Here is a 51,757-nt window from a genome sequence, read left to right as displayed (position 1 = left end):
GTTCCAATTTTTTCGGTTATAGTTAAGTCCACTGCCAATATCACTGATTACATCATCTAAAATAACGCCCTTAGCATTAACGTATTGTCTAATAAAGTTAATTTGATTTTTTAAATCATCTTTTTGACTAGTATTTGATACTCTAGCGTAAGCTACGTTCAGACGTTTATTTTGCAATGATTGGCCAGTATATTCCAGGTACTGTTCTTCTGTATAGTATCTTCGATTAGTGGGTGTTCGATAAGCTTTTAGAATTCCCTTTTTATCCCATATCTGTAAGGTTCTAACCGTAACGCCTAATCGTTCAGCCATTTCTTTTGGTTTCATCATTGTCATAATAATAACCACCTACATTTTTTCTTTCTGTGGTTATATTATAACGTATAATTCTATTTTATTCTATATTTTCTTGAGTAGTTAATCAACTCCTTGATAACGATAAAAAGTCAATTCAGTAATACCATAATCGGTATGTTTTAAAAAAGTATACCCCGTTAAATCTTCCGGCAGTTTAGCCATTTGATCGGTTTCACAAATAATCAAGGCTTCTGGATTAAGCAAGCGCAACTGATCAATTTGCTGCAACAATTTCACAATTTGCTGTTCTTTATAAGGCGGATCTAAAAAGACATAATCAAATTTTTGAGCTTCTTTGGCTAACGCTAAAATAACTTTATTAGTATCGCCTTTAATGACGCGAAAACGGTCTTTGGCCTTAGTCAATGCAATATTTTCATTGATAGTCTTAATAGCTTGATATTGCCGATCAATTAAGGTTGCACTATCAGCTCCACGCGAAACAGCTTCAATACTTAAACCGCCACTGCCGCCAAATAAGTCTAAAACATTTCCGCCGTCAAAATAAGGCCCGATAATATTAAACATTGATTCTTTAACTTTATCAGTCGTCGGTCTTGTCTTCATTCCCGGAACCGCTTTTAACCGCCGTCCGCCAAATTCGCCTGCAATCACTCTCATACAATCTTACCTGCCTCTTTTAGTTGTTTGAATTTTTCTTGATCTTCTTCGGTCGGTTTAAATTCCGAAGCAGTTTGGCTGCTGTATTCTGTTCTTAATGTTGGCCGCGCTGAAATTTCTATTTTTTTAATAAAACGCAGCTTTTGCATTTTTTTTACGTTTTCTTCAACCTTAGCTTGATCCATATAAAGCACTACATATTTCATATTACGGGATACATAGTTGATGGTGCCAAATTTACGTAATTGTTTTGCCTGTCTTAAATGACTTAAATAAACAATGACGCTTTGACGCGGATTAATTTCAAATTCCACCTAATCCCTCCTTACATATAATTTATTATTTAAGCAAAAGAATATTTTGTCAATCAAAAAAATCCCCTGATAAAAGCAAAAAACAAGTTTGGCACCGTAATACCAAACCTGTCTTTTTGCTTATTTAACGGGTTCTAATTCCAACAGCAGATCTTGACTTTCAAGCACATCGCCTGCTTTAACATAGATATGACTGACACGCCCATCGTGTGGAGCTTTAATGGTTGTTTCCATTTTCATTGCTTCTGTAACCAACAATGGTTCGCCTTTCTTAACGACTTGATTCTTTTGAACCAAAACTTCAGTAACTGAACCGCTCAAAGTTGCCCCGATATGATTTGGATTTGTTGGTTCTGCCTTTGGAATAGCCTTAATCTTAGCCTTTTTGCTCTTATCATGAATAATGATTCGGGTATTTTGCCCATTCAAAGAGAAGAAGACGACCCGGTTACCTTCTTCATCAGCTTCAGAAATCGAATCTAAGCGGATAATCGCTGACCGGCCTGGTGCAAAATCAACATGGATGGTTTCATCTTGCCGCATGCCTTGATAAAAGACCGTTGTAGCTAAATATTGCATTGAACCGAAACGTTCGGATGTTTCGTTGTATGTCAAGAAGACATCAGGATATAAAATATAACTCAAAACTTCTTCATCGCTTGGATCACGCTTAATCTTCGCTGCCAACTCTGTACGTACCTGATCAAAGTCCACATCTTTTAACAAACTACCTGGACGAACCGTAATTGGCTTTTTGTCCTTCAAAACTACTTTTTGCAAGTCCTTTGGGAAGCCGCCATATGGCTGACCTAAGCCACCATAAAAGAAGTTAACCACTGAGTCTGGAAAGTCTAGCACTTTTCCTCGTTCCAAAATATTGTCAGCATCAAGATTATTTTGAATCATAAAGATAGCCATATCGCCTACTACTTTAGAACTTGGGGTTACCTTGATGATATTGCCCAAAAGTTTATTTACTTCGCGATACTTAGCCTTGACCAATTCAAAATCGCTAATACCTAAGGCTTTGGCTTGCTGTTCCAAATTAGAATATTGCCCACCAGGCATCTCAGTTTGATAAATTGATGGTTGTGGCGAAGTAATTCCATTCATGAAATCTTGGTAAAATGGCTTAATACCAGCCCAATAATTGTTAACTTTTTCAAGATTTTCCATATTAATTTGTGGTTGGCGGACATTGCCCTCCATCGCATAATACAAACTGCCCATACTTGGTTGACTGGTGGTCCCAGCTAAAGCACTGCAGGCAACATCAACCACATCAACCCCAGCTCTGGCAGCTTGTACATAAGTAGCAACCCCATTACCTGTGGTATCATGCGTATGCAGATGGATTGGCACATCAACGGCTTCTTTCAAGGCACCAACCAATTCATATGCTGCCTTTGGCTTCAACAAACCTGCCATATCTTTAATTGCAATAATTTGTGAACCGCAATCAACCAGCTGCTTAGCCAATTTGACGTAGTAATCAATCGTATACTTAGTTTCAGCTGGGTTTAAAACATCACTGGTGTAGCACATCGTACCTTCAGCAATCTTACCCGCGTCTCTGACATACTTCAATGGATTTTCCATTTGTTCAATCCAATTTAAGCAGTCAAAAACTCTAAAGACATCGACCCCATCTTGGGCACTCTTTTCGATAAAGGCTTTTAAAACGTTGTCGGGATAATTTTTATAACCAACCGCATTGGAACCGCGTAAAAGCATTTGCAGCAAAGTATGCGGCATCTTTTGCCGCATTAATTTCAACCGTTCCCATGGATCTTCATTTAAGAAGCGGTAAGCTACATCAAAAGTTGCGCCCCCCCAACATTCAGCTGAGAAGAGGTGCGGGAAGGCTTTGTCATAAACATTGATGACAGGTGCCATATCTTTCGTCCGCATGCGCGTTGCAAATAGGCTTTGGTGGGCATCCCGCATTGAGGTATCTGTCAATAAGACGCGATTTTGATCTTTAACCCATTGCATCGCCTTATCAGCACCCTGTTCATCAAAAATGCTCTTGGCATTAACGACTTGTGATTCACTAGCAAAATCATCTTCTAATCTAACATCAGGCACAAAGGCTTTATCATGTCTAGTAACCCCTGGAAAGCCATTAACGGTCACGTCACTGATATATTTCAATAACTGGGTATCGGTGCTTGGCTTTTTTTGAACCTTAAATAATTCCGGCGTATTATCAATAAAGGTTGTATGTGCTTTGCCTGCTCTAAACACAGGATGGTTAATAACCTTGCGCATAAATTCAATATTTGTCTTAACACCACGAATTCTAAATTCACTTAAAACCCGGTCCATTTTATTGGCAGCATCATTGAATTCTTTAGCTTGCACACAAGCTTTAACTAATAAAGAATCAAAGTATGGCGTTACTACAGCCCCAGCATAAGCATTCCCGCCGTCTAACCGAACGCCAAAACCACCTGGTGACCGGTACGTTTCAATCTTGCCAGTATCCGGCATAAAGTTATTTTCGGGATCTTCCGTGGTAATCCGGCATTGGATTGCACAACCGTGGAAGGTTAATTTATCTTGTGTCGGCAGATGCAAATCTTTAAACAATTCCTTGCCAGCTGCAATTTGAATTTGCGCCTGCACTAAATCAATTTCCGTAATCATTTCAGTCGTGGTGTGTTCCACTTGGATTCTAGGGTTGACTTCAATGAAGTAAAATTCATCTTTGGTCACCAAAAATTCAACTGTCCCGGCATTTTGATAGTGCACGCTTTTAGCTAAATTAACCGCTGCTTGACAAATTTCTTGACGCCGTTTGGGACTTAAAACGATGCTTGGTGCAAATTCAATTACCTTTTGATGCCGGCGCTGCACAGAACAATCACGTTCGAACAGGTGCAAAACATTTCCATGCTTATCACCTAAAATTTGAACTTCGATATGCTTAGGATTTTCCAAATATTTTTCCACGTATAAGTCAGAATCGCCAAATGATTGCTTAGCTTCTGAACGAGCCCGATCATAAGCTTCCGGCAATTCATCATCACTATGAACAACCCGCATACCGCGGCCACCGCCACCCATGATGGCTTTTACCATAATCGGATAGCCATATTTGTGGGCAAAAGCTTGAACTTCTTCTAAGGATTTTACCGGATCATCTGAACCTGGAATCGTCTTCAGCCCAGCTTTATGAGCCACTTCTTTGGCTTCAACTTTATCACCGAACATTTGCAATTGTCTGACTGTTGGTCCGATAAAAATAATACCGGCATCTTCACATTTTTGCGCAAATTCTTCATTTTCAGATAAAAAACCGTAGCCTGGATGAATCGCATCGGCACCAGTCATTTTGGCAATCCGGATAATATCATCCATATCTAAATAAGCATCAATCGGTTTTTTGCCCTTACCGACTAAATATGCTTCGTCAGCTCTAAAGCGATGGACCCCATATTCATCTTCCTTAGCATAAATAGCTACGGTCTTTAAATGGAGTTCATGACAAGCGCGAATAATGCGAATAGCAATTTCCCCACGATTAGCAATCAAGATTTTCTTCATCGATAACACCGCTTTCTATAATACTTAATTATGATTTTTATTTAACATTTTCTTACGTTGCTTGTGAGCTTTTTGTCGCCCTGAGATATTAAAGACAATGCCTAAACAAGTGGACAGCATCAACATGCTGGATCCACCATATGATACAAAAGGCAACGTAACCCCAGTAATCGGCAACAAACCGCAAACAGCCCCAATATTTAAACTGGCTTGAATCAGCATCAAAGTGGCAATACCATAGCACACTAACCGTTCATACACTGTCCCAGCCCTAGCACCGATAATAATCGTTCGGATAATCAAAAAAGCAAGACAAATAAGCACAAATAAGACACCCAATATGCCAACTTCTTCAGCAATAACCGATAAAATAAAGTCGGTATAAGGCTCTGGTAAATAGCCACGTTTTTGAATACTATTCCCCAGCCCTAAGCCAAGCAAGCCGCCATTTCCTAGGGCAATGTAAGAATTAACTAGCTGTTTACCAGAAGAAGCGACATATTTAAATGGTTGTGCAAAACCTTCAAAACGTTTTAAAACATAGTTTTTCAAGAAAGGGATTTGTAGATGCGCATAATTCAGCTTCTTCATTCCAACTAACACTATTGTTACTACACTTGGAATTACTAAAAAGACGCTTCCCTCTACTAATAATTCATTCTTCCGCGAAATTCCGGCCAAAAAAGACATCAGCATCATGAAAATAATGGCTAAATCAATTAACAAACCGCCATAATCCGGTTCCTTGATTAATAAGAACAGCATCAAAAGTGTCATAATTACAGTGAAACGCCAGTGTTTTAACGTCTTTTTTTTCATAAAATAGGGAATTGCACCATCAAAATAATTGGCAAAATATAAAATAAAAAATAATTTCAAAAATTCTGACGGTTGAATATTAACAGGCCCTAAACTAAGCCAAGCTTTAGCCCCATTGATAGTGTCACCCACCGCTAAGACCAGCACAAGTCCCAAAAACACTAGCAGCATAAATCCTAAAAGCACGTTGGCCGACCTGAAAAAGCTTAAGTTTACCAGGCCTGCCGCAAAAAAGAGCCCTATTCCACCCGTAACATACATCAATTGTCTAACCATATAAGATGAATCATTGACTGATACATAAGTTAAATTAATTGAACTAGCTGAAAAAATCATCAAACAGCCGAAAATGCTCAGCAAAACATAAGGTACAAAAATTTCAAAATCAAAATTATGCACCAAACGATTCATTATCTTCATTTACTTTGCCCCTTTTTATCTTTTAAAGCTTCAAGGCGCATTTGGTCTAAATCATTTTCTAAATCTTTAATTAATGCCTGCCCTTCCGTTGGTGATAAAAGGCCGCAATTAACAGCAAATTTAACTTCGCACGTTAAGCCGTAAATTTTAGTATCCGCTACTTCTTCAAAAGCAGGACAATCAGTTAAACACAAGAAATTGCGCTGCTTGCTCAGTGAGTAACGAATATTATCAGCATCTTTATATAAAATATTGAGAGCTTCACTTTTTGAAAGGGTTTCACTCATCTGATTTTCCTCCCATACCCGAATTATAACATAAACAGCTCTTACAGTGTTGTGATAAAATGAGCAATTTATCCTACTGCCTTTGGAGCCTAACTTCCTTTCAATTATCCTTGTTTTAAAAATAAATTGCAAGTTCAACCACAAAAAAACCACCGCTGACAAGCGATGGTCTTATTTTTTAGTCTTGTGTTTGACGAGCAGCCTTCTTGGCAGCCTTTTCACGTGCGTTAGTTTCCAAAATAGTCTTGCGCAAGCGAATTGATTCTGGAGTGATTTCCAAAAGTTCATCTTCGTTCAAGAATTCAAGTGATTCTTCAAGTGTTAAGTGAGTTGGCTTCTTGATTGTAGCTGTTTGGTCCTTGTTAGATGAACGAACGTTAGTCATGTTCTTGCCTTTAGTAACATTAACGGAAATATCACGTTCACGGGAAGATTGACCAACAATCATACCTTCATAAACTTCTGTACCTGGATCTACAAAGATTGTCCCACGGCCTTCAACACCCATGATAGCATAAGTCGTTGCCTTACCTTGATTAATAGAAACCAAAGCACCATTACGACGACCTGGTTCCCAGTTGCGGATAACCGGCTTGTATTCTGCGAAAGTATGGTTCAAAATACCATAACCGCGTGTCATAGACAAGAATTGTGAATCGTAACCGATTAAGCCACGTGTTGGTGTTGAGAATTCCAATCTTGTGGTCCCATTGCCGTTTGGTTCCATATTGAGCATGTCACCCTTGCGTTGTGCCATTGAATCAATAACAGCACCAGTATATTCATCCGGTGTATCAATAATAACACTTTCGAATGGTTCGCATAATTGACCGTCGACTTCACGATAAATAACCTTTGGACGGGAAACAGCAAGTTCAAAGCCTTCACGGCGCAACATTTCAATCAAGATTGACAAGTGCAATTCACCACGGCCGGAAACAGTCCAAGCATCTGGTGATTCAGTATCTTCAACCCGCAAAGAAACATCAGTATGAAGTTGAACTTTAAGACGATCTTCCAACTTGCGTGCAGTAACATGTTCACCTTCACGGCCAACAAATGGGCTGGTGTTAGTCATAAAAGTCATTTGCAAAGTAGGTGGATCAATCCGCAAAATAGGCAAAGCTTCTGGATGATCAACTGGACAAACTGTTTCACCAACGAAGATATCATCCATACCGGAAACAGCAATCAAGTCGCCGGCCTTAGCTTCGTTAATTTCAACCCGTTGCAAACCTAAGAAACCAAATAGCTTCGTAACACGGAAGTTCTTTTGGGAACCATCAAGTTTCATAACCGTAACTTGATCTCCCACCTTGATTGTACCGCGGAAGACACGGCCAATCCCGATACGGCCAACAAATTCATTATAATCAAGCATTGAAACTTGGAATTGTAATGGTTCATCTGAGTTATCAACTGGTGCTGGAATTGTATCTAAAATAGTGTTGAAGATTGGATCCATGGTATGTTCTTGTTTATCAGGATTTGAATCAAAAGAGCAAGTCCCGTTCATAGCTGACGCATAAATAACAGGGAATTCCAATTGATCTTCATCAGCGCCAAGTTCAATGAACAAGTCTAAAACTTCATCAACAACTTCTTCAGGACGAGCGCCAGGACGGTCAATCTTGTTGATAACAACGATTGGTGTCAAGTGTTGATCTAACGCTTTTTTCAAAACAAAACGTGTTTGAGGCATAGTACCTTCAAAAGCATCAACAATCAATAAAACACCGTCAACCATTTTCATGATACGTTCAACTTCACCACCGAAGTCAGCGTGCCCTGGTGTATCAACAATGTTAATTTGCTTATCTTTATATTTAACCGCTGTCGTCTTGGAAAGGATAGTAATCCCACGTTCCTTTTCAATATCGTTAGAATCAAGTGCACGATCGCCGATTTCTGTATGTGCATTTAAAGTATCAGACTGCTTCAATAATTCGTTAACTAAAGTTGTCTTACCATGATCGACATGGGCAATAATCGCAACGTTACGAATATCATCACGTGTTTTCAAAATTTTTTCTTCCTTTCAAATCGGTATGCTGGAAATAATGCTTTCAAGAAAACTAGTTAATCATTTTCACTTTCTTTAAGAAAAAATAGGTAGGTATTTTCATAAATCAGCATATAAAAACTGTGACCTTCGTCACAGCTAACTAACTATCTCAACCATTTGAGAATTCCTTGTTGCGCATTTTTCGTCGCTACTAATACATCACTTGATGATAGCACAGCAAGAGGGTTTCCGTCAATCGTTTTCACGACTAAACCTAAAGTTTCTGCCATTATTTTTCCAGCAGCATAATCCCAAGGCTTGAGATGCGACAGGTAGGCAATTGTTTTTCCGCTCAAGACATTTATAAATTCCATCCCAGCACTACCTGAAATTCTGATTCCCAAGCTAGCTTGGCAGGCATCCTGTACATGCAGATAATTAGCCAGCAGCATCCTGCCGCCAATTCCGATTAGTCCTTGCTCCAAAGCTAAGTTTTCAGGCGGATTGAGCTTTGTTTCGTTACAAAAAACACCACACTCAGGTCCCCCCCAGTAAAGCTTATTTTGAGCTACATCTAAGATATATCCCAGCTTTTCATGACCATTTTCATAAATAGCAATCATGCTGGCATAGTTAGCAGCCTGCTTAATAAAATTCATCGTCCCGTCAATCGGGTCGATAATCCATAACAGGTCTGCCTGCTTAGTTTCATGCTGTTTTCCGTGTTCTTCACCAAAAATTTCTGAATTGGGAAAAGCTGCCATGATTTTTTTTGTATAAAAGCTTTCAATTTCACAATCAACGTTGGTAACCAAGTCCAAGCGGCTGGTTTTTTCGTCAATTTTAAGTGCTTGAGTGCGTCTTTTTAAAATAAGCTGCCGCGCTTCTTGCATCCAAGCCTGCACCTTTTCATTAATTATTGTCCAATCCATGCTTTCACTTTCCCGTAAATTTAACGTTTTTTTGTTCATGAGCTAAAACATATTGTACCGAGCGGTAAATGGAAAAACCTGTTTCTTTTTCAAAAGCCTTATCCAACTGTTTTTGAGCTGCTTTAGCCGGTTCAATTGCCAAAAAATGGTGATAGTGCTCCATAAATTCATCCCGCTTAATCCCTACTGTATTCAGGTCTTCCACAGCTGCATAAAAGGCAGACATTGCAATAATTTCAGCTGTTGACCATTCTGGCATCAGAGGGTAGGAAACATTACTTGTACTCATCTTAGCACCGCTTTCATTTTAATTTAACTATATTATTTTATTATATCACATCTATTTTCAAAAAAAATCAAGCAAAAAAGTTAAAGTCTAAGTAAAAACATGTTATGATTAATTTTAGAAACTAAATTTTTGGAGGAATGTAATTTTGCTAACAATGGATGACATTATCCGCGAAGGGCACCCTACTTTACGTGAAAGAGCAGAAAAGTTTACCTTCCCATTGAGTGACGATGATAAAAAATTGGCTCATGATCTGATGGAATTTTTGGAAAATAGCCAAAATGAAGAAATTGCCAAAAAATATAAATTGCGTGCCGGTGTAGGCTTAGCTGCTCCACAAGTCAACGCTTCTAAACGAATGACAGCTGTTTTGGTGCCTGATGAAAATGGCGAACCTCTTTTCAAACATGTTTTGGTCAACCCCACCATTTTAAGCGAATCGGTTCAAATGATGGCCCTGGCTGAAGGCGAAGGTTGTCTTTCCGTCGACCGTGACGTTCCAGGCTATGTTCCGCGTCATGAAAAAATTAAATTACGCTGGTATGACCTTGACGGTAATGAACACATTGAACGCTTGCGCGACTATACTGCAATTGTCGTTCAACATGAAATCGACCACTTAAACGGTATCATGTTCTTTGACCACATTAACAAGGAAAATCCGTTCTATAAACCTGATAATTTATTATTACTATAAAAAAGACTGGGATTTTTCCCAGCCTTTTTTGTAATCTAAACACATGCTTTTGTATCATTTAGCTTTTTATCGGAGCTTATTGTCAAACACGGCTTTTCTAACGTAGACTAGTTCCTAAAGTCCACCAGCCGGCAACCCGCTTGACACACTTCTTTAATCTGTTTAAAGAAATCAATGCAGCTTGCCAAAAACCGGAGTTTCATTATGACACAACAAATGTGTAAAACTTCAAATCATATAAGCCAAACACGTATTTTTTATACATCGTTGCTTTTTATTCATTAGCAGCTTTAATGTCATGCAGGTAGTTTTTCGTGGCATCGTTGACTACATAAGAAATATCGATATGCAAAACACCGGCAAACAACCAAATATCAGACACCACAAAAGTTTTACAGCCTTCTAAGTGCGCCAAGTGATTTTTTTGGGCATAAATAGCAAGGGATGCTGTCAGTTGTTCTTTGATATCTGCTAATTCTTTAACCGTCAGTTCAGGTGTATCAAACATATACTCAAAAGCCATCACACCCTTGCCCCAAACATCAGCTATCAAGGCTGGCTCTTTAAACTTTTGGGCCCTTTTTCCATCAAAGTGGGCGGTGCTGACCGCTTCAACGCTGTCAAAAAATGCTTGACTGGTAACCTTTAAATTTGTATTTTGCAGTAAGAGTAAGGCTTTTTTCCGATGCATTCGGTTTATAATATAGCCGCCTATTAAGACAATCATCATTACTATCAAAATATAAATAATACTCATATTCACCGCTTCTTTTCCTCGTTAGTCTTCTTTGTTATATTATACCGCATCAGCACATAAAAGATGGCTTTTGACACCTGCAAAGTCGGCTTAGTATACTTGCAGCCAAAGTTATGTTAAAATATTAGTAACTGTTGTGAAAACAATCGATGTTCGGAAAGCTAATTTTTTGTAAATGCCTTTCTTGGCAAATTATTTTTTAAAGGAGGATCATTATGATCTTTAAAGTATATTACCAACCATCAAAACGTATCAACCCACGCCGTGAAAATACGGAAGTGTTGTACCTTGAGGCTAGTTCAGAACCTGAAGCTCGGATTTTAGTTGAATCTAACACCGAATACAATGTTGAATTCATTGAACAACTCGACGAAGCTTCTTTGGAATATGAAAAAAACAGCCCTAATTATAAGCTCACGGAGTTTAACAAATAATGAAAAAACTCAACGTTAGAAATAATGAAACCGCCGTTTTTGCACTCGGCGGATTGGGTGAAATCGGAAAAAATACCTATGGTATCCAATTTCAAGACGAGATTATCGTCGTAGATGCCGGGATTAAATTTCCTGAAGATGACCTTTTAGGCATCGATTATGTCATCCCTAACTATCAATACTTAGTTGCAAATCAGCAAAAAATTAAAGCTTTGGTTATCACCCACGGTCACGAAGACCATATCGGTGGTATCCCTTATTTGCTTAAGCAAGTAAATGTCCCTATTTACGCTGGACCTTTGGCGCTTGCTTTAATCAAAAGCAAATTAGAAGAACATGGATTGCTGAAAACTACAGAACTGCATGAAATTAACGAAGATACGGTTCTTAAGTTCCGCAAAACCAGTGTTTCTTTTTTCAGAACAACTCACTCAATTCCCGATACTTTGGGTGCTGCTATTAAGACACCATCCGGTACCATTGTCTGCACGGGGGATTACAAATTTGACCTGACGCCGATTACCAACCAGCCGCCTAACTTGCAAAAGATGGCTCGGCTCGGTGACGAAGGCGTGTTGTGTCTCTTATCTGATAGTACGAATGCTGAAATTCCCAACTTCACGAAATCAGAACGCTGGGTCGGTAAATCGATTCGCCGTATCTTTGAAGAAGTTGAAGGACGTGTTATTTTTGCCACCTTTGCTTCTAATATTTCTCGTATCCAACAAGCTGCCGATGCTGCCGTAAATAAAGGGCGTAAAATTGCTGTTTTTGGACGTAGTATGGAAGCAGCTATCGTCAACGGCCGGGAATTAGGCTATTTAAATATTCCTGATGACGCTTTGGTTGATGCTCGTGAAATCAACAGTTTGCCCGCAAACCAGGTCATGATTCTTTGCACAGGTTCGCAAGGTGAACCTATGGCCGCTTTAAGTCGAATTGCTAACGGTACTCACCGGCAGGTTTCCATTCAACCAGGCGACACGGTAGTCTTCTCCAGTTCACCTATTCCAGGTAATACCTTAAGTGTTAATAAAGTCATTAATGAACTTGAAGAAGCCGGTGCAACTGTTATCCATGGTAAAGTTAATAATATCCATGCTTCCGGTCACGGTGGCCAAGAAGAACAAAAATTGATGCTGCGCTTAATGAAGCCTAAATTCTTCATGCCGGTTCACGGTGAATACCGGATGCTGAAAATTCATACCGGTTTGGCTCAAGATTGTGATGTTCTTAAGGAAAATTGCTTTATCTTGCAAAATGGTGATGTTTTAGCCTTAACTAGCGATTCAGCCCGGGTTGCCGGACATTTCAATGCTGAAGATGTCTATGTTGACGGCTCCGGTATTGGTGATATCGGCAATGTAGTCTTACGTGACCGCAAAGTCTTGTCGGAAGAAGGTTTAGTTGTGGTTGTTGCCACTATCGATATGAAGAAGAAGACCGTTTTAGCTGGCCCTGATTTATTATCACGCGGCTTTATCTATATGCGTGAATCAGGTGAATTAATCACTCAAGGACGTAGACGGGTCTTCAGATCTATTAAGCATACCTTTAAAAATGAACACGTCACTGAAGCTATGCTCAAAGAAGCCATCGTTTCTGACTTGCAAAACTTCTTATTTGATAAAACAGAACGGCGGCCACTAATTTTGCCAATGCTCGTGACTATTTAATACGACAAAAAGGACTGAGTATTCCTCAGTCCTTTTTTAGCTGAACTTGTATCTTTATAATTTTTAGTATACAATGCTTACAGAAGTATTGAATGGAGGAAAAAAACGTTGAAAACGTTTTTCATTATCGTAAATGACCAAGCTGCTAACGGAAAAAGTGTCAGTACTTGGACTGAAATCCGACAGCGCCTTGATCAGCGGCATATCGCCTATAGCTTTCATAAAACCAAAAAAACTGGTCATGCTAGGAAATTAACCAGTCGCTATTTAGCTAAATTAAATGAACCAGAAGCTAAGGAAACAGTTGTAATGGTAGTCGGCGGTAATGGGACTTTAACCGAAGTTTTGAATGGCATTAAAGATACCCCTTACGACCAAACTCCGCTTGCCTTCATTCCTACAGGTGAGACCAATGCTTTTGCTCAAGGCATTGGCATCGCAACTAACCCGTTAGATGCCCTAGACCAGGTATTATCTGCCACAGAACCGGTTTATTACGATATTGGCGAATACCATGAATTAACACATGATGACCACGGTTTTTTCGTCAACGATTTCGGTATTGGCTTAGATGCCTTTATTGTCAGTCTCGATGCGCAAGCACATAAACATAAGCGCTTGCAGCGCTGGCTTAATAAAATGCATCTGAAGTTTTTAGCTTACCTCGTTTGTGTTTTTGACGCCTTGCTTAATCAAGAGGCATTTGCCACTACCCTGCGTATTGCGGATAAATATTATTTTTATAAAAAAGTCGCTTTTATCAATGTCGCCAACCATCCTATTTTCGACAATGGTATTGTCTTAAATCCAACTGCTAATGCTAAAGATCATCAACTTGATTTATTAATTGCCGAAAATCTTAATTTTTTCAAATTTTTGCTATTAGTCATCTTGATGTATTTTAATAAGCAGTTAAAGTTGCCTTATCTGCATCATTATAAGAGTTCTGAAATTCACCTCATCGTTAATTCTTTAGAATTTGGTCAAATTGACGGTGAAGAAATTGGCAACAAATACTTTGATATTTTCTTTAATGTCACCCAATATCCATTTTGGATGAATATTTCCGGTATTGAGTTAGAAAAGCGTAAACCAGCAAAATAACCGTTGAAACCAGCGTTTCAACGGTTATTTTTTACATAAAATCTTTGGGCGTCAAACCTTCCATCCCAATCATAGGGTCAATTTGCGCATAATTCACTAGTTGTGGTGTCAAAATAAAAGCAGTTTTACCATCCTTAACTACTTGCGTTTTTTTTGATTCGCCATCTTTTTTGGGTACCACTTCAACACCAAACTGCTCACATAAAAAGTCTTTGAGTGTTGTTTTCCGGTTTAATGACTCAGTCATAATACAATCAGCATAAGCCTGCAAATCGCCAATTAAAATTAATTTTTCTTTTGCACGCGTAATAGCAGTATATAGCAAATTACGCGCATACATCCGCTGATATTGCTTTACCATCGGAATAATGACCAACGGAAATTCACTGCCCTGTGATTTGTGAATCGACATGGCATAAGCAAGGGTTAAATTATACAAATCATTAGGCGCTAAAACGACTTCCCGTCCTTCAAAGTTAACATAGACCATCGCATCACTTTCCTTTTTGGCCTCCGTAATTGACGTGATATAGCCTATATCGCCGTTATAAATACCTTTTTCAGCATCATTTTTTAACTGCAATACACGGTCGCCAATCCTAAATTCCCGCTCACCTATACTGATTTTTTTAGCATCAGCCCGTTTAGGATTTAAAAGTGGCGCCAAAGCAGCATTTAGTTGGTCAATGCCTGCACTACCCCTATACATTGGCGCTAAAACTTGTATATTTTTTGCCGGAGCCAATTTTTTAGCCGTGATTTTCTCTACGATATTAGCAATTGTACCTGAAACTTGATTGTCTTGACATGCGATAAAAGATCGGTCGGATGTCTTAATTGCCAAATCAGAAGGAATTTGGCCTTCCACAATGTCCTTGGCTAAAGTAACAATCGTCGATCCTGCACCTTGGCGGTAAATTTTTTTGAGTTCTACTTGCGGAATAACTTTGGATGCAAGCATATCGGAAAAAATGCTGCCGGGTCCCACGGATGGCAACTGATTTTTATCCCCGCAAAAGATAACCTGCGTGCCATCATCAATACAGCTCACTAAAAACTGCATTAATTGGGTATCAATCATCGAAGATTCATCCACAATCAAAAGGCGTCCGTAAATTTCTTTTAAATCATTAACATCAGTCGTATCCGCTGTAATTCCCAGTAAGTGATGAATTGTTGAAGCATCTAGGGTCGTAGCACTAGCTAATTTTTGGGCTGCTCTACCAGTCGGAGCTGCTAATTTAATTAAGTTGTCATCACTATCAATTGAGTTCAACCGCAAATATAATTCGCAAATGCCACGAATAATCGTTGTTTTCCCGGTTCCTGGACCACCTGTCAGCAAAAAGATAGGAGTTTGCAACGCTTGTTTAATAGCTTGGGCTTGATCTTTGCCGTAGCTAATCCCTAATTCCTGCTCAATCTCTTCTAATTGCTCATCTAATACCTGCTCTTCATAATGAGGCAAAGTATCATTTTGCATCAAACGTGCCAATCCTGCGGCAATCTCTCTTTCAGCATCATACAATTTTTTCAAATAAACACGCTGCTCAATAATAACGACCTGTCCTTTTTGTCCAGCTTGAATCAGCACATCACTGATTTTATCAAAAGATAACTCTGCTCCAGTAGGTCGGCTTTCTTTTAAGAGCTTCAATACCTGCTCGAGCAAAGCATCAGCTGTCATATAAGTATCACCATTATCTCGGCACGTTTTACTTAAAACAGCCAATAGCCCGCCTAAAATTCTTTTAGGATCATCAGCTGCGATTTGATTAGCTATGTGGTCAAGACGCTTAAAACTCATTCCTGAGACCTTACCGACTAAATCATAAGGGTTATAGCGGATAACCTCTAGCGTTTTTTCTTGATAGCAATCAATAATCGTTTCAACCATGTGGTTTGAAAAACCCATCTTTTCCAGTTCCACAATTACTTGTGAAGTCCCATTATTTTCCAAAAGTCCCTGCATTAAAACGCCTTTTTGTTTTTCAGTCAAACCTAGTTTATCAACTTGATTTTCATCACTGAGTAAAATATTAATAGCATCTTTACCTAAAATGGAGACAATTTTTTCAGCCGTCTTAGTTCCAATACCTGGAAAATAATCAGAAGCTAAATATTTAATAACTCCATCTGACGTTGAGAGGGCTTTAGCTTGATATGTCTGGGCTTTAAATTGCTGTCCATAACGATTGTGGGTTATTAAATTACCTTCAAAATGATAATCGCTTCCTGTTAAAATATCAGCAAAATTGCCAACGACAGTAATTTCTTTGTCGTCCCAAGAAAATGATTTATCATGTAAGCTAACCAAAAGCACCTTATAAAAGCCGGTTTTAGCTTCAAATAAAATATTGCTGACCCTTCCATCAACATATTCAACTGTCACTTTCTAACTCCTTATTGTGATTTAACGTCTGGGAAATATCATCTAAATTTGACATCTTCGCCAGATAATATTTTTCATCGATTTGTTTTACTTTATCAAAATACGCTGTTCCATCCAGACCTAAGCCTAACTGTACCACACCTCTAGCAAATAAAATCCGCTTGTCTTTTGGTCTAGCTTTTAAGTACAAGTCATAATACGTCTTAGCTTGCGCAAAATTACCTAAGGCTAAAAAAGCATCCGCCATCACACTGCAAGCCGCTAAAGCCGTATCGTCTTGCCCTTTTTCATACGCTGTCAACGCATAAGCCAAGGCTTTTTGATGGTTTGAGACAGCTTCTTCACTTTGAGCCAGCATTAGCATCGCTTCAGCCTGCAAAGCTGAATCTTTCAAATAAGCATATTCCTGCTCAGCTTCTTTAAAAAGCCCCGTCGAATAAAAAACATTACCTAAACCATAATGCAGCAAAGCCTGTTTTTGTGGATCACTTTCAAAAACATTGAGGGCTCTTTTAAAGAGTTCTTCGGCTTGCTCAAAACTGCCTAATTGCGTTAATAAACTGCCCAAAGCATAATAATTTTGCGGATTATAAGGATCAGCATCAATCTTAGCAATTAAAGCTTCAACTTTTTTTTGCGTTTGTTCGTCTTCCATTTTTTCTGTCACAAAAACACCTTCTATACAATATCAGTTGGATCAAGCTTTTTTTTGAGGTAATCTGTTTGGTTCCAAGCTAAACACTTGAAGGTTTCACCCAGGTCAGTGCTTTCCAAAATAGTTGTGCTGGTATTGGCCAAACCGCCTTTAGCTCTAAGATCTGCTAAAGGGACACCCATTAAATGTCTAATTTCGGCACATAAAGCCGCTCCGTGACTGACCAATAAAATATTTTCTTGAGGGTAGCGTTGACAAATTTTTTTAATTTCGGGTGTCATTCTGTCAATTACATCTTGATAATTCTCGCCCCCAATTTTGTGACCATCATATTGGTCAGGGTGATTTTTAAAAGCCGCTAATGCTTGCGGAAATTTGGCCTTAGCATCACTAACTTTCATACCTTCCATCTGACCCAAATTGAATTCTTGAAAAGCTTGATTTTCTTCTAATTTGACCGGCTTTTCTAACAGCATAACTAGTTTTTGCGCCGTCACACGTGCTCTTTTAATCGGGCTTGCATAGGCTTTAGCAAAGTCAACATCTTTTAAATGCTCAGCTAATAATGCAATTTCCAAATAGCTTTGCTTAAGCAAAGGCGAATCGCCATGTGCCCCTTGATACCGGCCTTCAAGGTTCCATTCTGTTTTACCGTGGCGAACAAAATATATCTTTGTCATTTAATCGGTCCTTTTTACATTTTACTTTTATTATCTCACAAATTGCCTTCAGTTTAAAATAATAAAAAAACCGGCTTAAAGCCGGCTCTTTTTTTAATTTTGGGTATTCAATTTAGCTTTTTTAATATTGCTTTTAACTGTATCCAATCGCTTATTTTGATGGTTATAGAAGAGTAAAGCAACTACACCAAAGAAGATTGGACCGATAATCGTCCAAAATGCCGTTGCATAATCATGATCTAAAATTGGTTGCAAGCAAGTCATCGCAATCCCGCCAATTAAAATAACCATGACTATCGTTACAATCACATTCATAAATGTTTGGTTTTTAAATGCAACAAACGGCCGCTTAATATCTTGACGCTTCTTGAAGAATGGGAAAGCTCCCACCAAGAAGAGATAAGGAACCGTCGTCGAAACATTGGACATGTTAGTCAAAATTACATAGAATTTTTGTGCAGCACTGCCACCAAAGGATACCAAAAAGATGATGACACAAACAACAGCTGCTTGCATCCACATTGCATTTTCGGGTACACCATTTTTGTTAACTTCCGTCATCTTCTTAGGAAGCAAACGTGGATCAGCCCCTAAAACAAAAGCCTTAAGTGGTGAAGAAATCAAAACAAAGAAAGCCCCAACATAACTGATAAACATGCCTAAGCCGGTGTATCTTGTGAGCCAAGCACCAATTGCCAAAGAAGTATTAGCCGAAAGTCCCATGGCTTTGCCTAATTGGAAGCCAAGATTATGCATCATAACGTAGGTAATATTTCCCAGGTTAACATTGCTCTTACCTAAAACTTCACTCCAGTTAGTACTAATCCCCCACAAGAAAATCATCAAAGCATAACTTAAAGTAACTAAGAATGTGGCAACCAATAAACCCTTTGGGAAAGTCTTTTCGGGCTGATCAATATCATCCATCATCCCACCGATTGATTCAATGCCGGCATATGCAAATACGGCATAAACCACAAAAGACATAACCGCAAGCGGTGAAGAAAAACTTGGGTTAGGTGAATGGGTTAAAGCATGCATCGTAACTGTTTGTTCCATTTGGCCATGATTCAAAAATAACGTTGCTAAGCTGGCTAAAATAAAGATAATATCCAGCGAAATAACAAAGACACCGCCAACCGCTGAAACCTTCGCTACGGCATCCATTCCCCGGCTGGAGAAATAAGTAACTGCGATAATCCAAGCAATTGCCAACAAACCAATTGTTTGGGTCGATGTCAAGCTAAAGAAATGCCATACTTGAGTAGCATCATGCCCCGCAAAAATGGTTGAAAATGGAATCCAAACCTTAGAAGATGTTGACAACAACCATACAAACCAAGAAGCCAACCAGATAAAAGTCCCGATAAAAGCCCATTTTTCACCAATTGAGCCTGCTAACCAAGAATAAATCCCGCCTTTAGCTTCCTTAAAAGTAGCCCCATATTCAGCTATCATCAATGATACTGGTAAAAAGAATAAAATGGCTGCTAAAATATACCAGGCAATACTTGCATAACCCATTTGGTCAAAGGCCACCGGCGCATTAGCAAAACCAAAAATGGTTGACAAAATCGTCATAACTAAGCCCGCTGTCTTAATTTTTTCTTTTTTCATAAGCTAAAACCTCATTTTTGTCATAATAAATACAAATAATATTTTAGCATTTGTACATTAAAATTCACAAAACACCCTTTAATTAAGCTTTTAGCTTGCATAAATAGTCGTATCATTTCCCCCTTAATTCTCATTTAAGACCTAATTTTTACTTTTAAAAGTCTACTTTTATGAATAAAGCGTTTTAATTTAGCTTTTACGTATCTTCATTAAATATTTATCTTTATTCAAAAAAAAGAGCCTAATTATTAGGCTCTTTTTTTTAGACATATTGTAATACGCGGTCGTTTTGGTAAGCATGGTCGATTGTCCCACTGCCTAAGCATTCAGCACCATCATAAAAGACCACTTCTTGACCAGGCGTAATGGCACGTACCGGTTCATCAAAAATAACTTCAACCTTGTCACGCGCCTCATTAAATTTAACAGTTACGCCAGAATCTTTTTGACGGTAGCGGAATTTAGCCGTACAATGAAATTCTTGTCCTCGGTCTTCAATTGGAGCAACAAAACTCAATTTAGTTGCATCTAAACTTGTTGCATAAAGATGCTCATTTTCGTATCCTTGACCAACATATAAAGTATTAGTCTTTAAATCTTTACCAACCACAAACCATGGATCATTAGACTTACCGTCACCACCGATGCCAAGACCTTTTCTTTGCCCAATCGTGTAGTTCATCAAGCCATAGTGTTCACCTTTGACTTCACCATCGAAAGTCATCATTTTGCCAGGCTTAGCCGGTAAAAATTCACTTAAAAACTGACTAAAATTCCTTTCGCCAATAAAACAAATTCCCGTTGAATCTTTCTTTTCAGCAGTTGCTAAGCCGGCTTTTTTAGCGATTTCTCTAACTTGAGACTTTTGCATCCCACCGATAGGAAACATCACTTTATCTAATTGCTCGGCTGACAATTGGCTTAAGAAATAAGTTTGGTCTTTGTTGTTATCAGCCCCCCGCAGCAAATGTACTTGGCCATTTTCATCCCGCTTTACTTGGGCATAATGACCCATGGCAATATAGTCAGCATCGAGTTCCATTGCATAATCTAAGAAAGCTTTAAATTTAACTTCCTTATTGCACATTACATCCGGGTTAGGGGTGCGCCCATTTTTATATTCATCTAAAAAGTATGTGAAAACCCGATCCCAATATTCTTTTTCGAAATTGACCGAATAATAAGGAATACCAATCTCATTAGCTACTTTAGCCACGTCTTGATAGTCTTCTGTAACGGTACAAACCCCGCTATCATTTGTGTCGTCCCAGTTTTTCATAAAAACTCCGACAACGTCGTATCCTTGCTGCTTCAATAGATAAGCACACACAGACGAATCAACGCCCCCGCTCATGCCGACCACAACACGGATATTGCTGTTATCTGTCATAATAAAACCTCACCATCATTTTTAAAATTCTGAATTAACAATTTGAAGGTTGTTTTACTCAGTGCTTACAATTATAGCAAATGCCGGTCAAATAAGCAAAAAAATAAAATCAGCCGGGTGTTTCTTCCGGCTGATTTTACTTACATCTCTTCAATAATTTGGTGATCTTTTAAATCATTTAAAATGAAATTCAATTGTTCAATATGTTCAGCAGCATCGTTGCCCTTAAAAATATTAACTTCTTTGATGCCATTGGCTGTAGTTGTGACCATTTTAAAATGTGCTAAATCAGGATTGACCGTCATCTTAAACTTAAAGCCTTGATTAAACGGTGAATTGGGATCTAAGGAGCGTTCTAAAGTAAATTTGCCGCCCTTTGATTCCATAAAACCTGTATCACGCAGCGCATATTTTTTCACATCACTAGTTAATTTAAAAGTCCGTGTATCCCCGGTAATTTTTGCTGTTGTCAAATAAGCCATTATCTTCCCGCCTTTTCTTTCAATCTTTTGACCGCTTTAGCTGTTACTTCAACGACCTTTTTTATTTCAGCTTCCGTATTATACCTGCCAAAGCTAAAACGCAATGATTCATGCACCCGTGGGCTATCTCCATACATGGCTAATAAAACATGTGACGGCTCTAAGGAACCTGCCGTGCAGGCCGAACCGGCTGCTGCAGCAATCCCGCTCAAATCAAGATTCGTTAGTAAAGCATCGTTAGGGCAGCCTTTGAACCAAATGTTAACGATTTGCGGTAATTCGTCTTCATTGCATTTACCGTTAACTTCAAAATCAATCCCAGCTTCTTTTAAACCGGCAAGTAAATGCAATTTCAAAGTCATATCTTGTTTTTGCCATTCGTGCTTATGCGCTTGTGCAATTTCAACCGCCTTGGCAAAACCGGCAATTGCGGGAATATTTTCAGTTCCCGCTCTACGCTTAAGCTCTTGATCGCCTCCGCGCAGGTAAGGTCCTAAATTCAGTCCATTTCTTTCATATAAGAATCCTAAAAATTTGGGACCATTTAATTTATGGGCTGATGTTGATAAAAGATCAATGTGGTCTTTTTGCACATCGACATCCAAAATGCCATAGGCTTGAACAGAATCGGTATGGAACCAAGCATTAGATTCAGCCACAATTTCACCAATTTCGTGAATAGGCTGATGGCTTCCCACTTCATTATTGCCGGACATAACCGAGACCAAAATGGTATCCTCTCTTAAAGCGGCTTTTAAATCATTTAAAGAAATGAGCCCATTTTGATCAACTGGTAAATAGGTCACTTCAAAGCCTAGGCTCTCTAAATACTCCATGGGCTTTAAAACCGCCTCATGTTCAATCGCAGTTGTGATTAAATGCCGTCCTTGCTTTTGGCGTTTTAAAGCTGTTTTAATGATGGCAGTATTATCACTTTCCGTTCCGCCACTAGTAAAAATAATTTCATTGTCGTTTTGAGCATTAATGGATTGAGCAATGATATGGCGGCTATTGTCCAAAACTTGACGTGCTTTGCGGCCAAAGGCATTAACAGCCGAAGCATTGCCGAACACATTTTTCATCATTTCATCCATAACATCAATAACTTCACTGGCCATTGGCGTTGTCCCAGCGTTATCTACATAAATATTTTCCACAAAAATCCTCCTAAGCTTCCAATAAAGCTAAAATCATCTGAGCTGAGCGCTTGCCAGCATCGATAATAAATTCATCAAATGATTGCGAGGCTTCTTCATCTCCTATATCAGACATTGCTCTGACAATTACAAAAGGTGTCTTAAATTGCACTGCAGCTTGAGCAATCGAAGCCCCTTCCATTTCACAGCATAAAGCTTCTGGATAAATTGCCTTAATCTGAGCAATCTTTTCCTTAGATGAAACAAATTGATCCCCCGTCACAATCAGGCCTTCTTTAACATGCAATCCAGTCTTTTCAGCGGCTTTTTTCAAAGCTTTCAACAATTTTTCATCTGCTGTAAAAATTCTTGGCTGGCCCGGCAGCTGCCCTGGTTCATAGCCAAAAGCCGTTCCATCAGCATCATGGTAAGCTGCTCCGGTTGACAACACCACATCACCTACATGCAACCCTTGACCAATCCCGCCGGCAGAGCCGGAATTGATAACACAATCAACTTTAAATTCTACAATCAATAAAGCAGTGGTAATAGCTGACTGAACCTTGCCAATTCCGCATCGAACTAAGACCACATCTTGCCCTTTGATTTGGCCGGTGTAAAAAAGCAAGCCTTTGATTTCTTTATCTTCACGCTTGTCTAAATTAGCCACTAATTCTTTGATTTCTTCATCCATGGCACAAATAATACCGTAACGCATATCTAACTTCCTTTCGTATTTAAAAATTAACAAAACGCATAAATAGATAAACCAAGATAATCGCTGCTATTAAAACGATGATAGCTCGATTAAGTCTTTTTTTCAGACGCTGAACTTTAAAATCGTCAGCTGATCTTGTTCTGTGCAACGTTTCCGGCTCATCTGCCACTTCTTTAGGCCGAGATGCAAAAAAGAACCGGTTTTTTTTACGCGGGCGCCGTCTTCTTAAAGGCTGTTCTTCCTGGTCAAAAAATTCACGTTCATCATCTTTATTCATTTAAATCATCCTATTGCATTAATTGCCAAAAAAGCAGTCCCATAATAGTTTTACTATCACAGATGACCCCTGCCTGCATTTGCTTAAAGGCTTCCGGCAAAGTCAATTCAACTAATTCTAAAAATTCATCATCATCTTGTGGCAAGGGATCGCTGACCGATTTCAACCCTGAAGCATGGTAGAGGTAAATTTTTTCATCTGCAAACCCAGGCGAGGTGAAAAACGGCGTGACTAGCTCAACATTTTGCGCTTGATATCTTGTCTCTTCATTTAATTCACGAATAGCAGTCTTTTTAGGATCATCATATTCATTAGGCTCCATCTTGCCGGCCGGAATTTCTAAAGTAACTTGTCTTAAGGGTGCCCGCCATTGCTTAATTAAGACAATTTTATTGTCATCAGTAATTGGAATTAAGGCTACCGCACCGTGGTGGTGGACAATTTCCCGGTAAGCTTTTTTGCCATTTGGTAAAGCAACCGTTTCTTTATCAACTTTGATAACTTTGCCATCAAAAATATTTTCCACACTTTGTACTTTTTCTTCAAAATCCAAAACAAAACACTCCCATCATGAGTAAAATTCCATTTATATCATATCATCTCTGCGACAATTGGGCAAAAAAAGAGCCGAGTTGCCCCAGCTCTTTTAATCTTATTTTTCCAAACCTTCTGTTAAAGCTTCAGGATAATTTTCGCGAACAATCTTAGCACAATCGGCACAAAGTTGTGGTAACGCTTCGTCAGAGCCAACTGTTGGTGTTGTCCGACGGCAACGTGGACAAACTTCCCCCTGAGCATGTTCAACCAAAACTTTAATTTCATCATAGCTATCAGCATTTTCAGGTGCATCAGCTAAATCTGCAATATCTAAAGCCGAAACAATCATTAATTGGCGGATATTAGCAGCTAACTTATCAAGTTTAGCTTTAACATCAGCTGAAACATATAAGGAAACATGTGCTTCAAATGATTTACCAATTAATTTTTCATTACGTGCATTTTCAAGTGACTTGAAGACATCTGAACGAACTTTCATAAAGTCTTGCCAATTTTCCAATAATTCAACTTCACCATCATAATGGTTAACTGCTGGCATTTCAGCTAATTGGACAAAGTCTTCAGGTTCTTTCAAATATTCCCAAATTTCTTCAGTTGTATGTGGCAAGACCGGTGTCATCAATTTTGTTAAGCGAACCAAAATATCATACAAAACAGTTTGCATTGAGCGACGCTTATGTGAATCAGCTGCTTCAATGTAAACAACATCCTTAGCCACATCCAAGTAAAAGGCTGATAAATCTGTCGTCAAGAAATTAATTAACTTCTTGTAAATGTCCATGAAGTTGTAGTTAGCATAATCATCCAAAATATCTTTGGTAAACTTATTAACCATAACTTCCATGTATTTATCGCAAGCTTCCAAATCAGCAAAAGCAACTGTATTTTCATTTGGTTCAAAATCAGTTGTGTTAGCTAACATAAACCGCATCGTATTTCTAAACTTACGGTAGCTTTCTGAGATTTGGTTGAAGCTCTCCATTGAAACCCGCACGTCAGCTGAAGTATCCACACTCAAGACCCACAAACGGATGATTTCTGCACCCATTTTTTTGATAACTTCACTTGGAACAATTGTATTGCCTAAAGATTTACTCATCTTGCGGCCTTTGCTATCCAAAGTAAAGCCTTGTGATACAATTTGTTTATAAGGAGCCTTGCCAGAAACAGCTACACTGGTAATCAAACTTGAGTTAAACCAGCCACGGTATTGGTCAGAACCTTCCAAGTATAAGTCAGCTGGATAAGTTAAATAATCACGCTGTGCTAATACACCTTGATGCGAAGAACCTGAATCAAACCAAACATCCATAATATCAGTTTCCTTGGTAAATTCGCCATTTGGTGAATGTTCATTGGTATATCCTGCTGGTAATAAGTCTTTAGCTTCTCTTTGGAACCAAACGTTGGAGCCGTATTTTTCAATTAATTGAGCGACATGTTCGATCGTTTCAGGTTCCATAATAGCTGTACCGTCTTCAGCATAGAAGATTGGCAATGGAACACCCCAAACACGTTGACGTGAGATAACCCAATCGCCACGGTCACGAATCATGTTGTGTAAACGTACCTTGCCCCAATCAGGCATAAACTTAACGTCTTCGATGGCATCTAAGATTTGGCTTCTAATCTTATCAACTGAAGCAAACCATTGTGGCGTTGCCCGGAAAATGATCGGCTTCTTTGTCCGCCAGTCAAATGGGTAGCTGTGTTCATAGTCCATTTGCTTAAGCAAGACATTAGCATCAGCTAATTTCCGCAAAGCAACCGCATTGGCATCGTCATAAAAGACGCCTGCAAAATCAGCTCCGCATTCTTCAGTCAAATAACCTTGATTGTTGACCGGTGCAAAAACAGGCAAACCATATTTCATGCCGACCTTGTAGTCATCGTCACCATAACCTGGTGCCGTATGAACTAAACCAGTACCGGCATCTAAAGTAACAAAGTCACCCAACATCGTGAGCAATTCACGGTCTGCATAAGTTTCATCATCATGGAAAGGATGGTAAGCTGTAACATTTTCTAATTCTTCACCCTTAACGGTCTTTAAAAATTTAACATTCTTCCAACCGAAGAGTTCAGCATTCTTATCAACTAATTCAGCTGCCAAAACAAATTTACGGATTTCCCCTTCAGGTTGTACCACAGCATAATCAAACTTAGCATCAATTGTTACCCCTTCAGAAGCTGGAATGGTCCATGGCGTTGTCGTCCACACAACTAAATAAGTATCATTATCTAAGATTCCCTTGCCATCTTTGACTTGAACCCCATAAAAAGCAGATGGTGAAACAACATCATGATATTCAACTTCAGCTTCAGCCAAGGCTGATTCAGATGACCATGACCAGTATACTGGACGTAAACCCTTGTAAATCAAACCTTTGGCTGCCATTTTGCCAAAGATACGGATTTGAGCTGCTTCAAATTCAGGTTTTAAAGTCAAATAAGGGTTATCCCATTCACCACTAACACCCAAACGCTTGAAATCAGCTTTTTGGCCTGCGACTTGCTTTAGGGCATATTCACGGCATTTTTCTCTAAAATCAGCTACTGTCAAGGTTTTCCGGTCGACACCAGCTTTTTTAAGTTGTTGTTCGATTGGAAGACCATGTGTATCCCAACCAGGCACATAAGGAGCTCTAAAGCCCATCATCGATTTAGAACGAACAATAATATCCTTGGAAATTTTGTTCATAGCATGACCCATATGAATATTACCATTAGCATATGGAGGGCCATCATGCAAAATAAAGGTTGGTTTTCCTTCATTTAATTTTTGACGGCGTTCATAAATTTTATTTTCTTCCCAAATGTTTTGGCGCTCGGCTTCACGCACAGGAAGATTGCCCCGCATTGGGAACTTGGTCTTGCCCAAGTTTAAAGTGTCTTTAACTCTCATCTTGCACCCTGCTGCTTTTGGCAGCATCCTTTCTTAAAAGTATCTTTTTTCCACAATCTAATCACGAATTTGCAGCAAAATAAAAAAATCCCGTCCAGTAAGGGACGAGATTTTCGTGGTACCACCCAAATTCAAGACTAAAAAGTCTAACTTTACAGTAGATAACGGTACCACCCGATTAAACTTACTTACTTACTTCAGTTTAACAACCAACGAGATGATAAATATATTCTTCAAATTATTGACCTTGCACCCATCGTCAACTCGCTGCTATCGTCCAAATATATTCGTGTTCTCGCACATTTATTAATTATAAGCGGCTATCGGCTTCATCATCAGCAAAATGCTGGCCGCCAAGTTCATCATCAGATTCTGGGAAAATGACAACGGTGTCTGTTTCTGCGGAATCAGCACTTTCAAGTACTGGTTCATCTTGATAGAAATCTTCACCATCGTTTGAGAATGATTTTACTTCTTTAGCGGTCTCTTTGTCAAGTTCTTCGTCACGCCGAATAGCTTCTTGAATCTCTTCGTAGCTGGTTGTATCCCCTTGCCGCAAAATTTCATCCCATTCGCTGCCTTTGACAACTTCTAATTGTGATTCCATCATAACCTGCAATTTTTGTCTGAAGATACGGGCTTGCTTCCGCAAATCATCAGTCTCAACCGCTAATTTTTTAGCTTTGTTTGAAGCTTCCTCAATGATATGGCGCGCTTTATCATTTGCCTGGTCGATGATATCCTGGCCTTGCTTTTGGGCTTCATGGTTGATAATTTCGGCTTCACGTTGGGAATTAGCCTTGACTTTATCGGCTGCTTCTTGGGCCACAATAATTGATTGATTCAAAGAATCTTTCAAATCATTAAAGTATTTCAACTTCTCTTGACTTTGTTTCAAATCTTCACTTAAGCGCTCATTTTCTTTTAAAGCTGCTTCATAATCCTTAATAATTTGATCCAAAAAATCATTAACTTCATCTTTGTCATACCCGCGCAGCCTTACATCAAATTCTTTATTATGAATATCTAAAGGGGTCAATGCCATTTCCCCGTCACCTCCAAAATTATCGTGTTTTTCTCAGCACTGAAACCTGTGCGATTAACTTGCCTTTTTTTGAAATGCCTGTTAATTCATCCAACCGGATTCGCCCATAACCACGCACTGAAATAATATCATGTAACCCAATTTCTAAGTCAGCTTTATTTTGCAATACCCAATTCAGGTTAACCTTATCAGCTGCCAATAAATCTTTGACATGTTTGCGCGACAAATTATACGCCGCTGCAATCACGGTGTCACACCGCTTTGATGCTAAAATTAAGGTGGTCTGTTCCCACTCGGTTAAAAGATTAATAATTTCAGTTAAAGCCAGCTCTACTAAACGGACTTTTATTTTGCCAATCCGGTCAATATTATTTTCCAAATAGGTAGCAATTTCTTGTTCACAGACAACCTGGAACCGCACTCCATCTGTCAGAATATCGCCTAAAACTTCGCGGTCTAACCCGCAATTGGCTAAAGTACCTAAAACTCGGCCATGCTGCAGCTGGGCAAATTTAACTGGATACTTAATTTCCAAAAGAGCCAATGAAAAATCAGAATCTTCTGGTTGATAATATTCAGGATAAAATAAAGCCCGTTTGCGTTCACTAGCATCTAAGCCACCTGCAAAAGCCAGCTTAACTTCAATCGTATCAGCAACTACTTTAGCAAGATATTGCTGCCTAGGATTTAAAAAATGCGTCAAAATCGGTCGATACTCATCTTGCGCACGCCCTGCTAAATCCCACAAGCTGTCAATCATGCTGGCTTCTTCCGGCCTAAAGTGCTGATAAATTCCTTCCTTCAACTTAACCACCAAATCCTAGTAAATACCTAATATTCCCATCAATAAAAGCAGGCCGCGTTCCACAAAATCAAGCACTATTAAGGCTATAATCGGCGAAAAACTAATGCCTGCAATTGGCGGAATAAAGTCAAACAAACTCAAATATGGTTCGCAAATGCGGCTAATGTAATAGCCAAATTTGCTATTTTGGGCATTGGGAAACCACGATAAAAAGCAATAAACCACAATCAGCAAACCATAAATTCTAAATAAATCTGCAACAATTAAAGTGAGCAATTAAACACCTCGCATTTCAAAGCCGTCTTCTTTTCTCATATCAGTTAAATCGCCTTCCACCACAAAATCTTCTGGTGTACATAAGAAAATTTTTTCACCTACACGGCTGATTTTGCCATTAATCGCAAAAGTCACCCCTGATAAAAAATCAATCACACGATGTGCTTGTGCATCATCGATTCTTTGAAAATTAACTACTGCAGCCTGACCATTCAATAACCGCTGTGAAATACCCTTAACATCGGAAAAAATCCGCGGTTCAAACAGCATAATCTTCTTTTCAGAGGCATGGTTAACTAAAGACATGACTTTTTTGTTATTTTCTGGTGCTACTTCTGGCGTAGGCTTTGAAGTTTCATAGTCATCATAATCTTCATATTCGTCGTCGGTAGGATGAATAAGTTCATTCAAAAAGTTAAACGCCATTTTTAAACTCCTTTTATCTCTTAGTTACCGCGGTGATTTAAAAATGGCGGTGTACTCAAATCGTCATTATCATCATCACCAAAGGAAGAATTTGAGCCGAAAACATTGAATTCAGTCTTTTCGACATTTTCAAACTCTGTCTCGCGCGCTGTATTTTTGGTTCCGTTGATTTCACGGGTAATATCCCAATCGCTCAAAGAATCTGCTTTACGCGTCTGAACTGGGCTAACACTTGTTTTAACATCATTAGCACTCGGACGAGCTTTTTTTTGAGCAGGTGCTTCCGTTTTTTTGCTATCAATGCCGGTAGCTACCACTGTTACAATTACTTCATCTTCCAAATCAGGATTAATTGAAGTCCCAAAGATGATATTCGGGTTCTTATTAGCTGCTTGAGAAACAATATTTGATGCTTCTTCAGCGGCTACCAAGGAAAGATTTAAGCCACCAGTAACATTTAACAAAACATTTTCAGCGCCATCAATTGAAACTTCAAGCAATGGAGAAGAAATCGCTTGTTTTGTTGCTTCAGCAGCAGCATTTTCGCCAGTAGCTGACCCAATGCCCATCAAAGCAGCACCTTGATTTTGCATAACGGTTTTGACATCGGCAAAGTCCAAATTAACCACACCAGGTGATGTAATTAAATCAGAAATACCTTGCACACCTTGACGCAAGACATTATCAGCTTCCTTGAAAGCTTCAAGAATCGGAGTTTTCTTGTCAACAATTTCTAATAAGCGATTGTTGGCAATCACCACTAAAGTATCAACCTGAGCTTTTAATTGAGCTAAGCCTTCAGCGGCAAATTTAGCTCGCTTAGGGCCTTCAAAAGAAAATGGACGCGTAACAACCCCAACGGTTAAAGCTCCCTGTTCTTTAGCAATTTTAGCAATAATTGGGGCTGCACCAGTTCCTGTTCCGCCGCCCATTCCGGCAGTCACAAAGACCATATCGGCCCCTTTTAAAGTTTCTGAAATAGCTTCTTCACTTTCTTGAGCAGCTTTGCTACCTGTATCAGGATTAGAACCTGCACCCAACCCTCTGGTCAGTTTAGGTCCCAACTGAATTTTTGTTTCAGCTCTTGAACCTTTTAAAGCTTGCACATCTGTGTTAGCTACAATAAATTCAACGCCTTTGACGTCATCTTCAATCATACGGTTAACAGCGTTGCTACCAGCCCCACCGACACCGATGACCTTAATTCTGGCGTTTTCTGTTGTGATATCATCCATTGAAAAATCCATTTTTCATCCTCCATTGTGCCCTATTGATCATCACCATTAAAGAGATCAGTTAATTTCTTTTTTAAACCAGCCAACCAGCCTGATTTAAGCTCGATGTCATCTTCTGTTTCAGCAAAATCTTCTCTGGTACTAGTATTTATTTGTGGTTCATTTGTCATTGTTTCCACTTTATTTGCAGCGATTGTCGGATAAGTTCCGTCTACTGTGTGCCGCACAATTTGATTAATTTCACTTTCACGCGTAATGTAATCAACAATTCCAATCACTTGTGAATAAGCCGGAATTCTTAAATTCATCTCTTGCGGGGTATAGATTGAAACATGTACACCCAAAATTTTAGCTGCTAATTCAGCTACCCCAGGCAGTGAAGCCAACCCGCCGGTTATGACAACACCACCCGGCAAATTCAAAGCATGAATATGATTTAAATCAGCCGCCAGTTTTTCAAAAATTTGCCGCATGCGTGCCTCGATAATTTCTGCCAAATGTTTTTCCGTTATCATCATCGGCTCTTGTTTACCGACGACCTTAACCGGAAAACGTTCTTCATCAGAGGCCATCGTTGCGTCAGCAAAACCATAATTTTGCTTTAATAATTCAGCATTTTCCAGTGAAGTATTTAAAACAACAGAGATATCACGTGTTACAAAATTGCCGCCTTCTTGATCAACATAAGTATACTTTAGCTTATGATCATGAATCACAGCAGCCGTAGTTTGACCACCGCCTAAGTCAACCAAAATAGCACCAAAATCCTGTTCACCATCACTTAAAGCAATATTAGCTAAAGCTAAAGGCGCAACCACTAAATCTCTTACCCTTAAACCAGCTTTTTGCACACATTTTTTGATATTGTGCAAAATCGTCTTAGGTCCGGTATATTTGACGCCATTCATTTCCATTCTAACGCCAACCATTCCTCGCGGATCTTTAATCCCATTAAATCCATCGACAATAAATTCATCTGGAATAATATCAATTACAGCGCGTTCTGGTGGCAGATTATGCACTAATGAAGCTTCTGTAACTTTTCTTACATCATCATCAGTTATTTCTCTGGAACTACCGTCATCATTTCCAACAGCAATTATTCCCTTACAACGTTCGATGGCAAGTAAGTTAGCTGGAACTCCAACACTAACTTCGGTAATCGAACGTGATGCTTTTTCTTCGGCTTGCTTAACAGCATTTTTGATTGCCAAAACGACTTGATCAATATCAACAATCACTCCACGATTCAGACCTGCAGAACGGGTATTGCCATAACCGATGATGTTCATCTGATTCTTTATATATTCAGCAATGACAACCTTGATTGACGTTGTCCCAATGTCTAAGCCAACATAAATACCAGAATTATCCATCGATTTGCCTCCCTTAATTTATTTTAATAAAATACTATATTATTCGCATGGTATAATTTTAACATAAAAAAAACACATATAGCTAGCTTTCACGACAATTGTCAAGTATTATTAGTTTAATCTTCACGTTTTTTTAATTTTTTGGATAAGCATAAGCACCAACTTCTAAATCGATGATACCTTTGAAGTTCATTTTAGCCGTGTACTGCGGATAATAATTCATTTTTTTAGCCAAAGTTGAAATCTGTGCCAAAACTTCATTGCCATCATTCATGTACAAGTGCAATTTATCAGGGTCAACTTTGGTTGGCGTAAAATGAATTTCCGAAATACAATTTTCAATCTTACTGTCAATCTCAGCTAACTGCTTGCTTAACTGCTTAAGCTGACTTTTTTTGCAATCACCGATAATCACCGGATAAACTCCCGTCATTTTTGAAGTCCCTGTTTGATTCATTAATCCCGACTGCGTAATCCGGTAATATTGGTTATTTTTTTCGAAATAAGCAATCGTCGCATACTCTTTAACTTCAATGGTTAAACGATTACCTTTGAAGTTAAAGTTAACTGCTTTTAAGCTGGGAATCTTGTGCTTTAATTTTTGTATCAGCTTTTCTTCGTTAATTTTTAAAAGTGGAATTGAGCTGTAATACTTAAGTCCGCTTTGTTGAATAATTTCTTTGCGGGTTTGATAATCACATCCCGTAACCTTGACTTGTTCCAAGCGGCTTTGCGGTGAAGAAAGGTAAAAAGAAATTAGACCTGTAATGAAAAAGAACAGTAACAAAGGAACCGTTTTTCTTAAAAGACGCTTTTTTTGTAATTGCATCGTTTGGGGAACCTGGGCTATCGGATGATAACGTGCACTGGTTGAAGTTTTCTTTCTTTGTGCTTGAACTTTACGCCATTTAGTCAACTTGGAGGAGCTTTTTTTATTATTCATTTTTTTAGGCTCCTCCTTTCAATTACTTAACCAAATTTGTTAACACTTTAAGCACGCGATCAGCTGCATCTGGTACGCCGGCTTTTTTGGCATTTTGCGCCATCGTTTGCATTTTTTGAGCATCATTTTCCAGACTAGACACTGCTTCAAATAGGCTTTCCCCGGTTAAATCAGCTTCTTTAATCATTAAAGCTGCTTTTTGATCAACCAAACTTTGTGCATTATGCGTTTGGTGGTCATGGGTGACATAAGGGCTTGGAATTAAAATAGCCGGAATACCTAAAGCCGTAATTTCAGCTAAACTTGTCGCCCCTGCCCGTCCTACAATAAGCGAAATTTCAGGCAAAATCGACGGCATGTCATTAATATATGGTACAATAACAACATTTTTAGGCAAATTTTGCGCTTCTTTAGACTGCATTAATTTATCATAATGAACTTGACCAGTCACAAATAAAACCTGCCACGGCTGGTCTTTAAAATACTTGATACTTGCCAAGGCACTTTCATTAATATGCAAAGCTCCTCTAGATCCGCCAAAAATCAAAACGGTCTTTTGCTGCGAATCTAAGCCAAATTCCTTTAAGCGTCCGCTTTTTTGCATACCAGCCACTTGTTGGGCCCGTGGATTACCGGTAAAAACCAATTTATCTTTTTGTGGGAAATCTTTTTTTACATTATCAAAACAAATACAAATCTTATCAACAAAATGGGCTAAAAATTTATTTGTTACCCCAGCAATACTGTTTTGTTCATGAATAACTGTAGGAATATGCATTCTTGATGCTGCATATACAACTGCACCGCAGACATAGCCACCGGTGCCAATTACTACATCAGGTTTGAATTCTTTGATAATTTTCTTTGATTCATGCACACTCTTCAAGAAAAGGTAAATGGTTTTTAAATTTTCGAGGGATAAAGACCGTTTAAAACCTTGAATCTCAATTGCTTTGAATTTAATCCCAGCATTAGGTACAATGCGTGATTCGAGTCCTTTATTTGTCCCCACATATAAAATTTCAGCATCCTTATCTTTGGCTTTTAAGGCTTCAATTAAAGCTAGAGCCGGATAAATATGTCCACCGGTACCCCCGCCAGAAACTAATAACCGCATTTATTTGGAACCTCCTGTTAGTGACATCACTTCATCAACAAAGGCATCCCCGCGGGCTTCAAACGTTGGCCACTGATCCCAGCTAGCACACGCAGGTGACAGCAAAATTACATCGCCTTGTTCGCTAAATTCAAAGGCTGGCTTTACAGCAGCCGTTGAATCTGCTACTTTTAAAATTTTTTCGATACCGGCAGCTTTACCAGCTTCAGCCAACAAATCAGCAGTTTGTCCAAAGACAACCATGGCTTTAACATGTTCTTTTAAAAATGGCACTAAACGTTCAAAGGTAAAGCCCCGATCCAGCCCGCCGCACAGCAAAACAATCGGTGCTTTAAAGCCGGCTAAAGCCTTTTGCGTTGCTTCAATATTGGTTGCTTTTGAATCATTATAAAATTTACGGCCTTGATATTCTGTCACATATTGCGTCCGGTGTCTAACCCCTGAAAAAGTCTTCAAGACTTCCACAATATCTTCATTGGCTACTCCTTCAATCTTGGCAACCGCAATCGCTGCTAAGGCATTTTCTACATTGTGGGAGCCAGGAACTTTAATGTCTGCTTCATTCAATAATTTTTCCTGTTTGAAGTAGATAGCGCCATCTTTAACATAAGCGCCCGTTTCAACTTTGCCTTGCCGTGAAAAAGGCACAACTTGAGCCTTGGCTTCTTTGGCCAAAGCAACCCATTCAGCATCATCATAGTTGACGACAAAGTAATCATTTTCAGTTTGATTCATCAAAAGACGCTTTTTGGCAGCCAGGTAATTAGCCCTTGAGCCGTGATAATCAATATGAGCTTCATAGACATTGGTTAAAACAGCAATGTGCGGTCTTAATTGATCAATTCCCATCAATTGGAAACTCGATAATTCAGTAACCATGACATCCTTTTTAGTAGCTTTTTGTGCCACTTCAGTAGCTGGAATACCAATATTGCCACAAGTATATGCATGGTCAAATTTGGCAGCATGTGCCAGCATTAAGGCAATCATTGTGGTCGTGGTCGTCTTGCCGTTGGTACCGGTAACGCCAATAAATTCTGCTTCAGCAATTTCATAAGCTAATTCCGGTTCAGTAATAATTTTTATTTGCCGTTTAACAGCTTCGGCAATTAACTCATTATGATAGGGAATCCCTGGATTTTTAACTACCAAATCGGCTTGATCAAGCAACGACAAAGGGTGGGAACCTGTCACGCACTTAATTGATAAATCCGCAAAAATCTTCAGCTGCGCTTGATCTGTTAATTCTTTTTTATCATTGATTGTTACCTGTGCACCTAATTTGTGCAACAGGTAGGCGGCATTGATGCCGCTTTTGCCTAAACCAACAACTAATACATTTTTTCCACGATAATCATTAATGTCTTTCATCAAAAATACCTTCCTTATCCAATAACAGCGTATACGCCAATAATGGCGGCAATCAAACCGATTGCCCAAAATGTCAAGTCAATTTTCCATTCGCTCCAGCCGCACAATTCAAAGTGGTGATGAATTGGGCTCATCTTGAAAATCCGCTTGCCCGTCAGTTTAAACGAAGCAACCTGCAAGATAACACTGAGCGTTTCACAAACAAAAATAATCCCAATCAGCAGCAGCAAAAATTCATGGTGCACAACGATAGATACCGCAGCCAAGGCCCCGCCTAACGCTAATGAACCCATGTCACCCATAAAAATTTTAGCTGGTTTATGGTTAAAGCCTAAAAAGGCTAATAAAGCACCGATGACGGCTAAACAAAACATCACAACGTCAAATTGCCGTTGGTGATAGGCAATAATCCCAAAAGCGCCAAAAGCAATAATGGCCTGTCCGGAAACCAAACCGTCAAGTCCATCGGTTAAATTAACTGCATTTGAAAAACCAACCAACCAAAAAATAACAAAAATGGTGAAAAAGATGGGGCCGACATTTAAGTTATAGTCAAATAAACTCAACGAAAAAGGCAGATGTTCATGCGCGTAAAATGCGATAAAAATCAAGCCGCCCACAATCTGGCAGAATAATTTTTGCCCTGGCGTAAAGCCTTCATTTTGCCGTTTAAATAACTTAATGGAATCATCCCAAAAACCGATGAGTCCATATAAAACCATGGTAATGTCTAAAGCTACACCCATCGGGGTCATAACCTTAAAGCACAAGGGCACCCAAATACCGGTAACTAAGATCGCCGTATTAAACACTAACCCCCCCATCGTTGGCGTACCGGCCTTCTTTTGATGCCATTGCGGCCCATCTTCTCTAATCATTTGCCCTTGATTTTTTTTATGAGCAAAATTGATAAAAAGTGGTGTAAAAAGTGCTGTCAAGATGAAACTTGACAAAGTACTTACTAATATTGGAAACAAATTCATTTCTTTGTTCTTCCTTCCTCTTAATGCCTTTTATTTTAATATAACTTCAAGTTGGTTGATTTTATTTAAAGCACTGCCAGCTTTCACATTTTGTGAAGCCACATAGCCTGAACCTTTAAGGTTGATTTTAAGTTTGGTTAATTGCTGCAATTTAAGCACATCCGCTCGTGACCAGCCTTTAAGATCCGGCAGTGTTTGATTTTTATTTGTTAATAAAATAATTCTTTGCCCCAAAAGCACAGTCTTATTAGCTGCAATTGACTGCTTTACTATCTTAGTACCATTTCCAATCGTTGTCACTATCAAACCGGATTGCGTTAATTTTTTACGCATGATACTTGGATTTTCACCGACCATGTTTGTAAGTTTAACCGTCGTTGCTGTTTGACTTTCATCTTTTGACCTGTCCAAAATGCGCTTCATCAAAGGATTAAAGATACCTGCCAACATTTGCGTTGCTTCTTTGCCGGCAAAAGTCTGCGGCTGCTTCATCGTAATATATAAAATATATTTGGGGTTATTTAAAGGAGCCATTCCTGCAACAGAAAAGACATAGTTTGTATCTCCAGTTAAATACCCCCCACTGCTGGAAGCTATTTGAGCTGTCCCTGTTTTAACCCCAATATCATAACCGGAAATTTTATATGATTGCCCCGTACCTTCTTTGCTGGTAACGACTTCGCGCATCATTTCCCTAACCTGCTTAGCGCTTTGAGCACTAATCGGTTTGCCGACAACGGTCTTTTTCCCCGTTTTAAGCACCTTGCCTGTGGTCGAATCGACAATTTTTTTAATTAAATAAGGCTTAACCATCACACCATCATTAGCCACGGCTGAGATAGCCTGCACAACTTGAAAAGGCGTTACATTAATTCCTTGACCAAAAGCTGTGTTAGCCTGCTCAATCGGATATTTAAATTCAATACTTCCGCTTGATTCATTATTAGATAAACCGGAATTAGTTGATTTGAGCAAACCAAATTTTTTAATATATTTTTCCCACAGCTTAGCGCCCATCTTTTCTTCCAGCTTAGCCATGCCAACATTAGACGAACGGATAAAACCCTGCCGATAGGTTAAATACCCCCATCCGCTTGGCACCCAGTCTGTTACTTGCTGCGTACCGACTTTCATCGTACCTGATTTATAATAAGCGCTGGCATTATAATTGCCGCTATCAATAGCTGCTGCCATCGTTAAAATTTTCATCACGGAACCTGGTTCATAAGTATCTTCCAATAAAGTATTTTTCCATTGGTCTGAAATACCGTCTTTAGTTTGCGGATTAAAAGTTGGTCGCTGGCTGGCAGCAATAATCGCACCTGTTTTGGCATTCATCAAAATAGCATTAATCACTTTAGGATGGTAAGTATTTTGAGCCTGCGTCAGCAAAGACTCCAAATAAAGCTGTGTTCTGGAATCAAGGGTTGTATAAATATCAGACCCGTTTTTGGCTTTGACTGATTTTTCCTTGATATTATTCAGCTTAATACCCCGAGCATCAAGAGCCTCTTTATTAACGCCGTTTTTACCGCTTAAAATATTGTTAAAAACAGCTTCAAGTCCCATAGTGCCATACAGCGTTCCGTCTTTGCTTTTAGACGTTACACCAATCAAATGCGAAGCAAAAGTACCATTAGGATAAAGCCGGTCAGCAAAAGATGTAAAGTGAATCCCATGAATATTATTTTTTTTCATTTCCAATTCAATACTGCTTTTAGTTGACAGTGAGATATTTTTACCTTTATTACCGACTTCAACTTGATATGCCATGGGGGTGTTAAAGTATGCTAGCAAGCTTTCTTTACTGATACCCAAATATTTATTTAAAATAACCGCAGCCTGTTCTTTTTTATTATCCTGCAGGCCATTAGCATTTTTGACCTTGGATAAGACAATATAGATTGAATATCTTTTCGTATCTTCTACAATTGCTTGACCTGCATTATCATAAATACTGCCTCTTTTAGCTTTAATTTCATTTGTACTTAAATAAAGTTTGCGGGCTTCTTCAGTTAAATTATGCCCGGACACATTTTTACTGAAAGCAATATAAAAAAAACGACTGCCAAACACTAAAAAAATAACAATGACAAGCAGGGTAAACCACATTCCGAAATTCCGCTGTCTTTGAGTCACTTTTTGCATGTTATTTGGTCGTTTCTTTTGTCCACTCATTTATTTACGTTCCTTATTTTACTATCATTCATCTTAAGGCCAGCTTGCTTAGCTAAATTACTTAAGCGTTCACTATTAGTTAATTCAGCTACTTTAAGCTTCAAATCATCATTTTTATTTTTCAAAGCCTTAGCCTTTTTTTCAGTCTGTTCCAATTTAATCTGTGTCCGGTTAATATCAGAATTAGTTGATACTACTGCAGAGCCGCAAACAAAGCAAACCGCTAAGGACAATACGGTTAAAATAATCTTTTTTTGACGAAATTTACGGCTATACGGTGATAAAACTGGCTGAAAATTGATTTGGGGCTGTTCTTTTTCTTCAAATATTCTTTTTTCTACTGCGTTATTCATTAAATTTCCCCGCTTTTTATTTTACCTAATCTAATTTAACTCTTTCAATCACTCTTAATTTAGCTGAATGAGCCCGATGGTTAGCTTTTAGTTCAGCTTCCGTGGGCAAAATTGGCTTTCGGTTAACCAACCGGTATGATGGCTGCATTTCATCAGGAATCACCGGCAGCCCTGCTGGCAATTCCGGCAAGGTCGTTTTTTCTTTAAACATTGACTTAACCAGCCGATCTTCCAAAGATTGGAAGGTAATCACACTAACACGGCCGTCAATTTTCAGCAAAGCCAAAGCCTGTTCCAACGACTCCTCCAAGGCCCCCAATTCATCATTAACGGCAATTCTAATTGCTTGAAAAACTTTTTTAGCAGGATGTCCGCCTTTGCGTCTGGCCTTAGCTGGAATCCCTGCTTTAATCAATTCAACCAGCTGACCGGTCGTCTTAATCGCCTGTGTTTGGCGATAGCTTTCAATTCGACGGGCAATTGATTTAGCAAATTTTTCTTCACCATATCTGGTAAAAATGCGTACCAGTTCTTGGTAGGGCCATTCATTAACAATCACTGCCGCATTCAAAGACTGGCTTTGATCCATGCGCATATCCAATAAAGCATCGTGCTGGTAGCTAAAACCTCTGTCTCCTATATCAAACTGTGGTGAAGAGACGCCTAAGTCATACAAAACACCATCGACTTGCGTGACATTATTTTGAGCTAAAGCTTCTGTCAAATGCCTAAAGTTGCTTTTAATGAGTGTCAGCTTGCCCGAAGCAATCTCGGATGCTAATTGTTCTTTATTATAATCAATGGCCGTTTGGTCTTGATCAAAAGAATATAATTTTCCTGTGGTCAGCTGTCCCAAAATCTTTTTGGTATGTCCGCCCCCGCCTAAAGTACAATCAACATAAACACCATCAGGCTTGATGCTTAACCCTTCAACAGCTTCATTCAGCAAAACCGTCACATGTTCAAATTCTGTCATTTCTTCACCTGCCTACAATCCAAAATCAAGTAAATCTTCTGCTAGTTCATCAAATTTAGTCAAAGCAGCTGCATTTTGGTCTTGCCACCGTTCATTTGACCAAATTTCAATCCGGTTGGCTACACCGATAATCATACATTTATCATCTAAAGCAGCATAATCAATCAGCGTGGGAGATAATTTAATTCTCCCCTGTTTATCAAATTCACATTCCAGAGCCGCCGCATAAAAGAACCGCATAAAAGTCCGCGCTTCTTTGCGGGCTAAGGGTAATGTTTGCAATTTAGCCTGCAAAAGTTCCCATCCTTGCGCCGTATATCCAAATAAACAGCCGTCAAGTCCCCGCGTTAGATAAAATTTGGGGCCTAATTCTGTTCGAAATTTAGCAGGCATAATCAGGCGGCCTTTAGCATCTAAACTATGCTGATATTCGCCAAAAAACATACCCACTGCCCCCCATTTTTATACTACAGTTAATAGTACCACAAGTCCCCACTTTTCACCACCATGTAAAAAGCTTTATAAAACAAAAAAACCGGTCAAGCCGTTTTTTTCACAAAATGCCTAATTTATCTGCTAGAGTCCATATACTCAAAGCTAAAAAAATAACACTGCCAAATAAAACAAAATATGCCAAATATTCCCTAATAAAATTTTTAAGCATCAATTCGCCTTCATAATAAGCTGTCAATAAAACTTTAAAAAAGCCATACACTGAAAAAATAAAAATGATAAAGGGTAAAAAAGAAATGCCAAAACTAGTCACTGACAAACCATGAATTGACAGCAATAAAAAAGGTAATAAAATAAGCATATCTAAGAGGCGTATTTTGCTATTCTGATGACTAGTCTGGCGTCCAATAAACCACAAACAACTTAATCCTATCGGTAAGATAATTTGCAAAACCCAATTATTAATTAATAAATCCATCTTTTATCCTCGCATATCTTCTAAAAGATATTATAAGTGCTTAACTAAAGCAATTCAAATTTTTGTCAGTTAATTTGACAGTTAAGCCATCGTGAAGGTATAGTTAAATTAATAATTGGGAAAGGACATATCAGATGGCTAAGAAGAAAAAAACAACATTTCAAAAAATCACCATGGTCGTTGTTTGGCTGATGTTGATTTTCACAATCGGCGCTGTAATTTTAGGTTCCTTAAGTTCCTTTATTACAGGTTAAAAAAGCTGGGGTACCCCAGCTTTTTTTATTTGAGATATTTACTAAAAAAGTGGCCCACTTTTTGGGTATATGTTTTAGGATAATTATAATAAGCCATGGCATGAGCCGTTTTTTTAACCAACCATTTTTCTTTATGCGTTTTAACCGCACGATAATTTTCATTTAACATCGCCGTTGGTACAAAAGCATCTGAATCACCATGAATCAACAGCATCGGACGCGTATTTTTCTTTAATTGTGCCACTGCGCTGCCTTGCTTAGTAAAGTTATAGCCGATTTTACTTTGGGCCATTAAAGCAGCTGTTGATAAAATCGGTTCTTTCGGCATTTTAAATTGAGCGGTCAATTGTGTGCCTAATTCACGATATACACTCGAATAACCGCAATCTTCCACCACTGCTTTGACCTGCTTCGGTAATTTTTCGCCACTAATCATCATCACAGTAGCACCGCCCATACTTACGCCAAAAAGACCAATTTGCGCCTTTTTCCCGTCTTTTTGGATAATCTTGTTAATCCATTTAAGATAATCCAACCGATCTTTCCAGCCAAAAGTGATATACTTGCCACTGCTTTGTCCAGCAGCCCGATCATCTGGAGCCAGCACATTATACCCCAACTGATGAAACATCTTAATATAGCTGGCCATACTTTTAGCATCACCTCGATAGCCATGTGCAATCACAATGCTTTTATCGGTCTTCTTTTCAGCCGGCAAATAAATCGCTTTTAACTTAGTTTTAGCCCCTACTGCCGTTTGACTCCAACGGGTTATTTTTTGCCGAGATAACCATTTTTGATCTTTTTTAAGTGCAACTCTTTTCTTTTTAGCCGGCTGTCCCATTGATGTAAAATTACGTTCAAAAGCATATCTTACCAAGTAAATATTAGCCCCACCATAAATCAGTGCGGCCAAAAAAGCGACAATAATAACAATTCTCCATTTATTTTTCAAAAAAATTCTCCTTATAAAATCGGCGATAAGAGCCGTGAAAAATATTGTTTAAATTTTTTCCAACTCGATTGTTGGGCAAAATAATCCGTATCAAGCAATGTACTCTTTTTGACGTCTAACAAGAAAATGTCAGCTAAATCCTGCGCTAATTGCCGGTCATAGCAAAAAGCGTTACTTTCAAAATTCAATTTGAAACTGCGAATGTCAAAATTAGCGGAACCGACCGAAGCCATTTGATTATCAATCACACAGGTCTTAGCATGCAAAAAGCCGTTATCATAGCGATAAACGCTAATACCTTTTTCAACTAAAGCTTTAGCATAATATTCTGTTGCCCGGTACACAAAAGGATGGTCCGGCATGGCTGGAATCATGACTTTAACATCGACACCCGAATGCGCTGCTAAACATAATGCTTCATAAATGGCATCATCAGGAATCAAGTAAGGTGTTTGAATATAGATATAGTCATCAGCTTCAGCAATCAGTTTTAAATAACCGGCTTTGATTGCCTGATCATCAGAATCCGGTCCTGAAGAAACAATCTGCATGCTAGTCTTTCCAGTTCCTTGCGTCAACGGAAAATACCGCTCTTGATATTCCAATTGCGGCTTTTTAGGATCGCGCTTAATTGTTGCATTCCAATCCATAAAAAAACGTGATTGCAAAGCAACACAGGCATTGCCTACAACCCTTAAATGCGTATCGCGCCAGTAACCAAATTTTTCTGACAAGCCTAAGTATTGATCACCAACGTTAAAACCACCGATGTAACCTATTTTGCCATCAATGACGACTAATTTGCGATGCAAGCGGTAATTTAGCCGTGGACTGTGAATTGGGGCTGATTTAGATCCGAAGAAAACTTCAGCCTGCCCGCCAAATTTTTCCAGCCGCTTAAAAAAGTCGTGTCTTTGTCCCCGTGAACCCATGCTGTCATAAATAATTTTAACTTCAACGCCCCTCTCAGCAGCATCTTCCAGCGCTTTTAACAGCCGTGTCCCGATGCCGTCTGACAAAAGAGCATAATATTCCAAGTGAACGTGATCAACAGCTTGCTTAATATCGTCAATTAATGCGTTAAATTTTTCTTTGCCATCCGTAAAAATTTTTACTTGATTATTTTTAGTTAAGATGGCTGAATCAATGTCTAGCAGGGCTCTAACCGTCTGTCGAGCTTCATTAGTCGCTAAATCAGCCGGCAGCAGCTCTTTTTCATTCCACTGCTCTTTTTGTAAAGCAACCAGTTGCTTAATTCCGATGCGATCTTGCGATTTCAAATCAAAAATTTTCTCTTTAGAAATCTTTTTGCCAGCAAACAAATAAATTAAAAAACCCAAGATTGGCAGCAAATTTAAAACTAATAACCAAGCCCAAGTCGCTGCAATATCTCTTTTATCTTTAAAAACTGTTACAATGGCAACAATTGTATTAAGTAATAAAATCACACCAATAATTAAGTTAATGGTTTCCAAAACAATCCCTCCTTTTAAAATTACTTATCCAATTTTAAAACAAAAATTAATTTTTGTCAGTTATTTTAACGGTCCCAAACCATTTCTGCTTTAACTTGGCGATGGTTCCGTCCTTTTTTAATTCTGTTAAAGCCTGGTTTAATTTGTTACGCAAGGTTTTGTCTCCTTTGCGCAACCCGACTGCAAATTTTTCATCGGGGTAGCCTATTTTTAACTGCAGATAAGCTTCAGGATTATTTTTATGTGCAATAATATATGAAGCATATACACTATCAATTACAATGCCGTCAATGCGCTTAGCATCAAGATCTAAAAAAGCATTATTAAAATTATCATATTGTACACTAGAAGCTGTTTGTTGTTTTAACAATTGCGGATATTGATTGAAACTGGCAAAACCAGATGAGCCACTTTGGAGGCCAACTATCTTATGATTCATTTGGCTTAGATGCCTAATATGCTTTTTTTTGGTAACTAAAATCTGTTCATTAATGAGATAAGTCTTGGAAAAAGCCACTTTTTCCTGCCGTTCTTTGGTTTGGCTATAACCATTCCAAATCATATCAATTGTTCCATTGCGCAACTCGGTTTCTTTCATAGACCAATCAATCGTTTGAAAATCAGCTTTAAGGTGTAATTTTTTCATAGCTGCCTTAGCTAAATCGATATCATAGCCGACCAGCTGGCCGTTTTTTTGACGAAAACCCATCGGAACAAAACTATCATCTAAACCAATAACAACTTTTTTACTAGCTTTTATTTTTTGCCAACTATCGACTTGGTCGGCTTGCATTTTGACATTGCCGCAGGCAGTTAAAATAAGCAGGAGGCCTAATCCCAACATAACAGTACTAATTTTTTTTACCATTAAGCCTCACTTCCTTTTTGATTCAAAGGTTTAACTTTAAGCATGTCATCTGCAATTTCATTTGCAAAATCAAGGTCGTGTGTCACAATAATCTGCGTCATTTTTTGTGCTTTCAGTTTTAAAATAATCTCTTTTACGGTATCTCTCAAGCCAGGGTCAAGCGCACTGGTTGGTTCGTCGTAACACAAAATTTTAGGATGCATAGCTAAGGCTCTGGCAATGGCAACTCTTTGTTTTTGCCCGCCGGATAATTGCCAGGGATAAAGCTTTTCTTTACCGGTCAAAGCTAATTTTTGAAGTAAATCTTTAGCCTGTATTTCAGCTGTTGTTTGATCTTTTTTCAACACTAATTGGGGCGCTAAGGTAATATTTTGCAAAACCGTCAAATGCGGAAATAAGTTATAATCTTGAAAAACAACACCCATAATGGTATCAGCTGGTGTTAAATCCGTCGGATCAAAATGTTTGCCGTCTAATAAGATTTCACCGCTATCAATATGTTCCAACCCGCTAATACATCTTAATAGCGTGGTTTTGCCTCCACCAGACTGGCCGACAATACACATAATTGAGCCGTCTTTTACTTTTAAATCAACTTGATTCAAAATCTTTTTACCTGCAAAACTTTTCGTTATCTTTTTTAGTTCGAGCATTTAATCACCCCTATTTCCAACGTCCATAATAAGCTTCAATTTTTTGCAATAACTTCGTAAAAAGCGCCGTCAAAGCTAAATAAATCACCCCGACCATCACCAAAGGAACTAAAGTGACATCACGGCTGGCGGCTACATTGCCGGCCCTAAGCAAATCGCCTAAACCGATAACATAAACTAAACTTGAATCTTTAATTAAATTAATGACTTCATTACCGATAGATGGAATAACAATTTTCATAACCTGTGGCGCAATGATATGTGTAATTGTTTGCCAATAATTCAACCGTAAAACTTTCGCACTTTCAACTTGACCAGGATCAATAGCCTGCAGGCCGCCACGAAAGATTTCGGCAAAATAAGCCGTATAATTTAAAATAAAAGCAACTAAAGCTGCTGTATAACGCGGTAAAACAATCCCTGTTCCTAAAAGAGGCAAACCGTAAAAAACAAAAATCAATTGCAATAACAATGGTGTCCCCCGCATCAGCCAAATATAAAAACGCAATAAGCTGCTCAAAATTTTAAAATGTGTCATACGCCCTAAAGCACAAACCAAACCCAAAGGCAGTGAAAATAACAAGGTAAGTCCAAAAATACTCAGTGTCAGCTTAGTTCCTGCCAACAAGGAGGGCAAAATTTCAAATAAATAATGCATATACATTTTCCTTTCAAAATAAAAACCCCCTTAGACTTAAAGTCTAAGAGGGCGTTTTTACGCGGTTCCACCTCATATTCACTATTTTTTTGCAAAAACAGTCTCAGCGAGTCAGTAACTCAACGATAACGGGGTTGTCCCGAGCAGATATGCTAACTCACGGGTGTGGTTCAAATAGTCTCATCTCTTCTTTGCAGCTACCAGAAGTTCTCTAAGCACTCAACTATCCTACTCTTCCGCTCAACGTTCATAAATATAAGTTAATGTAATTCATTAAACTACTTTTATCATAACTTGTCAAATTATTTTTTCTTAAACCATGTCGATAATTTGCTAAAGAAGCCTTGATTGCTGTCTTCTTTCATGGTCATCAAAGGTACAGTCTGTCCTTCTAAGCGGCGGGCAATATTGCGGTAGCCGATTGAAGCAGGGCTTTTTTCATTTAGCACAATCGGTTCGCCTTTATTAGACGTTCCAATTACTTGATCGTCATCAAAAACAATTCCGATTAATTTGATAGCCAAATGACTGGTAATTTCATCAACGTCCATCATTGAACCATCATTAACCATCCGCTTTTTAATCCGGTTAATTACCAACATCGGCGGATTATCCAATTTGGCTTGTTCAAGTAAGCCGACGACCCGGTCAGCATCTCTTACGGCTGAAATTTCCGGTGTTGAAACAACAATGGCTTCATCTGCGCCGGCAACCGCATTTTCAAAACCTTGCTCGATCCCAGCGGGGCAATCTAACAGGATATAATCATAATCACCTTTTAATTCAGCCACAATTTTCTTCACTTCATCTGGTTCAATAGCCGACTTATCCGTATTTTGCGCTGCCGGCAATAAAAATAGGTTATCTTCAAAACGTTTATCTTTGATGATAGCCTGGTGTAATTTGCACCTGCCCTTAGCGACATCGACAATATCATAGATAATCCGGTTGTCTAACCCTAAAACAACATCCAAATTACGCAAGCCGATATCCAAATCCAGCATAATGACTTTTTTGCCCATCAACGCTAAGGCGGAACCTAAATTGGCGGTGGTAGTAGTTTTACCAACGCCACCCTTACCGGAAGTAATAACGATTGCTTTTCCCATTAAATAAAACCTCCAATTTGTGTAAAGACTTTGGGGCGGATCTTCTTCAAAGCAGCTATCGCACCTACCTCAAGTGCGTGCAAATCATTAACATATATCAGCTTAGGTCCAATACCATAATCAGCTTCGGACACAACACTGACCAAGTCGGCAATCCTTATCTGCTGGGCCGCTGCTACATCTCCGCAAATCACAGTTAAAGCATCCCCGCTTGCCCCGGCATAGACAATACCCTCTGCTGTCCCTAAAAGAAAAATACTGCCGGTTGCTTTTAAAATACCGCCTTTGTGGATGGCTCCGCAAAACAAAACATCACCCACAATTTCTCTAACCTGGCCATTGCGGATAATGTCACCGCACAAGTGTACCGTGCGTTCTTCAATGAAGGTGCCGAATTGTTTTTTTGACACAACATTACTACTGAATGTCTTGATTGAAAAACGCCGGTATTGTTTAAAAATATCAGCTAAAGTCGTCATTTGCTCTTCGGTTAAAAGACGATTCTGGGTATTAAGCGCAAAGCTTAATTTATCACCCTTCGCTAAGGTTTCATTTTGAACCTGGTCCAATAGAGCCACCAAATCCGTTAAAATGGTTTCAAAAGCATATTCATCTTTTAACAAGATTTCATAACCATTTTGATTTCCTTTTAAAACAGCTGCCGGCATCGATAACACCCCTTATTTTTTACGCTTATTCGACAAAAATACGCCGCAGCGGTACAAAAAGCACCACCAGCAAGGCAAGATTATAAATTAAAGTTGGCCATAAAACCTGCGTCACATAGCTGGCCAAAGAAACGCCCGCTTGTCCAATCAAAGTCATGGCCCAATAGTTAAGCGTTGTCAATAGCGTAACATCAATTAGATATATTAATAGTACCACAATAAACGAAGATTTAAAAAAAGGAAAAACCGCCCGATTTAAATAGACCAAAAATGGCAGCAAAAGCGCCATTAAACCTAAAAAACTGGTATAGTACATATCATAAAAAATTCCTGCACAAAAAGCCCATATATAGATATGTTCAATTGTATCATCAGTTAAGAAAATGGCTAATACAAACCACAATAAAAGAAGGCGCGATTCAACTGCAATACTGCTGGTAAAAAAATAACCCGCAAAAATTTTCGAACAAACTCCATCTAAAACAAAAGCTAATAAAAGTCCGATGGGAAAAACAAACTTCATGCGTGATTCTGCCATACGTCTGCCCCCTAATCTGTCCTTTTAGCCACAGTAACGACATTTAAATTCGTCATATCGGCTGCTGGTTTGATATAAATTTTTGATGGCAGGCCGTAATCATCATCAGCGACCCGCACGACTGTCCCAACAAAAAGGCCTTTGGGCGTATTGCCGCCCATTCCTGAGGTAATAACCTTAGTACCTTTTTTGATCTTGACTTTGGACGTAACCTGCCCCATAATCAATTGATTTTTTTCCGTGTTATAACCGGTAATTAAACCATTGACGATCTCATTTTTCGTATTGATTAATTGCACTGAAAAGCGGTTGGCACTGTCATTTTTAGTCGTTACCAATTCAACTTTACTGTTGGTTTGGTTAACTTCTACTACTCGACCAACTAAACCTTCTTTTGACATCACAGCAGCATTTTTAACTACACCAGCTGTTCTGCCTTTTGAAATAATCACTTGGTTTTGCCAAGCCGATGGTGTACGTGATAAAACATAGGCACTGATTTTATCATAGTCAGTCAAAGACTTATTTAATTTAACTTGTTGCTTTAACTGCTTATTTTCCTGGCGCAAGGTTTGATTTTCAACTTTTTGAGCTGCCAAACTATCAACTTGCTTTTTTAATTTTTGATTTTCTTGATAAGTATTCAATAAATCACCGACTGCACTGCCGGCTTTAGCAATTCCCGTAGCAGGATAGCTAACAATTGCGTTGACTAAACCAGAGGCTTCGTTGCCAATTTGTTGAATAACGGGCGGCATCGACCGGTTATTGCGCACATTAATTGAAAAAGCCACAAGTAAAAAGGCCACAATCAAGCCGATTAAGGTCACAACGAGTTTTTTATTGAAAAAGAACTTTTGCATTATTTCACCCCATAAAAATTAAGAGGTTGGACGATTAACCCAACCTCCTAAATTGAACTGACTTAACCGCTAAGTCTATTTCTTCTTCATAACATCAATACTCTTGAGTGATTCGCCAGTACCGACAGCTACACAATCAAGCGGATCTTGTGCTACAAATACAGGAACTTTCGTTGCTTCAGAAATAACTTCTGGTAAGTGGCGTAACAAAGCACCGCCACCAGTCAAAACAATTCCATGGTCAATAACATCAGCTGCAATTTCAGGAGATGTTTCTTCCAAGGTTTCCTTAATAGCTGTGATGATTTCTTCAACAACTTCTTGAATAGCTTCGGCAACATCTTCAGCCTTAATTTCAATTGTCTTAGGCAAACCAGTTACCAAATCACGACCGCGAATTGTTTGAGCTTCTAATTCACGTGCTCTTTCAACTGAAGCAGAAGCAATATCAATCTTAAGTTGTTCAGCTGTACGTTCACCAATCAACAAGTTATAGTTCTTGCGAACATAGTAGATAATTGAATCATCAATCTTGTCGCCTGCCATCCGGATTGAACGGCTGGAAACAATCCCGCCTAAGGAAATAGTTGCAACATCAGTTGTACCGCCACCGATATCAACAACCATGCTGCCGGTTGGATCCATAACAGGAAGCCCAGCACCAATAGCAGCTGCAAATGGTTCTTCAATAACGTAAGCATCACGTGCACCGGCAATACGAGTCGCATCAATCACGGCACGCTTTTCCACTTCCGTAACACCACTAGGCACACAAACCATAACATATGGCTTAGAACCACGACGACCTAAAGCTTTTTCAATGTAATATTTCATCATGGCTACAGTTGTATCATAATCAGCGATAACACCATCTTTCATTGGACGGATAGCTACGATGCTGGCTGGTGTTCTACCAATCATTGCACGTGCTTCTGAACCAACGGAAACAATTTCACCTGTTTTAGTATTTTTTGCGACTACTGATGGTTCACGTAAGACGATGCCTTTACCTTCAGCGTAAACGATTGTATTTGCTGTACCTAAATCGATACCAATATTTTTTGTTCCGATTCCGAACACTTCTGTTTCATCCCTTCATGTTTCTCAAACTCTGAGCATATTTCTAACTTTAGTAGTAATTTTGAAAATACTTTCCAAAATATTTTCAAAATAAATTCACCGATTAATTATAGCATACATTTTCACCTAATTAAATTACTGAATGGTTAAATTTAACATGAAAGCATGATTATTGATTATCTTTAAAAAAAAATTAAGCATTAAGCGTTTTAACCATGGCAGCTTGAAAACCTTTTTTACCCTCAACTTCGCAAAATTCAACTCTTTGTCCAGCTTCCAAAGTCTTGAAACCCGGTTCAATCAAGGCTGAATAATGGACAAACAAGTCTTCTTTACTGCCATCCGGCGTAATAAACCCATATCCTTTTTGCTTATCAAAACTGCGTACTGTTCCTTGTAACATTTTTTTACCTCTCTTATTTTATTAAACGTTCTTCGCGAAAACTCAAATATCCTTGTGAGCTGACAATTATGTGGTCAAGCAGGGGAATTCCTAAAATTTCACCACATTTAGCTAGTCTTTTAGTCAAATTAAGATCATTTTTCGAAGGAGTTACATCTCCGCTGGGATGATTGTGGACAATCATTACTTTCGAACTGCTGAACTTAACGGCAAATTTAAAAACTTCTCGTGGATGAACCGTCGCGGAATTCAGTGTTCCTAAAAACAACTCTTTTTGTGCAATCAGCTGATTTTTAGTATCTAAAAAGACCCCTACTAGTACTTCTTGCTTATATCCGCCATACTTATCACTCATATATGCGCCAATTTCTAAACTAGAGCAGACTTTACCCGGCTTCAGAAAAGTCGTTTGCCGACTCTTTTTTCCGAAAGCTAGGCAGATTTGCAGCAAATTGCTCGCTTTTTTATCCCCTAATTGGGCTAAATCCTGCTTTGAAAATTCATTAAGCTGACTTAAACTGGAAAAATTATGAAAGAATTTCTGACAAAATTGCCGGCTTTCACTAACTTTCAGATGCTGATTTAAAATGTAAAATAAAATCTCAAAATCAGATAAAGTCTCAATGCCTGCTTGCTCCAACTGCCGCTCAATTGCAGCTGACGTTACTTTTTTTACTTGCGTCATATAATCACCTCTGAATTATAAAGACGCAATTATTTCGCCTAACTATTTAAATTAGCCAAATATTCTTTAACGTCAAGCAAACTATCTAAAATAGCTGTTGTATGCTCCTTTTCAAAAGCCCCTGGCTTAAGCTGATCAGGCACCATGATAACCGGGATTTCAGCCCGGTTAGCTGCTAAAATACCATTATGCGAATCTTCAATGACAACAGCTTTGTGTTTATCTTGTGTTTTTGCTTTAGCAAAGGCTTGGTTAAAAATATCCGGGGCTGGTTTAGCTTGGTTCACATCATCGGCTGAAATAATCAATTCAAATTGGTCAAGCACGCCCAGTTTGGCTAAATAATATAAAATATCAGCTTTATTATTGCTGGAAGCCAGCACAAATTGAATGCCATTTTTCTTTAAATAAGCCAACAATTCCTTAACGCCAGGCTTTAAAGCCAACTTGCCGGCTTCAACA

At 38.8% G+C, this 51,757-nt stretch carries 54 protein-coding genes (1 of these 54 running past the window's edge); 5 read left to right on the top strand and 49 right to left on the bottom strand.

All coding sequences use genetic code 11. The features are described from left to right. The 9 genes from BMX26_RS03990 to BMX26_RS03950 form a co-directional block, all read right to left on the bottom strand. Positions 1 to 336, bottom strand: a 336-nt coding sequence (locus BMX26_RS03990; RefSeq protein WP_143454854.1) for a MerR family DNA-binding transcriptional regulator, incomplete at its 3' end; no start/stop codon positions are given. Between the two features lie 81 nt (positions 337 to 417). Further along, entirely contained in the window at positions 418 to 978 is a 561-nt protein-coding gene (gene rsmD / locus BMX26_RS03985) for a 16S rRNA (guanine(966)-N(2))-methyltransferase RsmD (RefSeq protein WP_075530164.1), read from the bottom strand. Beyond that, entirely contained in the window at positions 975 to 1,292 is a 318-nt protein-coding gene (locus tag BMX26_RS03980; RefSeq protein ID WP_075530163.1) for a YlbG family protein, read from the bottom strand. The genes rsmD and BMX26_RS03980 overlap by 4 nt, the downstream gene beginning before the upstream one ends. A gap of 120 nt (positions 1,293 to 1,412) precedes the next feature. Continuing rightward, positions 1,413 to 4,841: a pyruvate carboxylase gene (locus BMX26_RS03975; RefSeq protein WP_075530162.1), complete on the bottom strand. Its 3,429-nt coding sequence runs from the start codon at positions 4,839 to 4,841 to the stop codon at positions 1,413 to 1,415. Between the two features lie 24 nt (positions 4,842 to 4,865). After that, positions 4,866 to 6,080, bottom strand: a complete 1,215-nt coding sequence (locus tag BMX26_RS03970; protein ID WP_075530161.1) for an FtsW/RodA/SpoVE family cell cycle protein — start codon at positions 6,078 to 6,080, stop codon at positions 4,866 to 4,868. Beyond that, on the bottom strand, positions 6,077 to 6,367 hold the full coding sequence (locus BMX26_RS03965; RefSeq protein ID WP_075530160.1) for a DUF1507 family protein: 291 nt from the start codon (positions 6,365 to 6,367) through the stop codon (positions 6,077 to 6,079). Before BMX26_RS03965 ends, BMX26_RS03970 begins: the two co-directional genes overlap by 4 nt. Positions 6,368 to 6,545: 178 nt before the next feature. Beyond that, positions 6,546 to 8,390, bottom strand: a complete 1,845-nt coding sequence (gene typA, locus BMX26_RS03960; RefSeq protein ID WP_075530159.1) for a translational GTPase TypA — start codon at positions 8,388 to 8,390, stop codon at positions 6,546 to 6,548. A 146-nt stretch (positions 8,391 to 8,536) separates the two neighbouring features. Then, a complete protein-coding gene (locus BMX26_RS03955) occupies positions 8,537 to 9,304 on the bottom strand; it encodes an inositol monophosphatase family protein (RefSeq protein ID WP_075530158.1) in 768 nt (255 codons plus the stop codon). 4 nt (positions 9,305 to 9,308) lie between these two features. Next, on the bottom strand, positions 9,309 to 9,593 hold the full coding sequence (locus BMX26_RS03950) for a UPF0223 family protein (protein WP_075530157.1): 285 nt from the start codon (positions 9,591 to 9,593) through the stop codon (positions 9,309 to 9,311). Between the two features lie 145 nt (positions 9,594 to 9,738). On the opposite strand from BMX26_RS03950, the gene def reads away from it, so the two are divergent. After that, positions 9,739 to 10,290: a peptide deformylase gene (gene def, locus BMX26_RS03945; protein ID WP_075530156.1), complete on the top strand. Its 552-nt coding sequence runs from the start codon at positions 9,739 to 9,741 to the stop codon at positions 10,288 to 10,290. Between the two features lie 274 nt (positions 10,291 to 10,564). Here the strand turns inward: def and BMX26_RS03940 are convergent, their stop codons facing one another. After that, entirely contained in the window at positions 10,565 to 11,047 is a 483-nt protein-coding gene (locus BMX26_RS03940; protein WP_082272470.1) for a hypothetical protein, read from the bottom strand. A gap of 215 nt (positions 11,048 to 11,262) precedes the next feature. Here BMX26_RS03940 and BMX26_RS03935 point away from each other — a divergent pair, with 215 nt between their 5' ends. From BMX26_RS03935 to BMX26_RS03925, 3 genes are all read left to right on the top strand, one after another. Then, a complete protein-coding gene (locus BMX26_RS03935; RefSeq protein ID WP_075530155.1) occupies positions 11,263 to 11,481 on the top strand; it encodes a DNA-directed RNA polymerase subunit epsilon in 219 nt (72 codons plus the stop codon). Continuing rightward, on the top strand, positions 11,481 to 13,157 hold the full coding sequence (rnjA, locus tag BMX26_RS03930; RefSeq protein ID WP_075530154.1) for a ribonuclease J1: 1,677 nt from the start codon (positions 11,481 to 11,483) through the stop codon (positions 13,155 to 13,157). The genes BMX26_RS03935 and rnjA overlap by 1 nt, the downstream gene beginning before the upstream one ends. A 108-nt stretch (positions 13,158 to 13,265) precedes the next feature. Then, positions 13,266 to 14,261: a diacylglycerol/lipid kinase family protein gene (locus BMX26_RS03925; RefSeq protein WP_082272469.1), complete on the top strand. Its 996-nt coding sequence runs from the start codon at positions 13,266 to 13,268 to the stop codon at positions 14,259 to 14,261. A 31-nt stretch (positions 14,262 to 14,292) separates the two neighbouring features. On the opposite strand, the gene BMX26_RS03920 is transcribed toward BMX26_RS03925, so the two are convergent. The 26 genes from BMX26_RS03920 to BMX26_RS03795 form a co-directional block, all read right to left on the bottom strand. Then, positions 14,293 to 16,653, bottom strand: a complete 2,361-nt coding sequence (locus BMX26_RS03920) for an ATP-dependent RecD-like DNA helicase (protein ID WP_075530152.1) — start codon at positions 16,651 to 16,653, stop codon at positions 14,293 to 14,295. Continuing rightward, the gene (locus BMX26_RS03915; RefSeq protein ID WP_225355199.1) at positions 16,643 to 17,320 is read right to left on the bottom strand and encodes a tetratricopeptide repeat protein; all 678 of its coding nucleotides are present in this window, start codon (positions 17,318 to 17,320) and stop codon (positions 16,643 to 16,645) included. The genes BMX26_RS03920 and BMX26_RS03915 overlap by 11 nt, the downstream gene beginning before the upstream one ends. An 11-nt stretch (positions 17,321 to 17,331) precedes the next feature. After that, a complete protein-coding gene (locus tag BMX26_RS03910; protein WP_075530151.1) occupies positions 17,332 to 17,988 on the bottom strand; it encodes a histidine phosphatase family protein in 657 nt (218 codons plus the stop codon). A 93-nt stretch (positions 17,989 to 18,081) separates the two neighbouring features. Continuing rightward, on the bottom strand, positions 18,082 to 19,605 hold the full coding sequence (yjeM, locus tag BMX26_RS03905; RefSeq protein ID WP_075530150.1) for a glutamate/gamma-aminobutyrate family transporter YjeM: 1,524 nt from the start codon (positions 19,603 to 19,605) through the stop codon (positions 18,082 to 18,084). Between the two features lie 262 nt (positions 19,606 to 19,867). Beyond that, entirely contained in the window at positions 19,868 to 20,995 is a 1,128-nt protein-coding gene (gene mnmA, locus BMX26_RS03900) for a tRNA 2-thiouridine(34) synthase MnmA (protein WP_075530149.1), read from the bottom strand. A gap of 140 nt (positions 20,996 to 21,135) precedes the next feature. Beyond that, positions 21,136 to 21,477, bottom strand: coding sequence for a DUF1831 domain-containing protein (locus tag BMX26_RS03895; RefSeq protein WP_075530148.1), 342 nt, complete (start codon positions 21,475 to 21,477; stop codon positions 21,136 to 21,138). Continuing rightward, positions 21,477 to 22,634: a cysteine desulfurase family protein gene (locus BMX26_RS03890; RefSeq protein WP_075530147.1), complete on the bottom strand. Its 1,158-nt coding sequence runs from the start codon at positions 22,632 to 22,634 to the stop codon at positions 21,477 to 21,479. The genes BMX26_RS03895 and BMX26_RS03890 overlap by 1 nt, the downstream gene beginning before the upstream one ends. Positions 22,635 to 22,644: 10 nt before the next feature. Further along, entirely contained in the window at positions 22,645 to 23,331 is a 687-nt protein-coding gene (locus BMX26_RS03885; protein WP_075530146.1) for a 5'-methylthioadenosine/adenosylhomocysteine nucleosidase, read from the bottom strand. Positions 23,332 to 23,350: 19 nt separating this feature from the next. Then, complete coding sequence (locus BMX26_RS03880) at positions 23,351 to 23,608, bottom strand: hypothetical protein (RefSeq protein ID WP_075530145.1); 258 nt, start codon at positions 23,606 to 23,608, stop codon at positions 23,351 to 23,353. A 10-nt stretch (positions 23,609 to 23,618) separates the two neighbouring features. Next, entirely contained in the window at positions 23,619 to 24,161 is a 543-nt protein-coding gene (locus tag BMX26_RS03875) for an NUDIX hydrolase (RefSeq protein ID WP_075530144.1), read from the bottom strand. A gap of 99 nt (positions 24,162 to 24,260) precedes the next feature. Beyond that, on the bottom strand, positions 24,261 to 27,071 hold the full coding sequence (gene ileS / locus BMX26_RS03870) for an isoleucine--tRNA ligase (protein ID WP_075530143.1): 2,811 nt from the start codon (positions 27,069 to 27,071) through the stop codon (positions 24,261 to 24,263). A 310-nt stretch (positions 27,072 to 27,381) separates the two neighbouring features. After that, on the bottom strand, positions 27,382 to 28,116 hold the full coding sequence (locus tag BMX26_RS03865) for a DivIVA domain-containing protein (protein ID WP_075530142.1): 735 nt from the start codon (positions 28,114 to 28,116) through the stop codon (positions 27,382 to 27,384). 19 nt (positions 28,117 to 28,135) lie between these two features. Continuing rightward, positions 28,136 to 28,921 (bottom strand): RNA-binding protein, encoded by a 786-nt coding sequence (locus BMX26_RS03860; protein WP_412771396.1) that lies wholly within the window; start codon positions 28,919 to 28,921, stop codon positions 28,136 to 28,138. Positions 28,922 to 28,936: 15 nt separating this feature from the next. Next, a complete protein-coding gene (locus tag BMX26_RS03855; protein ID WP_075530141.1) occupies positions 28,937 to 29,197 on the bottom strand; it encodes a YggT family protein in 261 nt (86 codons plus the stop codon). Continuing rightward, positions 29,198 to 29,623 carry a cell division protein SepF gene (locus BMX26_RS03850; RefSeq protein ID WP_075530140.1) on the bottom strand — a complete coding sequence of 142 codons (426 nt, stop codon included), beginning with the start codon at positions 29,621 to 29,623 and terminating at the stop codon, positions 29,198 to 29,200. A gap of 20 nt (positions 29,624 to 29,643) precedes the next feature. Further along, positions 29,644 to 30,870 (bottom strand): cell division protein FtsZ, encoded by a 1,227-nt coding sequence (gene ftsZ, locus BMX26_RS03845; protein ID WP_075530139.1) that lies wholly within the window; start codon positions 30,868 to 30,870, stop codon positions 29,644 to 29,646. A 20-nt stretch (positions 30,871 to 30,890) separates the two neighbouring features. Beyond that, a complete protein-coding gene (gene ftsA, locus BMX26_RS03840) occupies positions 30,891 to 32,234 on the bottom strand; it encodes a cell division protein FtsA (RefSeq protein WP_075530138.1) in 1,344 nt (447 codons plus the stop codon). Between the two features lie 133 nt (positions 32,235 to 32,367). After that, positions 32,368 to 33,177 (bottom strand): cell division protein FtsQ/DivIB, encoded by an 810-nt coding sequence (locus tag BMX26_RS03835; protein WP_075530137.1) that lies wholly within the window; start codon positions 33,175 to 33,177, stop codon positions 32,368 to 32,370. 22 nt (positions 33,178 to 33,199) lie between these two features. Next, complete coding sequence (gene murG, locus BMX26_RS03830) at positions 33,200 to 34,294, bottom strand: undecaprenyldiphospho-muramoylpentapeptide beta-N-acetylglucosaminyltransferase (protein ID WP_075530136.1); 1,095 nt, start codon at positions 34,292 to 34,294, stop codon at positions 33,200 to 33,202. After that, positions 34,295 to 35,665, bottom strand: a complete 1,371-nt coding sequence (gene murD / locus BMX26_RS03825) for a UDP-N-acetylmuramoyl-L-alanine--D-glutamate ligase (protein ID WP_075530135.1) — start codon at positions 35,663 to 35,665, stop codon at positions 34,295 to 34,297. A gap of 14 nt (positions 35,666 to 35,679) precedes the next feature. Continuing rightward, positions 35,680 to 36,648, bottom strand: coding sequence for a phospho-N-acetylmuramoyl-pentapeptide-transferase (gene mraY / locus BMX26_RS03820; RefSeq protein WP_075530134.1), 969 nt, complete (start codon positions 36,646 to 36,648; stop codon positions 35,680 to 35,682). Between the two features lie 30 nt (positions 36,649 to 36,678). Further along, a complete protein-coding gene (locus BMX26_RS03815; RefSeq protein WP_075530133.1) occupies positions 36,679 to 38,826 on the bottom strand; it encodes a penicillin-binding protein in 2,148 nt (715 codons plus the stop codon). Continuing rightward, the gene (gene ftsL / locus BMX26_RS03810) at positions 38,823 to 39,179 is read right to left on the bottom strand and encodes a cell division protein FtsL (RefSeq protein ID WP_075530132.1); all 357 of its coding nucleotides are present in this window, start codon (positions 39,177 to 39,179) and stop codon (positions 38,823 to 38,825) included. Before ftsL ends, BMX26_RS03815 begins: the two co-directional genes overlap by 4 nt. 25 nt (positions 39,180 to 39,204) lie before the next feature. Further along, a complete protein-coding gene (rsmH, locus tag BMX26_RS03805; RefSeq protein ID WP_075530131.1) occupies positions 39,205 to 40,155 on the bottom strand; it encodes a 16S rRNA (cytosine(1402)-N(4))-methyltransferase RsmH in 951 nt (316 codons plus the stop codon). A gap of 12 nt (positions 40,156 to 40,167) precedes the next feature. Continuing rightward, positions 40,168 to 40,599, bottom strand: coding sequence for a division/cell wall cluster transcriptional repressor MraZ (gene mraZ / locus BMX26_RS03800; protein ID WP_075530130.1), 432 nt, complete (start codon positions 40,597 to 40,599; stop codon positions 40,168 to 40,170). Positions 40,600 to 40,708: 109 nt separating this feature from the next. After that, positions 40,709 to 41,086 (bottom strand): DUF3397 family protein, encoded by a 378-nt coding sequence (locus BMX26_RS03795; protein WP_075530129.1) that lies wholly within the window; start codon positions 41,084 to 41,086, stop codon positions 40,709 to 40,711. 134 nt (positions 41,087 to 41,220) lie between these two features. Here BMX26_RS03795 and BMX26_RS03790 point away from each other — a divergent pair, with 134 nt between their 5' ends. Then, the gene (locus BMX26_RS03790) at positions 41,221 to 41,340 is read left to right on the top strand and encodes a DUF4044 domain-containing protein (RefSeq protein WP_075530128.1); all 120 of its coding nucleotides are present in this window, start codon (positions 41,221 to 41,223) and stop codon (positions 41,338 to 41,340) included. A 25-nt stretch (positions 41,341 to 41,365) separates the two neighbouring features. Here the strand turns inward: BMX26_RS03790 and BMX26_RS03785 are convergent, their stop codons facing one another. From BMX26_RS03785 to BMX26_RS03725, 13 genes are all read right to left on the bottom strand, one after another. Then, positions 41,366 to 42,301 (bottom strand): alpha/beta hydrolase, encoded by a 936-nt coding sequence (locus BMX26_RS03785; protein ID WP_143454853.1) that lies wholly within the window; start codon positions 42,299 to 42,301, stop codon positions 41,366 to 41,368. Positions 42,302 to 42,306: 5 nt separating this feature from the next. Next, positions 42,307 to 43,770 carry a cardiolipin synthase gene (cls, locus tag BMX26_RS03780; RefSeq protein WP_075530126.1) on the bottom strand — a complete coding sequence of 488 codons (1,464 nt, stop codon included), beginning with the start codon at positions 43,768 to 43,770 and terminating at the stop codon, positions 42,307 to 42,309. Between the two features lie 46 nt (positions 43,771 to 43,816). After that, entirely contained in the window at positions 43,817 to 44,638 is an 822-nt protein-coding gene (locus BMX26_RS03775) for an amino acid ABC transporter substrate-binding protein (RefSeq protein ID WP_075530125.1), read from the bottom strand. Next, the gene (locus BMX26_RS03770; RefSeq protein ID WP_075530124.1) at positions 44,638 to 45,291 is read right to left on the bottom strand and encodes an amino acid ABC transporter ATP-binding protein; all 654 of its coding nucleotides are present in this window, start codon (positions 45,289 to 45,291) and stop codon (positions 44,638 to 44,640) included. The genes BMX26_RS03775 and BMX26_RS03770 overlap by 1 nt, the downstream gene beginning before the upstream one ends. A gap of 10 nt (positions 45,292 to 45,301) precedes the next feature. Further along, entirely contained in the window at positions 45,302 to 45,949 is a 648-nt protein-coding gene (locus BMX26_RS03765; RefSeq protein ID WP_075530123.1) for an amino acid ABC transporter permease, read from the bottom strand. A gap of 302 nt (positions 45,950 to 46,251) precedes the next feature. Beyond that, a complete protein-coding gene (minD, locus tag BMX26_RS03760; protein ID WP_075530122.1) occupies positions 46,252 to 47,058 on the bottom strand; it encodes a septum site-determining protein MinD in 807 nt (268 codons plus the stop codon). Next, on the bottom strand, positions 47,058 to 47,726 hold the full coding sequence (locus BMX26_RS03755; protein ID WP_075530121.1) for a septum site-determining protein MinC: 669 nt from the start codon (positions 47,724 to 47,726) through the stop codon (positions 47,058 to 47,060). The genes minD and BMX26_RS03755 overlap by 1 nt, the downstream gene beginning before the upstream one ends. Before the next feature lie 25 nt (positions 47,727 to 47,751). Then, on the bottom strand, positions 47,752 to 48,264 hold the full coding sequence (mreD, locus tag BMX26_RS03750) for a rod shape-determining protein MreD (protein WP_075530120.1): 513 nt from the start codon (positions 48,262 to 48,264) through the stop codon (positions 47,752 to 47,754). An 11-nt stretch (positions 48,265 to 48,275) separates the two neighbouring features. Next, on the bottom strand, positions 48,276 to 49,127 hold the full coding sequence (gene mreC / locus BMX26_RS03745) for a rod shape-determining protein MreC (RefSeq protein WP_075530119.1): 852 nt from the start codon (positions 49,125 to 49,127) through the stop codon (positions 48,276 to 48,278). A gap of 75 nt (positions 49,128 to 49,202) precedes the next feature. Then, entirely contained in the window at positions 49,203 to 50,207 is a 1,005-nt protein-coding gene (locus BMX26_RS03740) for a rod shape-determining protein (RefSeq protein ID WP_075530118.1), read from the bottom strand. Between the two features lie 193 nt (positions 50,208 to 50,400). Beyond that, on the bottom strand, positions 50,401 to 50,610 hold the full coding sequence (locus BMX26_RS03735; RefSeq protein WP_075530117.1) for a cold-shock protein: 210 nt from the start codon (positions 50,608 to 50,610) through the stop codon (positions 50,401 to 50,403). A gap of 13 nt (positions 50,611 to 50,623) precedes the next feature. Then, positions 50,624 to 51,295 (bottom strand): RadC family protein, encoded by a 672-nt coding sequence (radC, locus tag BMX26_RS03730; protein ID WP_075530116.1) that lies wholly within the window; start codon positions 51,293 to 51,295, stop codon positions 50,624 to 50,626. Positions 51,296 to 51,333: 38 nt separating this feature from the next. Next, positions 51,334 to 51,757: the 3' portion of an HAD family hydrolase gene (locus BMX26_RS03725; RefSeq protein ID WP_075530115.1), read on the bottom strand. 242 nt of this gene lie beyond the right edge of the window; 424 of the gene's 666 nt are visible here — the last part of the coding sequence; the start codon falls outside the window, past its right edge; the stop codon is at positions 51,334 to 51,336.

This window comes from Ligilactobacillus sp. WC1T17 (assembly GCA_900110005.1).
Taxonomy (GTDB): domain Bacteria; phylum Bacillota; class Bacilli; order Lactobacillales; family Lactobacillaceae; genus Ligilactobacillus; species Ligilactobacillus ruminis_A.
Note: the sequence above shows the minus strand (reverse complement) of the source record. Positions and strands in the feature narration are given on the sequence as shown.

Excerpts from the sequence above, each read along its gene's own strand:
- rsmD (WP_075530164.1), bottom strand. The coding sequence starts at position 978 with ATGAGAGTGATTGCAGGCGAATTTGGCGGACGGCGGTTAAAAGCGGTT.
- BMX26_RS03975 (WP_075530162.1), bottom strand. The coding sequence starts at position 4,841 with ATGAAGAAAATCTTGATTGCTAATCGTGGGGAAATTGCTATTCGCATT.
- BMX26_RS03970 (WP_075530161.1), bottom strand. The coding sequence starts at position 6,080 with ATGAAGATAATGAATCGTTTGGTGCATAATTTTGATTTTGAAATTTTT.
- BMX26_RS03965 (WP_075530160.1), bottom strand. The coding sequence starts at position 6,367 with ATGAGTGAAACCCTTTCAAAAAGTGAAGCTCTCAATATTTTATATAAA.
- BMX26_RS03955 (WP_075530158.1), bottom strand. The coding sequence starts at position 9,304 with ATGGATTGGACAATAATTAATGAAAAGGTGCAGGCTTGGATGCAAGAA.
- BMX26_RS03950 (WP_075530157.1), bottom strand. The coding sequence starts at position 9,593 with ATGAGTACAAGTAATGTTTCCTACCCTCTGATGCCAGAATGGTCAACA.
- BMX26_RS03940 (WP_082272470.1), bottom strand. The coding sequence starts at position 11,047 with ATGAGTATTATTTATATTTTGATAGTAATGATGATTGTCTTAATAGGC.
- BMX26_RS03935 (WP_075530155.1), top strand. The coding sequence starts at position 11,263 with ATGATCTTTAAAGTATATTACCAACCATCAAAACGTATCAACCCACGC.
- rnjA (WP_075530154.1), top strand. The coding sequence starts at position 11,481 with ATGAAAAAACTCAACGTTAGAAATAATGAAACCGCCGTTTTTGCACTC.
- BMX26_RS03910 (WP_075530151.1), bottom strand. The coding sequence starts at position 17,988 with ATGACAAAGATATATTTTGTTCGCCACGGTAAAACAGAATGGAACCTT.
- yjeM (WP_075530150.1), bottom strand. The coding sequence starts at position 19,605 with ATGAAAAAAGAAAAAATTAAGACAGCGGGCTTAGTTATGACGATTTTG.
- mnmA (WP_075530149.1), bottom strand. The coding sequence starts at position 20,995 with ATGACAGATAACAGCAATATCCGTGTTGTGGTCGGCATGAGCGGGGGC.
- BMX26_RS03895 (WP_075530148.1), bottom strand. The coding sequence starts at position 21,477 with ATGGCTTATTTGACAACAGCAAAAATTACCGGGGATACACGGACTTTT.
- BMX26_RS03885 (WP_075530146.1), bottom strand. The coding sequence starts at position 23,331 with ATGCGTTACGGTATTATTTGTGCCATGGATGAAGAAATCAAAGAATTA.
- BMX26_RS03880 (WP_075530145.1), bottom strand. The coding sequence starts at position 23,608 with ATGAATAAAGATGATGAACGTGAATTTTTTGACCAGGAAGAACAGCCT.
- ileS (WP_075530143.1), bottom strand. The coding sequence starts at position 27,071 with ATGAGAGTTAAAGACACTTTAAACTTGGGCAAGACCAAGTTCCCAATG.
- BMX26_RS03865 (WP_075530142.1), bottom strand. The coding sequence starts at position 28,116 with ATGGCATTGACCCCTTTAGATATTCATAATAAAGAATTTGATGTAAGG.
- BMX26_RS03850 (WP_075530140.1), bottom strand. The coding sequence starts at position 29,623 with ATGGCGTTTAACTTTTTGAATGAACTTATTCATCCTACCGACGACGAA.
- ftsZ (WP_075530139.1), bottom strand. The coding sequence starts at position 30,870 with ATGGATTTTTCAATGGATGATATCACAACAGAAAACGCCAGAATTAAG.
- ftsA (WP_075530138.1), bottom strand. The coding sequence starts at position 32,234 with ATGGATAATTCTGGTATTTATGTTGGCTTAGACATTGGGACAACGTCA.
- BMX26_RS03835 (WP_075530137.1), bottom strand. The coding sequence starts at position 33,177 with ATGAATAATAAAAAAAGCTCCTCCAAGTTGACTAAATGGCGTAAAGTT.
- murG (WP_075530136.1), bottom strand. The coding sequence starts at position 34,294 with ATGCGGTTATTAGTTTCTGGCGGGGGTACCGGTGGACATATTTATCCG.
- murD (WP_075530135.1), bottom strand. The coding sequence starts at position 35,665 with ATGAAAGACATTAATGATTATCGTGGAAAAAATGTATTAGTTGTTGGT.
- mraY (WP_075530134.1), bottom strand. The coding sequence starts at position 36,648 with ATGAATTTGTTTCCAATATTAGTAAGTACTTTGTCAAGTTTCATCTTG.
- BMX26_RS03815 (WP_075530133.1), bottom strand. The coding sequence starts at position 38,826 with ATGAGTGGACAAAAGAAACGACCAAATAACATGCAAAAAGTGACTCAA.
- ftsL (WP_075530132.1), bottom strand. The coding sequence starts at position 39,179 with ATGAATAACGCAGTAGAAAAAAGAATATTTGAAGAAAAAGAACAGCCC.
- rsmH (WP_075530131.1), bottom strand. The coding sequence starts at position 40,155 with ATGACAGAATTTGAACATGTGACGGTTTTGCTGAATGAAGCTGTTGAA.
- mraZ (WP_075530130.1), bottom strand. The coding sequence starts at position 40,599 with ATGTTTTTTGGCGAATATCAGCATAGTTTAGATGCTAAAGGCCGCCTG.
- BMX26_RS03795 (WP_075530129.1), bottom strand. The coding sequence starts at position 41,086 with ATGGATTTATTAATTAATAATTGGGTTTTGCAAATTATCTTACCGATA.
- BMX26_RS03790 (WP_075530128.1), top strand. The coding sequence starts at position 41,221 with ATGGCTAAGAAGAAAAAAACAACATTTCAAAAAATCACCATGGTCGTT.
- BMX26_RS03775 (WP_075530125.1), bottom strand. The coding sequence starts at position 44,638 with ATGGTAAAAAAAATTAGTACTGTTATGTTGGGATTAGGCCTCCTGCTT.
- BMX26_RS03770 (WP_075530124.1), bottom strand. The coding sequence starts at position 45,291 with ATGCTCGAACTAAAAAAGATAACGAAAAGTTTTGCAGGTAAAAAGATT.
- BMX26_RS03765 (WP_075530123.1), bottom strand. The coding sequence starts at position 45,949 with ATGCATTATTTATTTGAAATTTTGCCCTCCTTGTTGGCAGGAACTAAG.
- minD (WP_075530122.1), bottom strand. The coding sequence starts at position 47,058 with ATGGGAAAAGCAATCGTTATTACTTCCGGTAAGGGTGGCGTTGGTAAA.
- BMX26_RS03755 (WP_075530121.1), bottom strand. The coding sequence starts at position 47,726 with ATGCCGGCAGCTGTTTTAAAAGGAAATCAAAATGGTTATGAAATCTTG.
- mreD (WP_075530120.1), bottom strand. The coding sequence starts at position 48,264 with ATGGCAGAATCACGCATGAAGTTTGTTTTTCCCATCGGACTTTTATTA.
- mreC (WP_075530119.1), bottom strand. The coding sequence starts at position 49,127 with ATGCAAAAGTTCTTTTTCAATAAAAAACTCGTTGTGACCTTAATCGGC.
- BMX26_RS03735 (WP_075530117.1), bottom strand. The coding sequence starts at position 50,610 with ATGTTACAAGGAACAGTACGCAGTTTTGATAAGCAAAAAGGATATGGG.
- radC (WP_075530116.1), bottom strand. The coding sequence starts at position 51,295 with ATGACGCAAGTAAAAAAAGTAACGTCAGCTGCAATTGAGCGGCAGTTG.